The organism is Nonomuraea diastatica, from assembly GCF_004349015.1.
In the GTDB taxonomy this organism is placed as follows: Bacteria; Actinomycetota; Actinomycetes; order Streptosporangiales; family Streptosporangiaceae; genus Nonomuraea; species Nonomuraea diastatica.
The window spans coordinates 1-56,919 of record NZ_SMKP01000048.1 but is presented as its reverse complement, the minus strand read 5'-3'; the positions used below and the strand labels follow the sequence as shown (position 1 = coordinate 56,919).

At 70.0% G+C, this 56,919-nt stretch carries 53 protein-coding genes; 16 read left to right on the top strand and 37 right to left on the bottom strand.

What is annotated here, in order from left to right; genetic code table 11:
* Positions 1-716: 716 nt before the first annotated feature.
* The 4 genes from E1294_RS18745 to E1294_RS18730 form a co-directional block, all read right to left on the bottom strand.
* Positions 717-2,102, bottom strand: a complete 1,386-nt coding sequence (locus E1294_RS18745) for an MFS transporter (RefSeq protein WP_246083099.1) — start codon at positions 2,100-2,102, stop codon at positions 717-719.
* Positions 2,103-2,115: 13 nt separating this feature from the next.
* Positions 2,116-3,003, bottom strand: a complete 888-nt coding sequence (locus E1294_RS18740) for a zinc metalloprotease (protein WP_132509799.1) — start codon at positions 3,001-3,003, stop codon at positions 2,116-2,118.
* A 76-nt stretch (positions 3,004-3,079) separates the two neighbouring features.
* Positions 3,080-3,340, bottom strand: a complete 261-nt coding sequence (locus E1294_RS18735) for a DUF3039 domain-containing protein (protein ID WP_132509798.1) — start codon at positions 3,338-3,340, stop codon at positions 3,080-3,082.
* 107 nt (positions 3,341-3,447) lie between these two features.
* A complete protein-coding gene (locus tag E1294_RS18730; RefSeq protein ID WP_132509797.1) occupies positions 3,448-5,055 on the bottom strand; it encodes a DHA2 family efflux MFS transporter permease subunit in 1,608 nt (535 codons plus the stop codon).
* 157 nt (positions 5,056-5,212) lie between these two features.
* Between E1294_RS18730 and E1294_RS18725 the strand changes: the two genes are divergently transcribed.
* Positions 5,213-5,821 (top strand): TetR family transcriptional regulator, encoded by a 609-nt coding sequence (locus E1294_RS18725; protein WP_165977358.1) that lies wholly within the window; start codon positions 5,213-5,215, stop codon positions 5,819-5,821.
* Positions 5,822-5,950: 129 nt separating this feature from the next.
* On the opposite strand, the gene E1294_RS18720 is transcribed toward E1294_RS18725, so the two are convergent.
* The gene (locus E1294_RS18720) at positions 5,951-6,529 is read right to left on the bottom strand and encodes a YqgE/AlgH family protein (RefSeq protein ID WP_132509795.1); all 579 of its coding nucleotides are present in this window, start codon (positions 6,527-6,529) and stop codon (positions 5,951-5,953) included.
* A gap of 112 nt (positions 6,530-6,641) precedes the next feature.
* On the opposite strand from E1294_RS18720, the gene E1294_RS18715 reads away from it, so the two are divergent.
* A complete protein-coding gene (locus E1294_RS18715; protein WP_132509794.1) occupies positions 6,642-7,148 on the top strand; it encodes a hypothetical protein in 507 nt (168 codons plus the stop codon).
* 74 nt (positions 7,149-7,222) lie between these two features.
* On the opposite strand, the gene E1294_RS18710 is transcribed toward E1294_RS18715, so the two are convergent.
* On the bottom strand, positions 7,223-7,840 hold the full coding sequence (locus E1294_RS18710; RefSeq protein WP_132509793.1) for a TetR/AcrR family transcriptional regulator: 618 nt from the start codon (positions 7,838-7,840) through the stop codon (positions 7,223-7,225).
* A gap of 498 nt (positions 7,841-8,338) precedes the next feature.
* Between E1294_RS18710 and E1294_RS18705 the strand changes: the two genes are divergently transcribed.
* The 4 genes from E1294_RS18705 to E1294_RS18690 all read left to right on the top strand — a co-directional run bounded on the left by E1294_RS18705 (position 8,339) and on the right by E1294_RS18690 (position 12,868).
* Entirely contained in the window at positions 8,339-9,088 is a 750-nt protein-coding gene (locus E1294_RS18705) for an IclR family transcriptional regulator (RefSeq protein ID WP_132509792.1), read from the top strand.
* Positions 9,089-9,167: 79 nt separating this feature from the next.
* Complete coding sequence (gene glpK, locus E1294_RS18700; protein ID WP_132509791.1) at positions 9,168-10,661, top strand: glycerol kinase GlpK; 1,494 nt, start codon at positions 9,168-9,170, stop codon at positions 10,659-10,661.
* A complete protein-coding gene (locus tag E1294_RS18695) occupies positions 10,658-12,208 on the top strand; it encodes a glycerol-3-phosphate dehydrogenase/oxidase (protein ID WP_132509790.1) in 1,551 nt (516 codons plus the stop codon). Before glpK ends, E1294_RS18695 begins: the two co-directional genes overlap by 4 nt.
* 123 nt (positions 12,209-12,331) lie before the next feature.
* Positions 12,332-12,868 (top strand): hypothetical protein, encoded by a 537-nt coding sequence (locus E1294_RS18690; RefSeq protein WP_132509789.1) that lies wholly within the window; start codon positions 12,332-12,334, stop codon positions 12,866-12,868.
* 123 nt (positions 12,869-12,991) lie between these two features.
* Here E1294_RS18690 and E1294_RS18685 read toward each other — a convergent pair whose 3' ends face one another.
* Genes E1294_RS18685 through E1294_RS18670 form a run of 4 tightly spaced genes read right to left on the bottom strand, consistent with a single transcriptional unit; the run spans position 12,992 to position 16,590 of the window.
* A complete protein-coding gene (locus E1294_RS18685) occupies positions 12,992-14,401 on the bottom strand; it encodes an NAD-dependent malic enzyme (RefSeq protein WP_132509788.1) in 1,410 nt (469 codons plus the stop codon).
* Positions 14,402-14,456: 55 nt separating this feature from the next.
* Positions 14,457-15,086, bottom strand: a complete 630-nt coding sequence (locus E1294_RS18680; RefSeq protein ID WP_132509787.1) for a cytidylate kinase-like family protein — start codon at positions 15,084-15,086, stop codon at positions 14,457-14,459.
* 9 nt (positions 15,087-15,095) lie between these two features.
* Positions 15,096-16,055, bottom strand: a complete 960-nt coding sequence (locus E1294_RS18675) for a tetratricopeptide repeat protein (protein ID WP_132509786.1) — start codon at positions 16,053-16,055, stop codon at positions 15,096-15,098.
* Positions 16,039-16,590 (bottom strand): MarR family winged helix-turn-helix transcriptional regulator, encoded by a 552-nt coding sequence (locus E1294_RS18670; protein ID WP_132509785.1) that lies wholly within the window; start codon positions 16,588-16,590, stop codon positions 16,039-16,041. The genes E1294_RS18675 and E1294_RS18670 overlap by 17 nt, the downstream gene beginning before the upstream one ends.
* 228 nt (positions 16,591-16,818) lie before the next feature.
* Between E1294_RS18670 and E1294_RS52790 the strand changes: the two genes are divergently transcribed.
* The 3 genes from E1294_RS52790 to E1294_RS52785 all read left to right on the top strand — a co-directional run bounded on the left by E1294_RS52790 (position 16,819) and on the right by E1294_RS52785 (position 19,292).
* On the top strand, positions 16,819-18,306 hold the full coding sequence (locus E1294_RS52790; RefSeq protein ID WP_165977355.1) for a hypothetical protein: 1,488 nt from the start codon (positions 16,819-16,821) through the stop codon (positions 18,304-18,306).
* Positions 18,307-18,334: 28 nt separating this feature from the next.
* The gene (locus E1294_RS18665; RefSeq protein WP_132509784.1) at positions 18,335-19,006 is read left to right on the top strand and encodes a DUF4230 domain-containing protein; all 672 of its coding nucleotides are present in this window, start codon (positions 18,335-18,337) and stop codon (positions 19,004-19,006) included.
* A gap of 133 nt (positions 19,007-19,139) precedes the next feature.
* Positions 19,140-19,292, top strand: coding sequence for a hypothetical protein (locus E1294_RS52785; protein WP_165977357.1), 153 nt, complete (start codon positions 19,140-19,142; stop codon positions 19,290-19,292).
* A gap of 202 nt (positions 19,293-19,494) precedes the next feature.
* Here E1294_RS52785 and E1294_RS18660 read toward each other — a convergent pair whose 3' ends face one another.
* Positions 19,495-19,893 (bottom strand): hypothetical protein, encoded by a 399-nt coding sequence (locus E1294_RS18660; RefSeq protein WP_132509783.1) that lies wholly within the window; start codon positions 19,891-19,893, stop codon positions 19,495-19,497.
* Positions 19,894-19,902: 9 nt separating this feature from the next.
* Positions 19,903-21,084, bottom strand: coding sequence for an acetyl-CoA C-acetyltransferase (locus E1294_RS18655; RefSeq protein ID WP_132509782.1), 1,182 nt, complete (start codon positions 21,082-21,084; stop codon positions 19,903-19,905).
* Between the two features lie 86 nt (positions 21,085-21,170).
* Between E1294_RS18655 and mce the strand changes: the two genes are divergently transcribed.
* From mce to E1294_RS18640, 3 genes are all read left to right on the top strand, one after another.
* On the top strand, positions 21,171-21,593 hold the full coding sequence (gene mce / locus E1294_RS18650; RefSeq protein ID WP_132509781.1) for a methylmalonyl-CoA epimerase: 423 nt from the start codon (positions 21,171-21,173) through the stop codon (positions 21,591-21,593).
* A 192-nt stretch (positions 21,594-21,785) separates the two neighbouring features.
* Positions 21,786-23,084, top strand: coding sequence for a DivIVA domain-containing protein (locus E1294_RS18645; RefSeq protein WP_132509780.1), 1,299 nt, complete (start codon positions 21,786-21,788; stop codon positions 23,082-23,084).
* A 139-nt stretch (positions 23,085-23,223) separates the two neighbouring features.
* Positions 23,224-24,486: an AI-2E family transporter gene (locus E1294_RS18640; RefSeq protein ID WP_246083098.1), complete on the top strand. Its 1,263-nt coding sequence runs from the start codon at positions 23,224-23,226 to the stop codon at positions 24,484-24,486.
* Between the two features lie 52 nt (positions 24,487-24,538).
* Here E1294_RS18640 and E1294_RS18635 read toward each other — a convergent pair whose 3' ends face one another.
* The 7 genes from E1294_RS18635 to E1294_RS18605 form a co-directional block, all read right to left on the bottom strand.
* Complete coding sequence (locus E1294_RS18635; RefSeq protein ID WP_132509779.1) at positions 24,539-25,321, bottom strand: alpha/beta fold hydrolase; 783 nt, start codon at positions 25,319-25,321, stop codon at positions 24,539-24,541.
* A 136-nt stretch (positions 25,322-25,457) separates the two neighbouring features.
* Entirely contained in the window at positions 25,458-26,222 is a 765-nt protein-coding gene (locus tag E1294_RS18630) for an SDR family NAD(P)-dependent oxidoreductase (protein ID WP_132509778.1), read from the bottom strand.
* 212 nt (positions 26,223-26,434) lie between these two features.
* On the bottom strand, positions 26,435-26,908 hold the full coding sequence (locus tag E1294_RS18625) for a MarR family winged helix-turn-helix transcriptional regulator (RefSeq protein WP_132509777.1): 474 nt from the start codon (positions 26,906-26,908) through the stop codon (positions 26,435-26,437).
* A gap of 110 nt (positions 26,909-27,018) precedes the next feature.
* Positions 27,019-33,111, bottom strand: a complete 6,093-nt coding sequence (locus E1294_RS57230) for an RHS repeat-associated core domain-containing protein (RefSeq protein WP_165977356.1) — start codon at positions 33,109-33,111, stop codon at positions 27,019-27,021.
* A gap of 202 nt (positions 33,112-33,313) precedes the next feature.
* The gene (locus E1294_RS18615; protein ID WP_246083097.1) at positions 33,314-36,484 is read right to left on the bottom strand and encodes a LamG-like jellyroll fold domain-containing protein; all 3,171 of its coding nucleotides are present in this window, start codon (positions 36,482-36,484) and stop codon (positions 33,314-33,316) included.
* A 274-nt stretch (positions 36,485-36,758) separates the two neighbouring features.
* Positions 36,759-37,463, bottom strand: coding sequence for an alpha/beta hydrolase (locus E1294_RS18610; protein WP_132509804.1), 705 nt, complete (start codon positions 37,461-37,463; stop codon positions 36,759-36,761).
* A gap of 11 nt (positions 37,464-37,474) precedes the next feature.
* The gene (locus tag E1294_RS18605) at positions 37,475-37,765 is read right to left on the bottom strand and encodes an ATP/GTP-binding protein (protein WP_132509775.1); all 291 of its coding nucleotides are present in this window, start codon (positions 37,763-37,765) and stop codon (positions 37,475-37,477) included.
* 125 nt (positions 37,766-37,890) lie between these two features.
* Here E1294_RS18605 and nucS point away from each other — a divergent pair, with 125 nt between their 5' ends.
* The 3 genes from nucS (at position 37,891) to E1294_RS18590 (ending at position 40,941) form a co-directional block, all read left to right on the top strand.
* The gene (nucS, locus tag E1294_RS18600; RefSeq protein WP_132509774.1) at positions 37,891-38,553 is read left to right on the top strand and encodes an endonuclease NucS; all 663 of its coding nucleotides are present in this window, start codon (positions 37,891-37,893) and stop codon (positions 38,551-38,553) included.
* 228 nt (positions 38,554-38,781) lie between these two features.
* Complete coding sequence (locus E1294_RS18595) at positions 38,782-40,254, top strand: aldehyde dehydrogenase family protein (protein WP_132509773.1); 1,473 nt, start codon at positions 38,782-38,784, stop codon at positions 40,252-40,254.
* Positions 40,255-40,398: 144 nt separating this feature from the next.
* Positions 40,399-40,941, top strand: coding sequence for a TetR/AcrR family transcriptional regulator (locus E1294_RS18590; RefSeq protein ID WP_246083096.1), 543 nt, complete (start codon positions 40,399-40,401; stop codon positions 40,939-40,941).
* A 125-nt stretch (positions 40,942-41,066) separates the two neighbouring features.
* On the opposite strand, the gene E1294_RS18585 is transcribed toward E1294_RS18590, so the two are convergent.
* The 4 genes from E1294_RS18585 to E1294_RS18570 form a co-directional block, all read right to left on the bottom strand.
* Entirely contained in the window at positions 41,067-41,384 is a 318-nt protein-coding gene (locus E1294_RS18585) for an STAS domain-containing protein (protein WP_132509772.1), read from the bottom strand.
* 78 nt (positions 41,385-41,462) lie between these two features.
* Positions 41,463-42,614: a sensor histidine kinase gene (locus E1294_RS18580; protein WP_132509771.1), complete on the bottom strand. Its 1,152-nt coding sequence runs from the start codon at positions 42,612-42,614 to the stop codon at positions 41,463-41,465.
* Positions 42,615-43,724, bottom strand: a complete 1,110-nt coding sequence (locus tag E1294_RS18575) for an ABC transporter permease (RefSeq protein WP_132509770.1) — start codon at positions 43,722-43,724, stop codon at positions 42,615-42,617. It lies immediately after the preceding gene.
* Positions 43,721-44,617 (bottom strand): ABC transporter ATP-binding protein, encoded by an 897-nt coding sequence (locus E1294_RS18570; protein WP_132509769.1) that lies wholly within the window; start codon positions 44,615-44,617, stop codon positions 43,721-43,723. The genes E1294_RS18575 and E1294_RS18570 overlap by 4 nt, the downstream gene beginning before the upstream one ends.
* Positions 44,618-44,747: 130 nt before the next feature.
* On the opposite strand from E1294_RS18570, the gene E1294_RS18565 reads away from it, so the two are divergent.
* On the top strand, positions 44,748-45,338 hold the full coding sequence (locus E1294_RS18565; RefSeq protein ID WP_132509768.1) for a cob(I)yrinic acid a,c-diamide adenosyltransferase: 591 nt from the start codon (positions 44,748-44,750) through the stop codon (positions 45,336-45,338).
* A 38-nt stretch (positions 45,339-45,376) separates the two neighbouring features.
* Here the strand turns inward: E1294_RS18565 and E1294_RS18560 are convergent, their stop codons facing one another.
* The 14 genes from E1294_RS18560 to E1294_RS18495 form a co-directional block, all read right to left on the bottom strand.
* Entirely contained in the window at positions 45,377-45,757 is a 381-nt protein-coding gene (locus tag E1294_RS18560; RefSeq protein ID WP_132509767.1) for a DUF2550 domain-containing protein, read from the bottom strand.
* 27 nt (positions 45,758-45,784) lie between these two features.
* A complete protein-coding gene (locus E1294_RS18555) occupies positions 45,785-46,186 on the bottom strand; it encodes a F0F1 ATP synthase subunit epsilon (RefSeq protein ID WP_132331956.1) in 402 nt (133 codons plus the stop codon).
* A 226-nt stretch (positions 46,187-46,412) separates the two neighbouring features.
* The gene (gene atpD / locus E1294_RS18550) at positions 46,413-47,861 is read right to left on the bottom strand and encodes a F0F1 ATP synthase subunit beta (protein WP_132509766.1); all 1,449 of its coding nucleotides are present in this window, start codon (positions 47,859-47,861) and stop codon (positions 46,413-46,415) included.
* A 1-nt stretch (position 47,862) separates the two neighbouring features.
* Positions 47,863-48,765: a F0F1 ATP synthase subunit gamma gene (locus E1294_RS18545; protein WP_132509765.1), complete on the bottom strand. Its 903-nt coding sequence runs from the start codon at positions 48,763-48,765 to the stop codon at positions 47,863-47,865.
* A gap of 3 nt (positions 48,766-48,768) precedes the next feature.
* Complete coding sequence (atpA, locus tag E1294_RS18540; protein WP_132509764.1) at positions 48,769-50,415, bottom strand: F0F1 ATP synthase subunit alpha; 1,647 nt, start codon at positions 50,413-50,415, stop codon at positions 48,769-48,771.
* 24 nt (positions 50,416-50,439) lie between these two features.
* Positions 50,440-51,249, bottom strand: coding sequence for a F0F1 ATP synthase subunit delta (locus tag E1294_RS18535; RefSeq protein ID WP_132509763.1), 810 nt, complete (start codon positions 51,247-51,249; stop codon positions 50,440-50,442).
* Positions 51,249-51,800 (bottom strand): F0F1 ATP synthase subunit B, encoded by a 552-nt coding sequence (locus E1294_RS18530; protein ID WP_132509762.1) that lies wholly within the window; start codon positions 51,798-51,800, stop codon positions 51,249-51,251. The genes E1294_RS18535 and E1294_RS18530 overlap by 1 nt, the downstream gene beginning before the upstream one ends.
* Positions 51,801-51,831: 31 nt before the next feature.
* Positions 51,832-52,071 carry an ATP synthase F0 subunit C gene (gene atpE / locus E1294_RS18525; protein WP_132509761.1) on the bottom strand — a complete coding sequence of 80 codons (240 nt, stop codon included), beginning with the start codon at positions 52,069-52,071 and terminating at the stop codon, positions 51,832-51,834.
* Between the two features lie 71 nt (positions 52,072-52,142).
* On the bottom strand, positions 52,143-52,877 hold the full coding sequence (atpB, locus tag E1294_RS18520; protein WP_342775060.1) for a F0F1 ATP synthase subunit A: 735 nt from the start codon (positions 52,875-52,877) through the stop codon (positions 52,143-52,145).
* Positions 52,878-53,007: 130 nt separating this feature from the next.
* On the bottom strand, positions 53,008-53,223 hold the full coding sequence (locus tag E1294_RS18515) for an AtpZ/AtpI family protein (protein WP_246083095.1): 216 nt from the start codon (positions 53,221-53,223) through the stop codon (positions 53,008-53,010).
* A gap of 65 nt (positions 53,224-53,288) precedes the next feature.
* Positions 53,289-53,711, bottom strand: coding sequence for a Cg1360 family ATP-synthase-associated protein (locus E1294_RS18510; protein ID WP_132509759.1), 423 nt, complete (start codon positions 53,709-53,711; stop codon positions 53,289-53,291).
* A 130-nt stretch (positions 53,712-53,841) separates the two neighbouring features.
* A complete protein-coding gene (locus E1294_RS18505) occupies positions 53,842-55,128 on the bottom strand; it encodes a glycosyltransferase family 4 protein (RefSeq protein WP_181958520.1) in 1,287 nt (428 codons plus the stop codon).
* 57 nt (positions 55,129-55,185) lie between these two features.
* Entirely contained in the window at positions 55,186-56,451 is a 1,266-nt protein-coding gene (locus E1294_RS18500; protein WP_132509758.1) for a serine hydroxymethyltransferase, read from the bottom strand.
* 112 nt (positions 56,452-56,563) lie between these two features.
* The coding region (locus tag E1294_RS18495; protein ID WP_132509757.1) for a hypothetical protein at positions 56,564-56,919 on the bottom strand (356 nt) is incomplete at its 5' end.

Genomic DNA, 56,919 nt, shown 5'->3' with positions numbered 1-56,919 from the left:
GAGTTCGTCGGCAGCGTCAGATGTGTATAAGAGACAGGACGGGGGCAGGGACTCGCCACCCGGCGACGGGCCGCTCCCACGGCCGCCGCCGAGGCCGTTGTCCTGGCCGGTGTACGGGGCCCGGCGGATCCGCGGGTTCCACGGCTCCTCCTCCGGGTCAGTGCCGAGGTCCAGCGGATGGGACCGTTCCCGCCGTCCCCGCGACGGCCCGTCATCACGCTCTGGAAAGTCTCCCCAGCCCGCCTCGTGCGAGACCTCGGGAGCCGTCCCCCAGCCGCTCTCGCGTCCGGGCTCGGAAGCAGTCCCCCAGCCCGCCTCCTGAACAGGCTCGGGAACAGACCCCCGGTTCCTCTCCGGCGCGGGGTCCGCGGGCTCAGGAGAGCGCTCCGTATCGACGGCGGTGTCCCTGACTCTCGCGAAGGGGTTCCTGCCCCGCCGCGGCCTCCCGTCGCGGTGCGCGCCCCAAACGGGCTTGCCGTCCTCAGGAAAGGTGCGGCCCTCAGGAGAGGTGCGGTCGGGAGGGATGCCGTCCTCAGGAGGAGTACGGTCCTCAGGAGGAGTACGGTCCTCAGGAGGAGTACGGCGATGCCGGGCGCCCGTCTGCGGGGGCCAGACACGGTGATCACCCTCCATGACACCTCCTTGTCCCGCTGTCCTATCACTCCTCGCGACGAGGATCAGGCGATCCGTTGCCGTTGTGACAGGAGAGGCGGAATTCAGCGGGTGCGGCCGGCGAGCACGGCGCCGCTCAGCGCGATGGTGGCCATGAGGATCGAGATGACGACGAACCCGGTGGCGATCTCGGCGGAGGAGTGCCCGATCAGGTTGACCAGCGCGCCGCCGATGCCGATCGCCAGCGCCGAGCCCAGCATGTCGGTCACCGACAGCGACGCCGAGTTGGCCCCCTGCTCGTTGACCGGCGACTGCTTCAACGCCGTGATGCTGACCGTTGTCATGCCGAATCCCATCCCGAAGCCGGCGATGACCCACGCGGGCGCAGCGATCCATCCGCTCACCCCGGGCAGCACGGCCAGCAGGCAGAGCAGGATCGCGACGGCGATGCATCCCATGCCCAGACGGATCCTCAGGTGCGCCTCCCCTTCCTTCCTGCTCTGCAGGTAGGAGCCGGCGGACCAGCCCAGCGCCCCGGTGGTCAGCGCGATGCCCGCGCTCGACAGGTCGAAGCCCTTCACCTCCTGCAACGCCAGCGGGATGAAGGAGTTGACGCCGAAGAAGGAGGCCGAGAAGAAGCCGCGCATCATCACGGTGGTGGGCAGCCCGCGCCCGAACCGCAGCGCCCGGGGAGGCAGCAGCCGGAACAACCCGTACGACAGGGACGCCAGCCCCGCCGCCGTCTCCACGGCTCCCGTGACGGGATGCAGGTGCAGCCGGTCGATGCCGTGCAGCAGCACCCCCGCACCGGCGGCCGCGGCGGTGGCGGCCAGCGTCATGGCCACCGGCCTTGACCTCGGCCCACGGGACGGCGCCTCGTCAGGCGAGGACGGCTGCCGCAGCGCCGGGACGAGCATCACCAGCGCGGGCACCACCAGCGGGATGATCCCGTAGAAGACGAAGCGCCAGCCCCAGTTCTCCGCCACGAATCCGGCCACGGCAGGGCCCACCATGGCGGGCACCACCCAGGCCGCCGAGATGGCCGCGAACGCCTTGGGCCGCGACTCCACGGGATAGACGCGGGCGATCATCACGTACAGCGCCACGATGGTGGCTCCCGCTCCCATCCCCTGCACGGCCCGCGCCACGAGGAACATCACCGCCGACGTCGCAGCCCCGGCCAGCGCCATCCCGACGACGAACAACATCACTCCCGTCATGAACGGAAGGGGGTAGCCGCGCCGGTCCGACCAGAGGCCGGCCACCACGTTGGCGAACAGGCTGGCGATCAGGAAGGCCGAGAAGCTGATCCCGTAGAGGTTGAGCGCGTCGAGTTCATCGGCGATGGCAGGCATGGCGACGCCGACCGACATGCCCTCGAAAGCGACCAGCGTGACCACGAGGAGGATGCCGAGAGTCGCGGTGCGGTAGCGCGGGCCGAAGATCCGCGGCGGCTGGTAGGGAGTTTCGAGTGCCTCTGGTGCTGTCACCAGCACATCGTAGTCAGCGCCGCATCGCCCCAGGCGCCGCCTGCCGGTACGCCGCCCACATCTCGTGCATCCGCTTTGCCTGTCCCTGGGTGAACTCCGACATGCACCGGTCGTGGGCGTAGTCCATGAAGTTGTGCACGGGGTCAAGGCCCGCCTTCGCGCAGGAGTCGGCGCGCTCGGGGCAGCCCTTGGTCGGCTTGGCCTGGGCGGGGGTGTCGTCGATGCCGTCGCCGGGCTCCTTGCAGCCGTTCTCGAAGGTGTGGAACAGCCCGAGCCAGTGGCCGATCTCGTGGACGCCGGTGAAGCCGCGGTTGTAGTTGGTCATCGCGCCCCCGGGCAGGCCGCGCCAGTCGATGACCACGCCGTCGAGCACGGGCGCGTCGGTGTACCAGTAGGGGTAGCTGGCGAAGCCCAGCATGTGCTCGCTGAGCTGGGCGATGTAAAGGTTGAGCGTGCCGGGGCCGCCCTGGTGCAGCACGCTCTTCATGGCCCGCTCGTGACCGACCGGGTCGCCGAACCAGGCGGCGTTCTCCCTGACCGTGATGGCGTCGAGCCGGAACTGCACGCCGGTGTCCACGCCGCCGAAGCGGCCGGCGTACGCGGAGTTGAGCACGTTGATCTGCGCTTCGACCGCCTGGTCGGAGACCTGGCGGTCAGGCCGCGTGATGACGTGCACCACGGTGGGCACGGTGATCTGCGTGGGCGGCGTGACGCCGGCCAGGCGCCGGGCGAGCTCGGACTGCACCTTGGCCACGTCTCCCGGCTGGGGCGAGCGCGGCCCGGGCCCCTCCGGCGCATGACGGCTGCAACCGGCCGCGTGGGCGGCGCCGGCCCGCAGCGGCGGGGCGAACCAGACCGCCAGCAGGCATGCCAACGAGGCGGCCGTCGCACGCCGAGCCATAAATCCTCCACTACGGAATGAGCCGATATGGCTACAGACCGTAGCTGTTTTACGGAGGATTACCGCTCAGCAACACTCACTGCTTGTCGTCGCCCTCGCCGTCACCGGAGGGAAGGCCCTCGTAGATCTCTTTGCACTCCGGGCAAACCGGGTATTTCTTGGGGTCACGGCTGGGCACCCAGATTTTGCCGCACAGGGCGCGGATGGGCGTGCCCGTCACCATGCTCTCGGTGATCTTGTGTTTGTCCGCGTAGTGGGCGAAGCGCTCGTGATCGCCGTCGCCGTGCGAGGTCCGCGGCGTGGTCTCCTGCTCTGGGAGGATCTTCGTGCTGCTCACCCCACAGAGTTTATGCCCGCTCGCGACCGCGTCCTCCACCCAGCGGTACGGCCCCCGCCGCGAAGGCGAGGGCCGCAGCGCGGCGGGGGGCCGGTCAGCCCACCCGGTCAGCCCACATGGACCTGCACGCCCTCGGCCTTGCGCCCGGCCTTGACGAACAACGTCAGCAGGGCGGTCAGCACGGCGATGCCGGTGCTCACCAGGAAGGCGAGATGCATACCGTCCATGAAGGATTGGTGCACGGCGTCGACGATCGGCTGCGGCACCCCGGGAGGCGCAACGCCGAAGGCGGCCGCCTTCTCCAGCCCGGCCATCTGCGCGGGCGGGATCGCCTGCGCGGCGGGGCCGAGGTAGCCGGGCAGCGTGCCGGAGATCTCGGCGGCCATCACGGCGCCCAGGATCGCGGTGCCCAGCGCGCCGCCGACCTGCATGGCCGACTGCTGGACGCCGCCCGCGACACCGCTCAGCTCAAGCGGCGCGTTGCCCACGATGATCTCCGTGGCGCCCACGAAGACCGGCGACATGCCGAAGGCCAGCAGCACGAACGGGATGGCGCTCGCGAGGAACGACGCGTCGATGCTGAGCTGGGACATGAGGAACATGGCGAACGCTGTGATCAGCAGACCGGCCGTCATCGTGATCTTCGGCCCGAGCCTGCCGATCGCCATGCCCGCCAGCGGCGAGGCGACGATCATGCCGGCGCTCATCGGCAACATGCGCAGGCCGGCCTCCAGCGGGGTCAGGCCGTGCACGCCCTGGAAGAAGAAGCCCAGGAAGAACATCGCGCCGAACATCGCGAACGCCACCATCATCATCAGCACGGTGCCGATGGAGATCGAGATGTTCCTGAACAACGACAGCGGGACCAGCGGCTGCCTGCCGATCTTCTGCGCCCTGTTCTGCCAGAAGACGAACGCCGCGATCAGCACCGCGAAGGCACCCAGGAAGGTCAGCGTCGTGCTGTCGCCCCAGCCCCAGTCGGGGGCCTTGATGATCGTCCACACCAGCGAGAACATCGCACCCGACAGCAGCAGCACGCCGAGCCAGTCGATCCGCGCCATCGTCTGCGCGCGGTTGTCCTTGATCAGGAAGACGCCCATGACGATGGCGATGATCCCGACCGGCGCGTTGATGAAGAAGACCGACTCCCAGCTCACGTTCTCGACCAGCACACCGCCCACGATCGGGCCGGCGGCGCTGGACAGGCCGATGATGCCGCCCCAGGCTCCCATCGCCTGGTTGAGCTTCTCCCCCGGGAATGCTCCACGCAGCAGCGCCAGGGCGGCGGGCTGGAGCAGCGCGCCGAAAAGGCCCTGCAGCACCCGCAGGCCGATGAGCGCGCCGACGGGCGAGAGACCGGGAATGATGTCGGCCAGTTCGGCGCTGAGACCGATGCCGACAGACGTGATCGCAAAGCCGGCCACACCGATGAGAAAGACGCGCTTGTGCCCGAACAGGTCGCCGAGCTTGCCCGCGGTGATCAGAAACACCGCCAGCGCCAGCAGATAGCCGCTGGTCACCCACTGCAAATCCGACAGCGAAGCCTTCAGGTCGGCCTGGATGACCGGGTTGGCGATGCCCACCACCGTGCCGTCGAGCATCACCATGATGACGCCCAGGCTGACCGCCAGCAGCACCAGCCACGGATTGCCGCCGACCCCCGTCCGGCCCGGGTCGGGCGACGACGGCGCGTCGACCGCCTTCGCGTTAGCCATGAGTCCCCCTTGAATGACAAATAGCCCCACGTCAGGGCATAGATATCGCAAGCCTCAGTAATCTATGTCAGCCGGTGACTTCTGACAACCGACTTTCAGATGGCGGAGTATGACTTATGGCACACTATGACAGAAAGGTTTCGAGGGAGTGACCGCTGTGGGTCTGCGTGAACGCAAGAAGGAGAAGACGCGCCTGGCGATCCTCGACGCGGCGCTCGACCTGTTCCTCGAACAAGGATACGAGTCGACCACCGTCGAGCAGATCGCGGGGGCCGTCGAGATCTCCCCCCGCACCTTCTTCCGCTACTTCACCAGCAAGGACCACCTGGTGTTGTGGTTCCACGAGCACGGCGAGCAGCTCATGGTGGAGACCCTGCGCTCCCGGCCACAGGACGAGCCGCCGTTCACGGCGCTCATGCACGCGGTGCGAGCGGTGCTGAGCGACATGGAAGACTCAACAGAGGACGAGCACCAGAGGTTCCTCAAACTCCGCCGGATCCTCGACGAGAATCCGCAGCTGATCGGCCAGTCGGTGGCCAGGGGCGCCGGCACCGAGCGCCGCCTCGCGGAGCTGGTCGCCGCCCGCAGGGGGGTCGACGTCGACACCGACCAGCTCTCCCATCTGATCGTCGCGTTCGCCATGTCGGCGATGCGCGTCGGCTTCGAGTGCCCGCGCCGCGACGGTTCGATGCCGGAGATCACCGGCCGCATGACAGAGACGATCGAGCTGGCCGAGCGCTCGCTGCGGCCGGGGTGGGACCTCTGAGGCGCGCGGCCCGGTTCTGGGCTGGTTCAGGGCCCGGTTCGGGGCTCAGTTCAGGGCTCAGTTCAGGGCTCAGTTCAGGGCTCAGTTCAGGGCTCAGTTCAGGGCTCAGTTCAGGGCTCAGTTCAGGGCTCAGTTCAGCGTCGGATCGTCCGGGCAGGTCGCCACGAAGGCCAGCTCGCCGTGCTGGCGCCGCAGCACGTGCCGCCAGAGCGAGCCCGGATCGGCGTAGAAGGTGTCGCCGACCTCGGAGTCGACGACATACCAGGCGCCCTCGGCGATCTCGCTCTCCAGCTGACCCGACGTCCACCCCGCGTACCCCGCGAAGATGCGCATCTGCGCGATCTCCCCCTGCAGGATCTCGGGCGGGGCGTCCAGATCGACCGTCCCCAGCCGCGAGACGGCCGGGGTGCCGGCGTGCAGCCTGCGCCAGCCGAGCGGCTCCTCACCACTCGGTACCGCAGCCAGCGCGAGCGCGCTGTCGGTCTGCACGGGCCCGCCCTCGAAGAGCACCGGAGGCCCCGTCACCAGCGGATCCCACACGGGCAGCACCTGCGTCACCGAGATGTCGCTCGGCCTGTTGAGCACCACGCCCAGAGTGCCCCCGTCGTGGTCGTGTTCGAGGATCAGCACGACGCTACGCCGGAAGTTGGGGTCGTCGAGGAGCGGCGTCGCCACCAACAACCCGCCGACGTAGATCGCCTCCGCCATACATCCATCATGGCGTGTATCCGGGGGCGTGCGCTCCCCTCGTAAGCCGATGTTACTTTTCGTGGCTACTTGGGCACCTTACGTAGCAAAGATCACACTCCGGGGGGAGCGCATGCGTATCGGTACTCGTGTCGTCCTGGCCACGTTGCCCATGACCGTGGCCCTGCTCCTCCCGGCCACCGCCTGGGCCTGGCCGCGGCTGGATCCGGGAGACCCGTTCACAATGACGGTCGACGACGTGGCATGCCGCTCCGGCCGGGCGACCGTCACGCTCCGCAACGTGACCCGCCAGCTCGCACGGTACGACCTGCGGGCCGACGGCAGGACCGTGGCGAGCGGCTCGATCCCGGCGCGCAAGACGATCGTCAAGCACGTCCGGGTGGGGAAGGGCAGCCGCGCCGAGATCGAGGCGTACTCGGTTGCCGAGCACCACCCCGACACGCTGATCGACTCGACCGACATCGAGAACGACTGCCCCTGGGGCCACCACCTCGACCGCCTCCCCTTCACAGGTCCGCCCGTGGACCTCATGGCCAAGCTGGCCACGGCCGGCGGTCTGGTGATCATGGGAGGCGTTCTGTGGTGGTACGGCTCGATCTGGCCGCGCTCGGCTCCGTGAGCCCGGACGGCGCCCCGTGAGCCCGGACGGCCCCCGTGAGCCCGGACGGCCCCCGTGAGCCCGGACGGCCCCCGTCAAGGGTCCGGGACGAACGCGCCGGCCCGGGCGGCGGCCAGCCCGCGCGACACCGACCGCTCGGCGTCCCCCCGCGTCACCGGCTCCCTCGTGACCACCAGGCGGTAGTAGAGCGGGGCCGAGATCGCCCTGATCAACTCACCGCCGTCGGTCCCCTCGGGCAGCTCTCCCCGTTTGACGGCCAGGTCCACGACTGTGGCCCACTCGTCGATGCGGCGGGTGAAGAAGACCCGCAGCGCGTCGGCGGCCTCCTCGTCGCAGGTCCCCGCGGCGATCACCGCCTGCAGCGTGGCGCCGAGCCGCCCGTCGGTGACCGCCTCCCAGACGGACACGGCGTTGGCCAGCAGGTCACGCTCGACGTCGCCCGTGTCGGCGTGCGGCGACGACTGGTTGGCCAGCTCTTTCATGAGGTCGGCCACCAGGCCGGGGGTGCTCCCCCAGCGCCGGTAGACCGTGGTCTTGCCGACGCCGGCCCTGGCCGCCACCTGATCCATGGTCAGGCCGTGGAAGCCGTACTCGACCAGGATGTCCTGGGTGGCCTCGAGTACGGCGGCGCGTACCCTCGCGGTGCGCCCCCCCGGCCGCACGGTTCCCGCCAGACGGGAAGCTTGTTCCATCTAGACTCCTCACCGTATACCGGCATGCCCGCCTAACGGGACTCCCATCCCGTTAGTAGCGCACGTTCTTACGGCCCCGGCCTTTACGACCCGCGGCGGACCAGGTGCCCCTGCTCGTGGACAGGGCCGGCCTGGTCAGGCGGCGCAGGCATCTCCTTGTCGGCATGGCGTGCTCGGGCTCTCCTCATTCACGGGAGGGCTGGCGACCTCGCCGGGGGTTGTGCTCGTGGCAGGTGACCCGGGGACTCGCCGCCGCCATCGCACGCCCGCCGGGCTCTTCCTGCTGACCATGTCGTTGCTGAGGGGGCATTCCGGGGTCGGGCGCGGAGCTGAACGGGGCGTCGTGGTCTACCGGGTTCACCGCTGGCGACATTCTAGGCTGACTCCCACCTGCCGCGCTGCTGGTGGGGTGGCACTTTTCCGCGATCCGCGCACCCGTCGACCGCTGCGCCACCACCGTTCGGCAATATCGAACTCGTCTGCACTAGGGTGCGAGGTGTGGGAGAGACGATTCAATCGGTCGAGCGGGCGGCCGCGATCCTGCGGCTGCTCGCCTCCGGCCCGCGCCAGCTCGGCGTGGCCGAGCTGGCCAAGGCGCTGGGCCTGCCCAAGGGGACGCTGCACGGCATCCTGCGCACGCTGGTCCGCGTGGGGTTCGTCGAGCAGGACCAGGCGTCGGGGAAATACCGCCTCGGCGCCACGCTGCTCCACCTCGGCAGCAGCTACCTCGACGTCAACGAGCTGCGCACCCGCTCGATCAACTGGGCCGACGCCCTGGCGGGGCGCAGCAGGGAGAGCGCCTGGATCGGCACCCTGCACGAGGGGCACGTGCTGGTGATCCACCACGTGTTCAGGCCGGACGACAGCATGCAGACCCTCCAGGTCGGCACCTACCTGCCGACGCATGCCAGCGCCCTCGGCAAGGTCCTGCTCGCCCACGACCCCTACGGCGAGACGCCGGCCGCGCCGCTGCGGGCGCACACGAAGGCCACGCTCATCGACCCCAAGGCGCTGGAGGCCGAGCTCGACCAGGTCAGGACCCGCGGCTGGGCGGCCGAGACGGAGGAGCTGACGGAGGGCGAGGTGGCCATCGCCGCGCCCATCAAGGACGCGCGCGGCATCGTGGTCGGCGCCATCGGCATCCGGGGCGCGGTCGAGCGGCTGGCCCCGGACGAAGGCCTGCGCATGGAGTACGTCTCGTACGTGCGCGACGCCGCCCGCGCGATCACGCGCGCGCTCGCCCGCTGACTTGTCCACCCCCACGACGACCCCATACCATTCTCACATCGTTCGACATTGTCGAACCCTGATCCAAGCGAGGAAGCTCGTGCCTCGACCGCACTACGTCGCAGCCATCGACCAGGGCACCACGTCCAGCCGGTGCATCGTCTTCGACGAGCCGGGCAACATCATCTCCGTCGCCCAGCGCGAACACCGCCAGATCTTCCCCAGGCCCGGCTGGGTGGAGCACGACGCGGACGAGATCTGGCAGGCCGTACGCGGCCTGCTCGGAGAGGCCGTGAGCGGCGCCGGCATCGAGGACGCCCAGATCGCCGCGCTCGGCATCACCAACCAGCGCGAGACCACCGTCCTGTGGGACCGCGAGACCGGCCGGCCCGTCTGCAACGCGATCGTCTGGCAGGACACCCGCACCGACGCGCTGACCCGGGCCCTGGCCGAGCACGAGAGCCTGTTCAAGGAGCGGGCCGGGCTGCCGCTGGCCACCTACTTCTCCGGGCCGAAGATCCGCTGGCTGCTCGACGAGATCCCCGGTCTGCGGGAGCGGGCAGAGCGCGGCGAGGTGCTGTTCGGCACGATGGACAGCTGGTTGTTGTGGAACCTCACGGGCCGCCACATCACCGACGTGACCAACGCCAGCCGCACGATGCTGATGAACATCCACACGCTGAGCTGGGACGACGAACTGGTGGCCGCGATGGGCGTGCCGCGCGCGATGTTGCCGGAGATCCGCCCGTCCGCCGAGGTCTACGGCCGCACGGCGGGCGGTGTCCCGGTCGCCTCCGCGCTCGGCGACCAGCAGGCCGCGCTGTTCGGGCAGACGTGCTTCGCCCCCGGCGAGACCAAGAGCACCTACGGTTCGGGCAGCTTCCTGCTGATGAACACCGGTCACGAGCCGGTCGTCTCCAAGCACGGCCTGCTGACCACCGTCGGCTACCAGATCGGCTCAGGCCCGGCCACGTACGCGCTCGAGGGCGCCATCGCCGTCACCGGCTCCCTGGTGCAGTGGCTGCGTGACAACCTGGGCCTGATCTCCAGCGCGGCCGAGATCGAGACGCTGGCCAGGACGGTCGACGACAACGGCGGCTGCTATTTCGTGCCGGCGTTCTCCGGGCTGTTCGCGCCCCACTGGCGCTCCGACGCGCGCGGGGTGATCGCGGGACTGACCGGGTTCGTCAACAAGGGCCACCTCGCGCGGGCCGTGCTCGAGGCCACGGCGTGGCAGACCCGCGAGGTGGTCGACGCGATGAACGCCGACTCGGGGCTCGACCTGACCACGCTGCGCGCCGACGGCGGCATGACCGCCGACAACCTGCTCATGCAGACGCTCGCCGACGTGCTGGCGGTGCCGGTCATCCGGCCGATGGTGGCCGAGACCACCGCGCTGGGCGCCGCCTACGCCGCAGGCCTGGCCACCGGCTACTGGCCCGACGTTGAAAGCCTGCGGGCCAACTGGCACAAGGCCGCCGAGTGGCGTCCCGCGATCGGCGAAGCCGTACGCGAGCACGAATACCGCAACTGGAAGAAGGCCGTGGCGCGCACCCTCGGCTGGGTGGAGCAGGAGGAGGGGGGCAGAGCATGACGCTCGCGATCGGCACCGACCGCGCGGAGACCAGGCACGAGCTGGCCGGCACCGCATACGACCTGCTCGTGATCGGCGGCGGCATCCTCGGCACGTCGGTGACCTGGATGGCCGCGCAGGCGGGGTTGCGGGTGGCGATGGTCGACGCGGGCGACTTCGCCGGCGCCACCTCCAGCGCCTCCTCCAAGCTCGTCCACGGCGGCCTGCGCTACCTGCAGACCGGCAACGTGCGGCTGGTCGCGGAGAACCACCGCGAGCGGCGCGCCCTGGCCGCCGACATCGCACCCCACCTGGTCAAGCCGCTGACGTTCGTGGTGCCGATCTACAGGGGAGGCCCGCACGGCGCCGCCAAGCTCGGCGCGGGGGTGTTCCTGTACTCCGCGCTGTCGGTGTTCGGCGACGGCATGGGCAGGGTGATCACGCCGCAGCAGGCCATGGCCAAGGTGCCCGCCCTGCGCTCCGAGGGCCTGCGGGCCGCCGCCGTCTACGGCGACCACCAGATGAACGACAGCCGGGTCGCGGTCATGACCGTGCGGGCCGCGGTGGACGCGGGCGCGGTCGTGCTCAACCACGCCGAGGTCGTCGGGCTGCGCCAGACGGGCGGCACCGTGACGGGCGCCGACCTGCGCGACCGGCTCGACGAGACGGAGTTCGGCGTGTCGGCCAGGCTCGTGTTGAACGCCACCGGGCCGTGGGTCGACCACCTGCGGCGCATGGAAGACCCCTCCGCGGCGCCCAGCATCCGGCTGTCCAAGGGCGCCCACCTGGTGCTGCGCAGGCAGGAGCCGTGGAAGGCCGCGCTGACCACGCCCATCGACAAATACCGCGTGTCGTTCGCCATCCCGTGGGAGGACCACCTGCTCCTCGGCACCACGGACGAGGCGTACGAAGGCGACCCGGCCGCGGTGCGGGCCACCGAGGCCGACATCGCGCAGATCCTCGACGAGGCGGGCCACTCCGTACGCGACTCCCAGCTCAGGCGCGAGGACATCACCTACGCCTTCGCCGGGCTGCGGGTGCTGCCCGGCGGCCCCGGGCAGGTCGCGGCGGCCAAGCGGGAGACCGTGGTGACCAGCGGCTCGGGCGGCATGCTCTCCGTCGCCGGCGGCAAGTGGACCACCTACCGGCACATCGGCAGGCACGTGCTCGACACGCTCGCCCACCTGCCGGGGCGGCCGCTGGGCGACGACCTGGCCGACATCCTGCCGGCCGTGCCGCTGCCGGGGCTGGCCAGCCCCGACGCGGTGGCCATGCGGCTGTGGACCGACCGCGACCCGGGCACGCGTATGGACCCGCTGGTGGCCAGGCACCTGGCCACGCACTACGGATCGATCGCGTTCGACCTGGCCCGGCTCATCCGCGAGGACCCGGCGCTCGGCGAGCGCATCCACCCCGACGGGCCGGACATCTGGGCCCAGGCGGTCTACGCCCGCGACCGTGAGTGGGCAGCCACGGTGGACGACGTCGTACGCCGCCGCACGACGCTCACGGTGCGCGGCCTTGACACGCCCGACGTGCGCGCCGGGATCGGGAAACTGCTCGGCTAGGCGCCCTGTTCCCAGTCCGCGGTTCGACACGGGGGTCCCGCGGCGCTGATCGCAGGAGTGCGGCGGGCGGTGACGAGGGCCCGCCGGAGGTGGCCTGGCGACCCGGCTGGGCAGGGGGAGGGCATGCGAACTCCCATCAACGAAGCCCTGCTCAGGCACTTCCGTGACCTGCGCGACGGCACCCATGGGCAGGCCGTCTCGCGGGACGACAAGGAGCACGTGTTCATCACGGCGGTCGGGCTGCTGGACCCGGTGGCGCGCATCGCCCTCGACGAGCTCAACGCCGACCTGCTGCTCGGCGCCGGGGAGGTGGTCGCCAGCGGCGTCACCCGGTCACGCGAGGGCGGGCTCAACGCGATGTGGTCGCTGACGTGGCAGGAGCAGCGCGCGTGCCACGCCCAGCCGATCGCGGTGGTCGCCCACTACGGCAGCGACTTCCACCATCCGCACCTGCGGGGCAACACGGTCGGCGACTGGCCGCTGAACGTCTTCGACACGGCGGACGCCGCGGCGCAGCTCGGCACGTTGCGGGTGATCGCCGCCGGCGACGCCCACAACCTGGTCTTCCAGGAGAGCTATCGCCTGATGCCCGCCCTCACCCGGGAGGAGCCGGGCCAGGAGAGCCTCACACTGCCCGACGGCGTGCGGGAGACCACGTGACCGGCCCGCCAGGCGCCGCGGCGGCGGCTGCCACGTGCGGGTCAGCCTGCGTCTCCCTGGAGGCCCTCAGCCACGTGCGGCGACTGCGTGACCTTGGCTGTGCCGTAGCCGTGACAGAAGATCTTATGCTTCGGTGAAGCCCCGCGCGCGCCCGCCGGCCGACTCGCGGACGGCGGCGGCGACGGCGGTGGCCACGTCGGGGTGGAAGACGCTCGGGATGATGTAGTTGGGCCCCAGCTCCTCGGGCGTGACGACGGCGGCGAGCGCGCCCGCGGCGGCCAGCAACATCTCCTCCGTCACGACGGACGCCTGAGCGTCGAGCAGGCCACGGAAGACCCCCGGGAAGGCCAGCACGTTGTTGATCTGGTTGGGGTAGTCGGAGCGCCCGGTGGCCACCACGGCGGCGTGCTCGCGGGCGTCGTCGGGCGACACTTCTGGCTCGGGGTTGGCCAGCGCGAACACGACCGGGTCCTTGGCCATCGAGGCGATGTCGTCGCCGGTCAGGATGCCGGGCGCGGAAACGCCCACGAAGACGTCGGCGTCCTTGACCGCGCCCCGCAGGTCGCCCGCGTAGCCCTCGGCGTTGGTGTTGTCGGCCATCCAGCGCAGCGAGTCGTCGAGGTCTTCACGCCCCTTGTGCACGGCCCCGAGGTAGTCGCACACGATCACATTGCGGGCGCCCGCCGCCAGCAGCAGCCGCAGCACGGCGTAGCCCGCCGCCCCCGCGCCCGCCATGGTGATCTTGACGTCTTCGATGTTCTTCTCGACCACCCGCAGGGCGTTGGTGAGCGCGGCCAGCACGCAGATCGCCGTGCCGTGCTGGTCGTCGTGGAAGACCGGGATGTCGAGCAGCTCGCGCAGCCGCCGCTCCACCTCGAAGCAGCGCGGCGCGCCGATGTCCTCCAGGTTGATCCCGCCGAACCCGGGCGCGATCACCTCTACCGTGCGGACGATCTCGTCGACGTCCTGCGTGTCGAGGCAGATCGGCCAGGCGTCGATGCCCGCGAACCGTTTGAACAGCGCCGCCTTGCCCTCCATGACGGGCAGCGCCGCCTCGGGCCCGATGTTGCCCAGTCCCAGCACGGCGGAGCCGTCGGTGACGACCGCCACGGTGTTGCGCTTGATGGTCAGGCGCCGCGCGTCCTCCTTGTTGCGCGCGATCGCCATGGACACGCGCGCCACACCCGGCGTGTAGGCCATGGACAGCTCGTCGCGGTTGCGCAGCGGCACCTTCGACACCATCTCGATCTTGCCGCCGAGGTGCATGAGGAAGGTGCGGTCGGACACCTTGTGGATGACGACGCCCTCGATCGCCTCGAGCTGGTCGACGATGGCCTGGGCGTGGTCGGTGTCCCTGGCGGCGCAGGTCACGTCGATGCGCAGCTTCTCGTGACCCGCGTTGGTGACGTCGAGGGCGGTCACGACCCCCCCTGCCGACTCTACGGCGTGCGTGAGCAGGCTCACGGCGTTGCCACCTGCGGGCACCTCGAGGCGCACGGTGATGGAGTACGACACACTGGGGACGGTCGCCACGTCAATCGCTCCTTCGGGACTGACCAAGAGTACCTCCATGTTAGAGGGCATCCGGTCAATCCCGCGCCTCGGCGGCGATGACGATCAGGTCGGCACAGGTGGCCACGGGGATCGTGGTGCTGTCGATCACCAGGTGATAGAGGCAGGCGTCGGCCGGTTCTGTGCGGTAGAAGTGGCGCACGTAGGCGCTGCGCGCCCGGTCGTTGTCCTCGATGATCTGCCGGGCCTCGCGCTCGCTCAGCTGCCCCAGTGTGGCGGTCTGCCGCACCCGGCGGGTGACGGGGGCGTCGAGCCGGACGTGCAGCGCGCCGGGGTGGTCGGCCAGCACCAGCGCCCCCGCCCTGCCCAGGAACACGCCGCCCTGAAGGCGCGCGGTGTCTTTCAGCACACGCTCGGTGCGGCTGACGAACTCCTCGGGCGCGAGCGGCATCGCGCCGGGAACGTACATGTCGACGCCGCCGAACGTCACCGTGGGCAACCGCATCGCCCCGGAGAAGAGCCGGCCGATGCCGTGCTCGGCCCGATCGTCGTGGGCCAGCGCCTCCTCCAGGGTGCAGCCCAGCTCCTCGGCGACGGCGCTGGGGATCGCACGGTCGATGAAGGGCACGCCGAGGCGCTCGGCCACGGCCGGACCGATCTGGCTGCCGGCCGTGCCGTATGTCGCCGATATGGTGACGACCCGCATAAATTCAGGTTAGAACAGTGCGCTCGCCAACGCTCTACGCGCTTTGGCCAAGGATGGGTCTTCGGCCGGCAAAGCCTCGAACAAACCGAGCAGGTGCCGCCTGGCCTTGTCGCGCTCGTCGCCCGAGGTGCGTTTGACCACGGCGATGATGCGCTCGAACGCCTGGTCGACGGCGCCCGACATCATCTCGAGGTCGGCCGCGAGCAGTTGCGCGTCCAGGTCGGCCGGGTCTTGCGCGCGCCGCTGGACGTCGGCGGGGTCGGCCTCGGACGTGCGCTTGAGCAGGCCGACCCCGGCCAGCCCCATCTTCGCGTCCTCGTTGCCCGGCTCGCGGGCCAGCAGCCGCTGGTAGGCCTGCAAGGCCGCGTCGAAGTCGCCGCGGTCGATCGCCTGCTCGGCCGCCACCATGTCGGGGTCGGCTGGCGGCCCCGACGGCGCCTCCTGCTCGCCGGGCTCACCGAGCTCGCCGGGCTCGCCGGCCTCCGCGGGCCTGGCGCCGGGGTTGGCCTGGTAGAACTGCTCGACCGCGCCCATCAGCTCGTCGAGCCAGCGGCGCACCTCCTGCTCGGGCAGCACCTGCTGGAAACCGGTCACGGCCTGGCCCTGGAAAATCGCCAGCACGGTCGGCACGGCCTGGACACGCAGCGCCTGCGCGATCTGCGGGCTGGCGTCGACGTTGACCTTGGCCAGCACGGCCTTGCCGCCGAGGTCGCCGACCACCTTCTCCAGCACCGGGCTGAGCTGGGCGCTGCCCGGCGCCCTCGGCGACCAGAGGTCGAGCACGACGGGCACCGTCATGGACTTGTCGATGACGTCGCTCGTGAACGTCTCCTCGGTCACGTCGACGACCGAGGCCGTGGCCGCCTGGGGACCTGCGGCCTCCCTCCGGGCCTGCGCCTCCAGTGCCTGCTTGCGCGCGCCCAGGTCCACAGCTCCGTAGAGCGACCCGGGTTTAGAGAAGTCCGCCATGCTCTTCATCTTGCCGCATTGCCGGCCCGGCGAAGTCACCAGCCGCCACCCGGAGGGTGCGCAGCTGGTCGAACATCGCCTGGAGTTCGTCCTCGGCGTACATCGACAGGCCGAACTCGGCGGCCATCAGGTCACCGGTGGCACGGCGTACGACGTCGCGCCCGGACTCGGTGATCTCGGCGAGCACGCCGCGCCCGTCGCGTGGATTGGGCAACCGCCGGACGAACCCGGACTTCTCCAGCCTGTCCACCGTGTTCGTGACGCTGGTGGGGTGGACCATCAACCTTTCCCCGATTTTTGACAAGGGCAGCGCCCCCGCCCTGCTGAACGTCAGCAACACCAGCGCCTCATACCGCGCGAAGGTCAGGCCGTAGGGCTTGAGCAGCGCGTCGAGCTGCGACAGCAGGATCTGGTGCGCCCTCATGATCGACGTCACCGCGGCCATGGCCGCGGACGGACCGAAGTGCGCGCGCCAGCTCTCCGCGGCACGGTCAATCGGGTCGAACGGCAGGTTGAGCGGCTTCGACTGCGTCACAGCGATACGGTAGCGCGCTGGTCGTCCCGGTTCGTCTGGCTACTCACAGCGACAGGCCTCTCCGCTTGGCCAAGAGTCCGGACATCAATCATCACGCTCAGTTATGGTTCTCCTACGAATGGTGACGCGGACGCCAAGTCCATCAGCCTGTGGGGACCGGCCGGACTGATCGTTTCCGCCTTGCCGAGGGGCACGGGGGGTGCTTGATGAACTTCAACGGGAAAACGGGTGCGTGAGCACGGGGGCGTTTCACGGGAGGAGCTGAAGCAGAGCGCGGCCGTCACTGTGGCCGTGCTGCTCGCTGTCGGCCTGGTCGCGGCGTGGAACGTCCTGATACCCGGCGTCGACGCCTGGGAGAACATCGTGGCCGCGGTCATCGGGTCACTGCGGTTGACCGGGCCGGTCGCCGCAGCCTTCGCGGCGTGGGTGGCGCTGCGCAAGCGCAAGGCGCTGCGCGGGCGCTCGCTCACGACGTGGCGGGCGCTCAAGGCGCCGCTGGCGATCGTGGTGGTGGTGCTGGGGTCGTTCGGGGCGACGGTGCTGGTTCTGGCCGTCAAGACGGTGCTCACCGACCAGGCGGGCCGCCTGAGCCTGGCGGGCCTGGGCATGGGCATGGCAGGCCTGGCCCTCTACTCGGTGATCGGGTGGGTGGCCGGCTGGGTGCTGCCGCACGCGTTCACGCCGCCGGTCGCCGGGCTGGCCTGCTATGGGGTGTTCTCGTGGCTGGCCGACGACCGCGGGTGGGCCGACAAGCTGGCGCCGGGCACCGGTGAGCCGTACGACCTGTTCCAGGGGTTGAGCGGGGCTGCGTTCTTCGACCAGACGATCTGGCTGCTCGGCCTGACGGCGGCGCTGCTGCTCGGCTGGGCGGCGCTGGTGACCAGGCAGGCCCTGGTTCTGGCGTGCGCGCTGCTGGCCGTGCTGGCCGCGGGGATGGGCGTGTCCCGCGTCCTGACCCACTCCAAGCCGGCCGCCGCCGAGGAGATCGCCTACAGCTGCCAGGAGTGGCCGATCACGGTGTGCGTGCATCCGGGCATGCGGGCGGGGCTGACCGAGCTGGGGGCGTCGTTCACGCAGATCGCCTCCAGGCTGGCGGGCACGCCGGCCGCGTTCACGCGGGTGGAGCAGCGGCCGCTCGACGACGAGCTGAAACCGTCGAACGGGCTCGCGCCGATCCACGTGCCCGACCTTTCCGCCGGGTTCGCGGAGGAGGCGGCGTACGAGTACATCGAGTCGCTGGCCGCCCGGTGCCCCGGCACGGTCGCGGACGGCTACCGGGAGATCGTGATGGCCTGGCTGCGCGGCGAGCCGCTGCCCGGAGGGCCGCTGCCGGAGCACCAGTACGCCGCGTCGTGGTTCTCGGGCCTGAGCGAGCACCAGCGCAGGGAGTGGCTGCGGATGTTCTACAGCGACTTCCAGAGCTGCCGGCTGGCCGGCACACACTTCGGCGGCGGGCCCGCCCAGGCCCGAGTGGCGCCCTCACCCGTGCGCCCCACGCCCTCGTCGAGCCACGTCTATCCCGTCTACCCCGACGCCAGCGGCACCCCGACGGCGACCTCGGCCCCCGGCACGCCCGGAGCGAGCCCGCCGCCGTACGGACGGGGGCCGGGGACGTCCTCGCCGGTCGGCGGGGCCACCGCGGCGCCGGCGGTCGCGGCCGGGGGCAGGTCCGCTGCCGCGAAGGGACCGGAGATGTCACCGATCGGCTGGCGATGATGATCGCCGGGAGGGTAGTCATGCTCCCATGACGACTTCCCGTACGACGCCGCCCGAGGTGACGCCAGGGCGGCGCCGCAGGTGGCGATATCTCGCGGCGTTCCTGGTCCTGGCGGTCCTGCTCGTGGTGGGCGGCCGCCTGGCCTGGTCGTGGCTCGACCCGTTCGGCGGGCAGACCATCGACCGCAGCCAGCCGGCGCTGCTGCAGTCGATCAAGGACATGAGCCGCTTCCAGGCGGCTACCGGCACCTTCCAGGTGGTCGTCGACCTGGAGAAGGACGCCAACTTCCTGCCCGACGCCGTCAAGGGCACCCGGACGTTGTTCGTCGGGGCGGGCGGCGTGGACGCGTACGTCGACTTCTCCGCCATGGGCACCAACGCGGTCACCGTCTCGCCGGACCGCACGGAGGCGACCATCCGCCTGCCGCATGCCCAGCTCGAGAAGCCCAACCTGGACAACAGCCGCTCGTACGTGTTCGCGCACCAGCGGGGCCTGTTCGACCGGGTGCAGGACTTCCTGTCGGGTTCGCCGGGTGACCAGCGGGAGCTGTACCTGCTGGCCGAGAAGAAGATCACGGAGGCGGCGGTGGCCAGTGACCTGCGCGCCAGGGCCGACGCCAACACCAAGGCGATGTTGTCGGGCATGCTCAAGTCGCTCGGGTTCAAGAAGGTGACGGTCGAGTTCACCGGCGAGCCCTAGCCGCGTCTCGGGGGGCCTTAGCCGCCTGCTTAGTACCTGCCTACGTCCAGAGATAAGGCATCCGCCCGATGTGGCGGGGAGGGCCTTAGGACGACTCTTGAGAGTGCAGGCAACAGAGCAGAGGAGCACTCGGATGAACGCCGAACTCGAATACGCCGTGATGCAGTACCACGCGTCAGAGCTGCGCCGCGCCGCCGCCGAGCAGCGGCGGGTCATGGAGGCGCGCAGGGGCCCGCGGGCCGAGCGCCGCCACCGCTCGGTCGTCGCCAGGTTCCTGGCCTCATGACCGCCCACAAGCAGCCCGGCCGCAACCTCCCTCGCGGCCGGGCTGAACAGCCCCCTTGAGGGGCGCGCTCGGGTCCTGAATTCCTGGTGGGGCCTGAGCAGTGCGTGACGAGGCCCCGGTCCCATTCCTGGTCGGACCGGGGCATCGCGCTGTCCGGGACCCGTGGTGTTACGGCCGGACCAGCGTGCGCGGCCACCTGACGTCACAGGGGCCGATCACGTCGAGCGGGTCGAGGTCGGTACTGGGAGCGACCGACCCGGGCACGTCTCCGCCTATGGGGGCGTGATGAGCTCCTCCAGCCGCCGTACGACCTGGCCGAGCCGGAGTCCGGGTAGAACAGGCCCTGGTTGCTGCGGCAGCCGGCCACGAACAGGGCGCCCTCGTCGTGGCCCGTGAGCAGGTGGCCGATGGCCTCCTCGCGCCACACCCAGTCGCGCGCACCGTCGGGCAGCCTCACCCACCGGTTCCACTCGTCCGTGTCGGTGTCGACCGTCCGGTGCCCGCGCGCCGCCAGCGCTCGCAGCGCGGACGACTTGCCCGTGCCCGACATCCCGGTGATCAGCACCTTCGGCATGGTCTGCCGCGCCCGCGGGGGCGACACGATGCGTACTTAGGGGACGCGTATGAGCAGCGCGTCGCCCTGGCCGCCGCCGCCGCACAGACCCGCCGCTCCCAGGCCGCCGCCCCGCCGCTTCAGCTCGTACGCCAGCGTGAGCACGATCCGGGCACCAGACGCCCCGATCGGATGGCCCAGGGCGATTCCGCCGCCGTTGACGTTCACCTTGTCCAGCGGGACGCCCAGCTCCTGCGCGGACTGGAGCACCACACTGGCGAAGGCCTCGTTGACCTCCACCAGGTCCAGGTCGCCCGCCGACACGCCCTGCTTGGCCATGGCCTGCTTGATGGCGTTCGCGGGCTGGGACTGGAGCGAGGCGTCAGGGCCCGCCACGTTGCCGTGCCTGCCGATCTCGGCCAGCCACGGCAGGCCCAGCTCCTCGGCCCTGGACTTCGACATGACCACCACGGCGCAGGCGCCGTCGGAGATCTGGGAGGCGGAACCGGCAGTGATGGTGCCGTCGGCGGCGAAGGCCGGGCGCAGCTTGGCCAGCGTCTCCACCGTCGTGTCGCCGCGTACACCCTCGTCCTCTTCGACGACGACCGGCTCGCCGCGCCGCTGCGGGATCCGCACCGGGACGATCTCGTCCTCGAAGACGCCGTTCTTGGCGGCGGCGGCGGCCAGCTGGTGGGAGCGGGCCGACAGGGCGTCCTGCTCCTCTCGGCCGATGCCCAGCCTGGTGTTGTGGCGCTCGGTGGACTCGCCCATCGCGCACTGGTCGAACGCGCAGAACAGGCCGTCGTGGGCCATCGAGTCGACCACGTCGGCCCCGCCGTACTTGACGCCCTTGCGCAGGCCGGGCAGCAGGTGGGGGGCGTTGGTCATCGACTCCATGCCGCCGGCCACCACGATGTCGAACTCACCCGCCCGGATGAGCTGGTCGGCCAGGGCGATGGCGTCGAGGCCCGACAGGCAGACCTTGTTGACGGTGACCGAGGGGACGGTCATCGGGATGCCGGCCTTGACGGCGGCCTGGCGGGAGGGGATCTGGCCCGCGCCGGCCTGGAGGACCTGGCCCATGATGACGTATTCGACCGATTCGGGTGCCACGCCGGCCCGCCCGAGCGCCGCCTTGATGGCGATGCCCCCCAGGTCGACGGCGGTCAGCCCGGACAGGGCACCGAGCAGCTTGCCGATCGGGGTGCGAGCTCCGGCGACGATGACGGAACTGGACATGGACACGGGCCTCCTGTGCTCGCCATCTGGTTCTTTGACACCATACCCACGAGTAGGTGACCGTTCGCTATGGAGGTGGGCCACATATGTTCCTGCGGATCGACCACATTGGGATCGCGTGCCGGGACCTCGAAGAGAAGATTCGTCTCTTTTCTGACACGTTCGACCTGACAGTAGTTGCCCGAGAGGTCAACGAGGAGCAGGGTGTCAAGGAGGCCATGTTGCACATCTCCGACGGCGAAGGCGGGGGCTCCTACATTCAGCTCCTGGAGCCTCTCTCCGAGGATTCCCCTGTGGGAAAATTCCTCGCCAAGCGTGGCGAGGGCGTCCATCACGTGGCATTCGGCGTACGAGATGTGGCGGACGCCATGGGTAAGATCAGCGAGAGAGGAGTGAGGCTCCTGGACGAGCGTCCCAGGCACGGGTCGATGGACTCACGGATCGCGTTCCTGCATCCCAAAGACGTGGGAGGAGTGCTGACCGAGTTGGTCCAGGCGGCCGGACGCTAGAAAGCCACAAAACACGCATATGTAACTAGTCACGCAGAAAGTTGGACGGGGCTTCGCAGGCGGCACTAGCGGAGTACGCTTGTCCTTCCACCGGACATGGAGCCTGCCGCGAGGCACAGGCTCCTGGATCGGATGCCCCGAACCCCCCGTCCGGCCCGTGTAGCCGTCTCGACAACCCAGGATCGAGCCTCCATGCAGTCCGACATCGACGCCCAGCTCAACAACTTTTTCGAGGACGCCCCAGCACGCGAGTTCGACGTGGTGCTCCGTGGTTACGACCGGCATCAGGTCCATGATCACTTGAAGCAGGTCGACGGAGAGCTCCGCCAGGCGCGTGAGCAGGTTGCCGGCCTGCAGCGCGATCTGTCCGACTCCCAGCGCCAGCTGCAGGAGCAGGAGCGCCCCACCTACTCCGGTCTCGGCGCCCGCATCGAGCAGCTGCTCCGCCTGGCCGAAGAGCAGGCCACCGAGCTCGTGCAGGCCGCCAGGTCCGAGGCCAACGAGATCAAGGCCGCCGCCAAGGTCGAGGCCGCCGACCTGCGAGCCGCCGCCGAGGCCGAGGCCGCCGAGAAGCGCGCCCAGGCCACGCGTGAGACCGACGAGATGCGCACTTCCGCCGAGCGGGATGCCGAGGAGATCCGCTCGACGGCCCGCCGCGAGGCCGACGAGCTGACCAACACCACCGAGCGCGAGGCCGCCAAGCTGCGGGCCACGGCCGACCACGAGGTGGCGGAGAAGCGGGCCGACGCCGAGCGGGAGATCGCCAAGCTCCGCACCACCACCGAGCGCGAGGTCGCCCAGCTGCGGGCCTCGACCAAGCGCGAGCGCGACGAGGTGCTGACCACCGCCAAGCGGCAGGCCGACGAGATGCGCGCGCAGGCTCAGCGGGTGCTGGAGGAGTCGGAGGCCAAGCGGGCCCAGGACGAAGCCGAGTTCGAGATCCAGCTCGCCGCCCGCCGCGAGGACGCCGAGCGCCAGGAGGCCGAGCGCCACGCCTCCGCCCAGGCCGCCACGCAGAAGCTGGTCGCCGAGGCCGAGCAGCGCGCCGCCACGGCCGAGTCGAGGGCCACGAAGGCGACCCAGCAGGCCGACCAGACCCGCCGTGAGGCCGACCTGCACGCCAAGCAGCTCGTCGCCAACGCCCGCAAGAACGCCGAGACCATCGTGGCCGACGCCAAGTCGAGCGCCGAGACGATCGTCACCGAGGCGAAGAACGAAGCCGAGCGCACCCGCACGGCGATGCAGCGCCAGGTCGACGAGCTGACCCGCCAGCGTGACAGCATCACCAGTCACCTGGCCCAGCTGCGCCAGCTGCTCGGCGGCGCCGCTCTGCCTGGCCAGGAGCAGCCGGAGCCCGCGGTCGCGGCCGCCCCGGCCCAGCCGGCGATCGCCGCGCCCGTGGTCGAGGCCGCTCCCGCGGAGCCGGTGCCGGCGCCCGCCGCCAAGGCCCAGGCCAAGGCGGAGGACGACGCGGAGTGGTGGCAGGAATAGCCGAAGTTCGCACGGGGGCTGAGTGACGGCTGAGAGAGCCTGGCGACCTGATCGTCGCTAGGCTCTCTCTTTGTTGCCGGGCTGGCATGCCACCGCGCGGGCTCGGCACGGCACGTCGACGATCCCCCATGGAGTTCCCATGTCCACAGATGCCGAGCCCGCCAAGGCCGAGCCCGCCGCCGGGCTCGTAGCCGCGCCCGAGGAACGGCCTGAGGGCGGCGGGCTGGAGGCCGCGCCCGGGAAGCGGCCAGAGGGTGGCGGGCTCGAGGCCGCGGCCGAACAACGATCTGAGGGCGGCGGGCTCGAGGCCGCGGCCGGGGAGCGGGCCGCGGGTGGGCTCGGCGAGGCGGGCGCCCAGCCGTACGGGCTGCCCGGCAAGCCGCTGGCCCGGGGGCCGTTCCTGTTCGGGCTGGTCGGCGGGCTGGGGGTGCTGACGGCGATCGCGATCGCCCAGATGGTCGTCAACTCGCTGAGCACGATCATTCTGGTCGTGGTGGCGATGTTCCTGGCCGTCGGGCTCAACCCGGCCGTGGAGGCGCTGCAGCGCTGGGGGCTGGTCAGGCGCGCGGCGATCTCAATCGTCTTCACCGGGGTGATCGTGGCGTTCGTGCTGTTCGGTCTGGCCGTGGTGCCTCCAGTGAGCAAGCAGCTGTCGGAGTTCATCGAGGCGGTGCCGGGCTACATCACGGAGCTGAGCACCCATCCGACGCTGCGCCAGCTCGACGCCGACTATCAGATCCTGCCGCAGCTGCGCACCTTCGTGACGAGCACGCTGGGGCCGTCGCTGGCCACCGGGATCATGGGTGCGGGCCTGGTGGTGCTGAACGGCGTGTTCACCACGGTGACGCTGCTGGTGCTCATGCTCTATTTCCTCGGATCACTGCACACCATCAAGGACTACCTGCTCAAGCTGGTGCCCGCCTCGCGCAGGGAGCGCACGCGCGCGATCAGCGAGGAGATCCTCACCGGCATCGGCGGTTACGTGGCGGGCAACGTGCTGATCTCGGTCATCGCGGGCGTGGTGGCCTGGATCTTCCTGTCGATCGCGGATGTGCGGTACGCGCTCGCGCTCGCTCTGGTCGTGGCCTTGCTGGACCTGGTTCCGCTGGTGGGCGCCACGATCGGCGCGGTGTTCGTGAGCGCTGTCGCGCTGCTGCAGTCGGTGCCCGCGGGGATCGCCTGCGCGATCTTCTTCGTGCTCTACCAGCAGGTCGAGAACTACTTCATCTATCCGAAGGTGATGAAACGCTCGGTGGACGTGACACCGGCCGTGACCGTGATCGCCGCTTTGTTCGGGGGCGCGCTGCTCGGCATCGTCGGCGCGCTGCTGGCCATCCCGGTCGCGGCGGCCATCTCGCTGATCATCCGCGAGGTCGTGCTGCCCCGCCAGGCCCGGGCCTGAGCCCCGGGCTCAGGCCCCGCAGAAACCCCGTGGAGCGCGGCCTGAGCGGACTTCAGCGCGCCCCGCCGAGCTCTGCCCTGAGGAACTCGGTCACCGCGGCGTTGAACGCCTCAGGCTGCTCGACCGCACTCAGATGGCCGGCCTTCGGGATGGTCTCCAGCCTCCCTTCGGGCACGGTGCGTGCCATCTCCTCGGCGTCGGCGGGCGGTGACAGCTCGTCCTCCTCCCCCACCACGACGAGCAGCGGCACCTTCAGCGCCCTGAGCGTCTCGAACGAGCCAGGCCGTGCGGCCATCGCCCGCTGCGCCCAGGCGACGGCGCCCGGCGGAGCCGACTGCACCAGCCCTTTGACCCGCCCGAACACCATGGCCCGCCGCTCCTTGGTGGTCGGCCCGATGAGCGCCGGAAGCACCTCGCTGACCAGCACCTCGCTGCCTTCTGACAACACGGCCCTGGCGATGCGCTCCCTGTTGTCCTTGGCCGCGGGCGGGTCCTCGCCCGCCTTGGTGTCGGCCAGGATCACGCCGAGCACCCGGTCGGGGTGCCGGCGGCAGAGAGCCATGGTCACGTAGCCGCCCATGGACAACCCGCCGACCACCGCCCTGTCGATGCCCTCATCGTCGAGCAGCCTGGCGACGTCGTCGGCCATCAGGTCGAGTGACGGCTCGTCGTCGCCCAGCCGCGAACCGCCGAAGCCCCGCAGGTCAGGTGTGATGACCCGGCAGACTGTGGCCAGCCCTTCCCGCTGCGCCAGCCACATGGCCGACGACAGGGGGAACGCGTGGAGCAGCACAACCGGGATCCCGGTCCCGGCCGATCTCTTATAGAGCTGCACGGGCCCCACCGTAACCCGGTTCACGGCGACAATCACTCAATGTCGTAGGACGATATCCCCGTTGACCGCGACCGCTTTCCCCCCAATAACCCCAGAAACCCTCATATATCCATATATCCGGCATAGCGAGAACGCCCTACCCCGCGACGGCGGTGGCTCCCCCGTCGACGAACAGAACCTGCCCCGTCACGTACGCCGACGCCGCGCTCGCCAGGAACACGGCCGGCTGCGCCATCTCCTCCGCCGTCCCCCAGCGCCGCATGGGCACGCCGGACACCGTGGCGGCGTTGGCGGCCTCGTCCTCCCAGAGGTTGCGGTTGAGGTCCGTCGCGGTCCACCCCGGGCACAGGGCGTTGACCCGTACCCCGGCCGACGCCCACTCCACGGCCAGCGTCTTCGTCAGCGCCACCAGCCCGGCCTTGGCCGCCGCGTACGGGGCCAGGAGGGGCGCGCCGAGCGCCGCCATCGACGCCACGTTGACGACCGCGCCGCCACCCCGTTCCAGCAGGTGCGACGCGGCGGCGTGGCACACGGCCATGGCGGAGTCGAGGTTGAGCCGCATGATCTTGTCCCAGCCGCGCAGCCGCAGGTCCTTGAACTCGACCATGAAGTTGGAGCCGCCGGCGTTGTTCACGATGACGTCGAGATGGCCGAGGCCCTCGATCGCCGCGGCGACGGCCGCCGCGGCGGCGTCGCGGTCGGTGAGGTCGGCCGGGACGACGAGCGCGCGCCTGCCCAGCGCCTCGATCTCCTTGCCGGTCTCGGCCAGCAGGCCGGCCGAGCGCGACACGAGCGCCACGTCGGCCCCGGCCTCGGCGTACGCGAGCGCGATGGCCCGGCCGATCCCCTTGGACGCCCCGGTGACCAGGGCCTGCTTCCCGCTGAGATCGAACGCGCCCACGCCGCCTCCTGCGTCTGAGAAACCGAACAGGATTCTATGGATTCCGCGCGGCAAAGGCGAGGACCCCAGTGGATGGTGGAGCGTCCGACTCCGTACTCGGTGGCCAGGCGGGCCGGGAAGACCTCGCCCTCGGCATAGGGCTATCGGCTTCGGCACCGGCCGAGATCCGGGGCGGGAGCGTGCCGGTGGGTCCCGGCACCGGCTGCGCGAGGTTATGGTTCTCGGGGCTGCGTGACGGGCTGGTTTGCGACCGCAGAGGCCGCGCAGGAAGCGAGGTCCTCGCGTAGCCGGCGCTGCCGCTCCCGCGACAACGGCGCGAAGATCCGCCGTTCGACGGCGCGCACGGCGACACTGGCCTCGCGCAGCGTCGATTGCCCGGCTCGGGTGAGCTCGGTGGGCAGGGCACGCCCATGAGCGGCGTGAGCAGGCCGGGTGAGCAGGCCCCGCTCTTGCAGCCGGCGAAGGACGACGTTCATCGACTGGCGTGTGACGAAGGCGTGGCGGGCGAGGTCGGAGTTGGACAGTCCCGGATGCTGGCCGAGCAGTTCGAGGCAGGCGTATTGGGCAACGGTGAGACCCAGGGGACGCAGCACTTCGTCCATCGCGGCATGCAGTGACGCTTGCACCTGCTTGAGGACGTAGCCCACCGACTGGTCAAGGTCGCCGACGACCTCTTCTTGCGTCATGTCAGTAGTATGACATAGCGCGCATGTCAGAAGCCCTGACATGCACTGACGGAGCAGCCGGTGCGAGGGCGCCCATGAAGCGGGGGCGGCCCTCGCACCGGATCGCGGGGTCAGAAGCCGCCGAAGAGGATGTCCAGGGCGTCTCCCAGGCCGCCCTTGTCGATCCAGCGGGTGAAGCGGCCGCCGGCCTCGGCGACGGTGCCGGCCCGTGTGTTCTCCGGCTCTATCCGCTCCGGCTTGAACAGCTGCTTCTCACCCTGGCCGCTGCCGCTGCCCCGGCCCAGGTTCGACGGCGGCCGGCCCTGGGGGTACATCCGGCCGTTGCCGTAGACGGTGTAGGACTGGGTCGGCTGCCTCGTGCCGTCGTTGCGCCAGATGTGGCTCGGCCGTGGCTGGGCCGGCTGCCGGTTCACCTTCGGCGGCGACTGCCGCTGCGTCGACCTGTGGCTGGTCGGCCGGCTCGCCGGACGCGACCGCGCCCGCTGGATGCCGCGCGGCACCCTGCCGGCCCGCCTGTTCCGCGCCCTGGCCGCCGCCGCGGCGCGCCTCCTGGCCGCCGCCTCGCGAGCCTCCTTCCTCGCCTTCCTCCGTGCCGCCGCCGCGGCCCTGCGCCGCGCCGCCGCCTCCCGCGCCTTTCTGGCCTTGGCCGCCGCTCGTTTCCTTGCCGCGGCCAGCGCCCGCTTCCGCGCCGCGGCGGCCGCTCTCTTCCTGGCCGCCGCGGCGGCCTTCTTCCTGGCCAGCGCCGCGGCACGGCGCCGGGCCGCCGCGATCGCCGCGCGTCTGGCCGCGGCTGCCCGCCTGGCCGCGGCCAGCGCCGCCCGCCTGGCGGCCGCCTGGGCCGCCCTCCTGGCCGCCCACCGGATCGCGAGACGGGCCGCGATGCCGGCCGCGAACCAGAACAGCTGGCCATCGGGGTCGCTCATGGTGACGGGGCTGTTGTTGGCGTAGGCGTAGGCGTTGAGCTGCTGCGGGTCGAGATCGTCGATGACCGGGTCGACCGACAGGAAGCGGCCGTTGCGCGCGTCGTACTCGCGGGCTCCGAGGTGGATGAGCCCGGTCGTCGGATCCTTGGTGCCGCCGACGAAGGCGCGCTGGCCCGGCCACCATGGCGGTGGCGAGCCCCGGTCCTCGCCGAACGGCGTCTGCCTGCGGATCGCCAGCTCACCGTTGCGGGCGTTCACCGCCGCCTGCGCGGTGCCCTGATGGTCGTTGGCCAGGAAGTGGACCTGGTCGTCCGGCGTGCGCACCGCGATGGGCTGGTCGTTGATGGTGTAGTAGCGGGTCTGCTCGACGGCGTCCTTGGCGAAGTCGAAGCGCAGCTCCATGTCGTCGACGTAGAGCGTGGCGTCGGCCGGCGTCCTGCGGATCAGCCGCTCGCCGTCCGCGTCGTAGACGAAGGACGTCGTCTTGCCCGCCTCCGTCACCGACTCCAGGTTGCCCTCGGCGCCCCAGACGAGGGTCTGGTCGGAGGCGCCGACCCTGCGCCTGGTGGTGTTGCCGGTCGCGTCGTACTCGAAGAGGTCCGATCCGGCGCTCAGCAGCGCGTGCGGCCGCTGCTCGCCCGGCTTCGGGTAGGTGGAGGCGCGCACGGTCTCGGGCGCGCCGCCCCAGGCGTGCTTGGTCTCCTTGATCCGGTTGCCCGTGACGTCGTAGGCGTAGCTGACCGCGTACGGGGCCACGCCGCCGATCGTACCGGACTGCGGGGAGCCGGAGGCGCAGTCGTCGGTGGCCGTCCACGCCGACGTCATGCGGCGCAGGTGGTCGTGGGTGAAGCACTGCGTGTCCTGGCCGCCCGCCCGCTCGGCGATCTTGGTGATGTTCCCGACGGCGTCGTAGGAGTAGCGGAGGTCGAGATCGGTGCCGGCGGCGCCCTCCCTGTCCAGCCGCATGCTCGTCAGCCTGCGGGTGGACTCGTCGTGGGTGTAGGTGAGCCAGGTCTTCTTGCTCCCCGAGCCCAGCTCGTACTGCAGGGTCTCGCCCAGCTTGGAGTAGCGCGTCGTGTTCACGTACGTCGACAGGCCGGCGAGCCTGACCGGCTGGCCGAGCTCGTCGTAGCCGTAGACGACCGACTCCTCCGCCAGGCCGCCCGCGGCCGGGAAGCTGATCGACTGCACCTGGTCGTCGAGCGTGTAGCGGGTGTTGAGCACGTACGCGCCGGCCAGCTTGCCCTCGCGCTCGGGGATGGTGACCGTCTGGCGCAGCGTGCGGTAGTCGGCGTCGATGGCGTTGATCTCCGCCTTGTACGCCTGCCCGCCCACATAGCGGATGGTGGCGTTCATATGGCCCTTGGCCAGGCCGTCGTACTTCCACTCGGCCAGCAGCGGGCCGGTCGCCGAGCCGTCGCGCAGCTCCTTCTTGCGGCCCAGCTCGTCGTAGACGTACCAGAGCGTCTTGCCGCGGGCGTCGGTGGTGCTGACGACCTCGTCGGCGTCGTTGTACGTCATCGTGGTGACGCCCTTGTCGGGGTCCTCGGTCTTGATCTCCCGTCCGCGCATGTCGTAGTGGTGGCGCCACACGTTGCCCGCGGGGTCGGTCACCGTGGCGAGCCGGCCCGCGTGGTCGTAGGTGTACCTGGTGGACTCGTAGTCGCCCGCCGGGGTCGCGCCCTTGTACTGGCGCAGCTCGATCAGGCGGTCCTCGGCGTCGCCGATGCGGGTGGTCGCCGTGCCGCCCGGTGGCGGCGTCACGTGGATCCTGTCGCCCTCCTGCTCGGCGCTGACCCGGTGCTTCTCCACGCCCTTCGCCTTGAGCACCTGGGCGGTCACGTCGCCCGAGCCGTCGAAGGACGACACGATCTGCGTCGGCACGTCGGCGTCCGCCACCGCCAGCAGCTCGGTGGAGGGCGTCCCGGTGGCGAAGTAGCCGGTGTTCGACTTGTACTGCTCGCCGAGCGAGTTGTGGAAGGTGTCGGTTATCGTACGCCCCTCACGCAGCGCGGGGTCGCCCGCCTGGTCGTCGCGGGGCGCGGGCTCCTGCGTCTGCCGCTCCCGTAGCAGGCCGTCGTACAGCTCGTGGCTGGTGGTGTAGCCGCCGTCGGCGCGCAGCGTCTTCGTGGTGACGACGCTGGGGCCGTCGTCGCGCATCAGGTACGAGTACTCCGTGCTGGGCGACTGCCCGGCCGCCTTGCTGCGGTCGGGCTGCCAGACCTTGACCAGGCGGCCGAGCGCGTCGTGCTCCATGTCGACGCGGCGGTTGTTGGCGTCGATCTCCGCGACAGGCTCGCCCCACGCCGGTTCGAGCAGGGTGCGCTCGACGTGGCCGAGCTGGTTGGTCTGCCTGACCTCGGTCGCGGGGGCGCCCGCGGCCGGGACGTAGGTGGTGACGGATCTGGTGCCGGCCGCGTCGGTCTCGCTGGTCTCGCGGCCGTAGGCGTCGTAGGTGTGGACGCGGTCGATGATCGTCGCGCCGTTCCCGGACACGAGCTGCTGGACCTGGGTCACGTCGCCCTTGCTCGGGGCCTGGCCGAAGGCCTGGCCGTCGTACTGCACCCGCTCATCGGAGATCACCTCTCCGGCGGAGAGCGTGGACACGGCGGTGCCGCAGCTCGCCGCGACCTTCTGGATCCTGCTGGTGTAGTCGAGCATCCAGGCCGAGTCGTTGCGGGCGTAGGTGTAGCGGGTGCACTGGTCGTCGCCCGCGGCGGCCAGATCGCCCTTCTCCTCCACCTGCGTGAGCAGACCCCTGGCGTCGTACGCGCGCTCCTCGCCGGTCCGCCGCCACTTGCCGCCGCCCAGGGCGGTACGGGTGACCATGGACTTCGGCTCGACCACGTACGCGGCCTTGGTGATGCCGTCCTGCGTGGACTCCGCGGTCTTGAGCGACCACGGCTCCTCGACGGTCGAGGTCAGGATGGGCCCGCCGGCGCCGTCGTACAGGATCTCCTCCCGCTCGAACCCGGCCAGCTGGTCGAGGTCGTCGAGCTTGACGCCCTCGGTGTCCTCGACCTGCGCGCTGCGCTTGGAGCCGTCGGACTGCCGGTCACCGTGCAGCCCGCGGAAGTAGCGGAACTCCGTGAGCGTGCGCTCGGTGTCCTGGCCGTCGCCCTGGCGGACGCGCACCCGGCCGAACCCCCGGTAGTCCGCCCACGTGCGGTGCTCGGGCTTGACGAGGATGTTGTCGGCGTAGCGCCAGCCGGCGCCGCCCAGGTACTCGTAGTCGGTGACCACGCTCGGCGAGCCCGCGACGCGGTCCACCTCGACCGTCTGCGTCACCACGTACTTGTGGAACCAGTCGGTGACCTGGCCCTCGTCCGGCGGGGCCCAGCGCTGCGGGTAGCAGCGCCTGTCGTTCTTGTCGGCGGCGGGCAGCTTGCCGGGCTCGCACTCGGCGGCCGAGTAGTGGACGCGCAGCTCGCCGCCGGACTCGTTGCCGACCGCCTGCACACGCCACTTGACCAGCGGGGCGCGGCCCTCGTCGGAGTCGACGCGGTTGGGCAGCTGAACGCCGGTGAACGTGGTCTTGGGCAGCGTGATCGTGCCGCCCACGTGGCCCGTCTGCTGGATCGAGGCCAGCCACAACGACGGGCTCATGCCGTCGCCGGTGGCGGGGAACCCGTGGTCCAGCATCCAGGAGTCCACCGCGGAGTACTGTCCTGAGCCATTGAGGATCTGCGTGGTGACCTTGGCCAGCCGCTTGCGGCTGAAGAACGTCGGCGCCAGCCGGTCGGTACACTTCTGCCCCGAGCCGCAGATCTGGTCGAACGGCACGTCCGGCCAGTGTTTGGCGGTGTCCTTCTTGAGCTGGTCGGGGGCGCAGGTGACCGTGCCGCTGGGCAGGCAGCGCTCGGCCACGTCGAAGACCACGCGGGCGGCGGGCGCCCTGGTGAACAGCTCGCCCTTCAGGTAGCCGTAGTCGATGCGGGTCAGGTAGGCGCCGCGCACGTACTGGGTGCCCTGCTCGGGCTTCATGTGGCGGCCGTAGTAGTTGGTCTCCTGGGCGTACCAGTACGTGGTGGCGTTGCCGTGGGGGTCCACCGCGGAGTCCAGGTTCCACCGGTAAGCCTGCCGGCACCAGGCGTTGGCCGGGGTGCTGGAGTAGCAGGGCTCGCCGCTGTTGTTGCCGAACACCGGCACAGTCTGCACCGACCTGGTCTCCGGCTTGCCGGACGCCCAGCCGGGCAGGCGGTTCAGCCCGAACGTGTACTGCGTGCCGTCGGCGGTGGTGACGCGCCAGTGCTCTCCGTCGTTGTCGCCGTTGGTGGCGCCCTTGAGCTGCTCGATCCTGGTGCCGTCGTCGCGCTTGGGCCGCCACTGCTTGGTCGTGGCGTCCTTGACCAGCTCCATGGAGGAGTTGCCGAGCGACAGGGTGGCGTTGTCCTGGTCCCAGCACAGGTCGCCGGTCTTCTTGCCGTCGACCATGCAGGACGTGTAACGGCGCTCGACGTAGCCGCCGGGGTTCAGTTCGAAACCCTCACCGGCCCAGGACGGCTGGTTGTTGGTGGAGGCGGTGCGGCCGTCCACGCTCTGGGAGGAGTAGACGAGCGACACGTCCGGCTCCTCGCCGCCCAGCGCCGGAGGCGTGCGCAGATCGTACGTCCAGCTGAAGTCGCCGGACTGGGTGCCGACGCTCCAGTTGGCCGAGGGGGCCAGGCCGGTGGCGGAGTGGTCGCCGGACTGGCCGGAGGCGGCGGCGGTCACGGCGTACAGGCCGGTCGTCGCCACCTCGGCGGTCAGCGTGCCCGCCTCGGTGTCGTTCACGCTCTTGACCGGCTGCGGCTGGGCGCAGCCGGTGGCCTTGGCGTCGAGGGCGCACTCCTCCAGTTTGACGACACGGAGCCGGGCACCGTAGTCGCCGCCGTACGCGTAGCGGAAGCCGGAGTAGTCGATCTCGAGGCGGGTGCCGGCCGCGGCCGTCTTCGCCGCGGCTCCCTCACCAGGGGAGACGCGCAGTGCGAGGCCCAGCCGGCCGGTGGCCTCGGCGTCGAGGAGCTCGACCTTCACCGGGGCCGCCGCGGTCACGCCTTTCCGCGCGGCCAGCCGTACCGGGAATCCGGCCGCCTGGGTCTTCGCGCCCGCGCCTCCGAGCTCGGCCGTCTGCGGCTTGGGCCAGGAGACGCCCGGCGGCGCCTGCCACGCCTGTTTCCGCACCGGGTCGGCCATCGGCGGGACCACCGGGACCTTCTCCCCCTTGACCGGCGTCTCCCTCTGCACGGACGGGGCCTGGCGGGGCGCGGCGTGGGCGGGCATGGCGTACGCCATGGGCATGACGAGCACGATCGAGAGGACTGTGGCCAGCCGGCGTGGCCAGCGGGACTCCGGTTTGGGCTCGACGAGCCTGTTCCATGAGGGGTCTGGGATGTCTGGGTTGCCCGGTTCCCGGGGGTGCTGAAAACGATTCCAGCGGGATTCGGGCAGGTCTAACTCGCTCTGCGGATCCATGGATCTCTCCCAGTGCTGCTAGGGCGAATTACTGGGCGGCCAGTTGAGCGATCTGCTCGGCGTTGAGCACACCGTCGTACGTGCGGACGTCGTCAAGGGCACCCGGCCAGTAGCCGGTGAGGACTCCCGCGGTCCTGGTCCGCCCCAACTGCAACGGGCCGGTGGCGTTCCAGGCACTGATGTGGTCGGTCACGGTGGTCGTGGACAGGCGGCCGTTGACGTAGATGCGCAGCTCTCCGGCCAAGGGGTCGTACACGCCGGCCACGTGCGTCCACTCCAGGGGGACGGGAATGGCGTCGGACCGGGTGCGTACGAGGGCGGCGTCGTCGGTGTCGGCGGCGGCCATGCCCAGGGCCCACCGCCCCTGGTCGAAGCCGAGCTGGAAACCGGCGGCGCGGCTGCCGGTCTGGGCCACGGCCGCGGTCTCGCGGGTGGGAAGATAGTCGAGCTGGGTCCAGGCGGCGACGGTGAAACCCGTCCTGGTGTTGACGGCGGGCGCGCTCGTCTGGGCGTGCCCGCCGACGCCGTCCAGCGCGAGCGCGCCGTCCAGCCAGCCTCCCGTCCACGAGGCGGCTCCGGACAACGACGCGGCGGTCGCGCGGCCCGAGGAATCGGCGGCCGACGAGCCGGACTCCTCGTCCAGCCTCCAGTGGCCGACCAGCGTGGCAGCGCTGTTGACCAGATCGGCGACCTCGTCGGCGAACATGGCGCGGGCGTACACCCGTACCTCGTCGACGTCCCCTTGCCAGTGGTCCGAAGCCGCCCCGCCGACCCTTCCGCGGCCGATCGTCAGGGGGCCCTTGGCGTTCCATGGTGGTGAGACGGCGACCGTGGACTCCAGCCGGCCGTTCACGTAGAGCGAGATCTGGCCGGCCGCCGAGTCGTAGACGCCGGTCAGGTGGGTCCATTCGCCGAGCCGGGGCGCGGCCTGCGACAGGGCGCTGGCCACCGGCGCGCCGTCCACGTCCGCGCCCGGCAGGCTCAGCGCCCAGCGGTTGTCGGCCTTCGCGTACTGCAGCGCGAACGCGCCCGTCCTGCCGCCCTCCTGGGTGACGGCCGTCGCGGAGCCGGCCGTGCTGGTGAGGCGCGCCCAGGCGCTGACGGTGAAGTTGCGGCCGGTGTCGACGACGGGGCCGGACGTCTGGGCGTACGCGCCGGACAGCCGCAGCGCGGACCCGGTCCTGCCGGCCGTCCAGGTGGCCCCGTGCAGCGTCGCGGGGTGGGCGCCGGTGGAGTCGGCGGCCACGGCGCCCTGGCCGTCGTCCATCGTCCAGTGCCCGCTCGGCGGCTTGCCGGTGTTGACGTTGAAGACGTAGGTGCGGATCGGGCCGAGGTGGCCGGCGCGGTCCCTGCTGCGCACCGCCAGCACGTTGGGGCCGCTGTGGCGCGGGGTGAGCACGATCGTGGCCGTGCCGTCCGCGGCGGGCTCGGACTCCGCCTTGGGGACCGTGTCGAGGCCCCAGACGTAGGCGGCGACGTCGGGGACGCCGTTCGGCGCGAACGTGAACGTGCCGGGCAGGCCGACGCCGTCACTCCAGCCGCTCTCCCTGTAGTCGGGCGAGGAGACCTGCGGTTCCCTGCCGGGGGCCGTCGCGTCCACGGTGGCCTCGCACCAGGGGCTCCACGCGCCGGTGGCCGTGCCGTCCTCGGCGCGCACCCGCCAGCGGATCATCGCGCCGTCGGCGTACAGGCTGTTCGGGATGGTCGCGGAGAAGGCGCCGCCCGACGAACCCAGCGGGGTGACGTACTCGCCCGACTTGACCCCGCCGGCGTCGTACCACTCGAACCGGCCCTTGACCGAGTTGTCGGCGTCCGTCAGCTTGGCCCACAACGTGGGCGTGTCGGTGCCGATGACCGGCCTGCCGTCGCCGGAGACGCAGGCGCCGCCCGGGTCCGACCACAGGTCCGCGGCCACGGGGTCGGCGGGCACCGAGTTGTACTCGATGACCAGGCTCGGGTTGTTCCTGAACTTCTTCCAGGCGTACTGGTCGGTTTCGCTGGTCGCGCGGAGGCCGATGGTGACGTTGGGCCACTGGTTGGCGGCGGCGTTGACCACCTGCGGGGTGACGTCGAACTCGACGCCGCCCGGCAGGCACTTCGGCCCCCACCCCTTGGCGACGTTCACCGTGGCCAGCTTGGTGACCCACGTGGGCTGCTTGTTCCAGGTGGTGCTCTTGCTGATGGTGTTGGTCGCCCAGGCCTCCACCTTGCGGGCACTGCAGGAGTACGACCACGTCTCGTACGTGCGCAGCGTGGCCTTGACGATCTGCTTGCCGTGGATGGCCGAGCCGGTGTTCATCTGGAAGAACGAGCGGTTCTTCTGCGAGTTGACGTGGCCCACCCTGGCGACGTCGCTGGAGTTGAGGTAGTTGGAGTTGGGCCAGTTGCTCCAGACGGCCGTCCAGGCGTTGCGGGCGGCCGAGAAGTACGGGTCGAGGTAGACGGGGAAGCGGGTCCCCGGGTCCGTCAACATCTTCCGGTCTGGCCTGAGCCGCAGCCGGCCGCCCGCCAGCCGCACGCCCATCGTGGCCTCCCTGGCCTCCGGCGAGCGTCCCTCCTTGAGCGCCTGCGGGCTCGTGATGCTCTCGGAGTCCCACATCTTCGGGGTGGGCGCGACGAAGATCGTGCCGTCGTTGTCGTCGACGGCCTCGATGTTGCCCGCGTTGTCCGCCTTCAGCGACAGGCCGGAGACGGAGAGCGGGAACGCCAGCTCGGTCAGCCCGGCCGCGGCGGCCCGCGACTTGACCACCAGGAGGTGCGAGAAGCCGTCCACGTCCGCGGTGACCTGGAGGTCCACGCCTGGCATGACCTCGGGGTAGGTGGCGGTGTCGCCTTTCAGCGCCGGCTTGGGCAAAGTGCCCGCCCACCCCAGCCGCATCGCCTTGCCCCCGCGCGACATGCCAGCCAGCGGACCGCTGCCGCCGCCGGAGAACGTCAGGCCGACCGCCGTGGCGACCGGCTCGACCACACCGTCGGGGCGCAGGCGGAGCGTGGTGTCGACAGGGACCCAGCGATCCCCCTTGCGCACGCGTACGGGCCGCACGTGCAGCTCCATGGTGAGCCTGCCGTCGGGCTGGGCGAACACCTGGCGGGTCTCGCTGCGCATCGACGCGACCTCGACCGGCCTGCCCGCGCGCCGGGCCATCGCCAGCGCGGCCCCTTCGGTCTCCGCCGGGACGTTCGCCGGCGGCCCGGCCACCCACGGTGATCGCTCCTGTGCGGACACCGCCTGCGGAACCACTAAGATCGTCGCCGATAACGCCGCCGCGGCCACTCCACGCATCACCCGCATACGTTCCTCGCCCACGCTGAGCAGGGGTTACGCGCGGGACTCAAGCGCCCGGCGTCTCCACGATCTTCGGTTGACGATCGGATTCTCACCCCGGTCAATTAGCTTGGTCCAGAGTTCTGCTCATTCTGCTCAAAAAATTTTCAGTGATCTTGAGCACATGGAAGTATCCGCCAAGGCGGTCTCAGACCTCCGTCGGGAGCGGCCACGTCCCCGGATTCACCCGCTTGACGATCTCGTCCAGCGCGATGCGCACGTACGGCTCCCCCACCCACAGGTGCTTGGCGCCGTCGACCCCGACGACCTCGGCCTGCGGCACCCGGGCGAACCGCTCGCGGGCCTCCTCGGGCCGCAGATAGTCGTCGAACTCGGGCACCAGGGCGACCAGCGGCCGCCCGAACCGCGTCCAGGCGTCCAGGTCGTCGTCGGTGGCCCGGTGGAGCGGGGGCGAGAGCAGGATCGCGCCCTCCACGAGCGGATCGTGCGCCCATTTCAGCGTCAGCTCGGTGCCGAACGACCAGCCGACCACCCACACGTGTGGCAGATCGTGGAACTCGGCGTATTCGAGGGCCGCGGCCACGTCGAACCGCTCACCCTGGCCGCCGTCGAACGTGCCCTCCGAGGTGCCGCGCTCCGACGAGGTGCCGCGCGTGTTGAAGCGCAGCACGGCCAGGTCGGCGAGGGCCGGCAGGCGGTTGGCGGCCTTCTTGAAGACGTGGCTGTCCATGAAGCCGCCGTGGGTGGGCAGCGGGTGCAGCGTGACCAGCGTGGCCACGGGAGGCCGTTCTAAGGGCAGGGCCAGCTCGCCGACCAAGGTCAGGCCGTCGCCGGTGTGCAACTCGATGGGCTCTCGCCGGGCGGGCAGCACTGTGGCCGCGCGAATCTCCACCATGGGTCCTCTCAGTAACGGCTGCGGCCTGGGCCGCGGTCGAGTCTCTTACGCCAGCAGGCCTGGTGCCAGTGGCGGCGCTCCTCGTCGCCGCCCGGCCAGGCGGGCCAGGCCACGATGTGCGGCAGCCCTGCGCGGATCTCCTGGTCGCATCCCGGGCATCGGTAGTTCTTCGTGGAGGACGACCCGGTCAGCATGCGTACTTTCCACGAGCCGTCGGGCCACTCCTCCACCTTGTCCAGGCCGGTCGGGAAGCCGAAGGGGCGGGAGGACTCCCTGCGGCGGGCGCGACGCGGGCTCATCCGCGAGAGAAACCCATCACACCCATATCCGCCATCCGCGGCGTTCCCACCTTGCCGAGACCGGCCGCCTCCACCCGTTCAAACGCCATGCGACCAGTTTTCCAGAGCCGCTAAGGTGGAGCGTCATGCGGTTGGTCATCGCGCGGTGCAGCGTGGATTATGTCGGACGGCTCACGGCGCACCTGCCGATGGCGCCGCGACTTGTGCTGATCAAAGCGGACGGCAGCGTGAGCATTCATGCCGACGACCGCGCGTTCAAGCCGCTCAACTGGATGAATCCACCGTGCAAGCTCAAAGAGGACGGCGAGACCTGGACGGTCACGCACGGCAAGACCGGCGAGAAGCTCGTCCTCACCATGGCGGAGATCCTCCACGACTCCAGCCACGAGCTGGGCGTCGATCCCGGGCTGATCAAGGACGGCGTGGAAGCCCACCTGCAGGAGCTGCTCGCCGAGCACATCACCACGTTGGGCGACGGCTATTCGTTGATCCGGCGCGAATACATGACGGCGATCGGCCCCGTCGACATCCTGTGCCGCGACGGGCACGGAGCGACGGTGGCCGTCGAGATCAAGCGCCGGGGCGAGATCGACGGCGTCGAGCAGCTGACCCGCTACCTCGAACTGCTCAACCGCGACCCGCTGCTGTCACCCGTTCGCGGGGTCTTCGCCGCCCAGGAGATCAAACCCCAAGCCCGCGTCCTCGCCTCCGACCGCGGCATCTCCTGCGTCACTCTCGACTACGACGCCCTCCGCGGCATCCAACCCGAGAACCCGACTCTGTTCTGATCATCTTTTACGGCTCCGCGGAGGCCGGCCACCCGCCGCACTCCGGCTGACGGCCTTCCAGGGAACGGCCTCTGACCCTGCAGGGGGGACCCGCCGCTACGGCGCGCTCTGTGGGTCCTGTAAGTGGTGAGATCCCGGCTCACCGGCTCTCTCCGCAGCCGTCCGGCGTGGGTGTGGGGCGGTTGGGGGGCTGTGGTAAGCGGGGGGTGAGCGGTTTATGGTGACGCCATGGCGACGCTGACGTTCGACTCACTCAATCCGGCGACCGGCGAGATCGTCGGCAGTCACCCCAACCAGGCCCCCGAGGCCGTGCACCAGGCGGTGGGGCGGGCGGAGGAGGCCGCCCGGTGGTGGGCCGCGATCGGGGCGGCCGAGCGGAGGCGGCGGCTGCTCGACTACAAGGCGGTCGTCACCCGGGAGCTCAGGGCCCTCGCCAAGCTGGTCCACGAGGAGACGGGCAAACCGGTCGGCGACGCCACGCTGGAGATCGTCCTGGCCATCACGCACCTCGACTGGGCCGCCCGCAACGCGGCGAAGGTGCTGGGCCGCCGCCGGGTCGCCACCGGCATGATCGGCCTCAACCTGACCGCCACCCTCGAATACCTGCCGCTGGGCGTGGTCGGTGTGATCGGCCCGTGGAACTACCCGGTCTTCACCCCGATGGGTTCCATCGCCTACGCGCTCGCGGCCGGCAACGCGGTCGTGTTCAAGCCGAGCGAGCTCACCCCCGGCATCGGCGTGCGGCTGGCGGAGCTGTTCGAGGAGTCCGTGCCGGAGCACCCGGTGCTGCAGAGCGTGACGGGGCTGGGGGAGACGGGGGCGGCGCTGGCCGCGGACCCGAGGGTGAAGAAGGTGGCGTTCACCGGCTCGACCGCCACGGCGAAGCGTGTCATGGCGGCCTGCGCCGAGAACCTCACGCCGATCGTGGCCGAGTGCGGCGGCAAGGACGCGTTCATCGTGGACGCCGACGCCGACCTCCGGGCGGCGGCGGACGCCTGCCTGTGGGGCGCGATGTCCAACGCGGGCCAGACGTGCGTGGGCGTCGAACGTGTCTACGTCGTCGACGCCGTCTATGACGGTTTCATGCGCGAGCTGTCCGAGCGGGTTGCCGGTGTGCGGGCGGGCGAGCACTACGGCCCGATCACGATGCCCGGTCAGGTGGACATCATCAAGCGGCACATCGACGACGCCGCCAAGGCTGGACGCGTGGTGGCCGGCGGCGCCGACGCGGTGCGGGCGCCGTACGTCGACCCGGTGATCGTGGAGGACGTGCCGGAGGACTCCCCCTCGGTGCGGGAGGAGACGTTCGGGCCGACCCTCACCGTGCGGCGCACCCGTGACGCGCACGAGGCGCTGGAGCTGGCCAACGCCTCGGCCTACGGGCTGGGCGGCACGGTGTTCTCCAGGAACGCGCGGCGGGCGACGGACCTGGCCCGGAGGATGCGCACGGGGATGACCGCCATCAACTCGGTGATCTCGTTCGCCGGGGTTCCGGCGCTGCCGTTCGGCGGGATGGGCGATTCGGGGTTCGGCCGGATCCACGGAGCCGACGGTCTGCGCGAGTTCGCCAGGCCCAAGGCGATCTCCCGGCAGCGCTTCGCGATGCCCGGAATGAACCTGACGTCGTTCTCTCGGGGGCCCGCGGAACTTGAGCGGCTGATCAGGCTTGTCACGTTCTTGCACGGGCGACGTAAGAGATAATCGCCGCACTCTTTCCCAAATCCGATCATCCGTCCATAATTGTGTGCTCTGGGGGCCACGATCATGTTGGACGGGTGGAATGTGAACCGGTCTTACCGGGGAATGTCGGCTGAGCAAAGGCTGGCGGACAGACGAGAGCGGCTGATGACGGCCGCGTACACGCTATACGCGAAACCGGGTTTCGCGGCGACGACCATCGAAAGGTTGTGCTCGGAGGCGAGGATCTCCAACCGGGCCTTCTACGAATGTTTCGGCGGCCGCGAAGAGCTCCTTCGGGCGTTGCACGAACGCTGCGTGGAGGAAAGCCTGGCATTCGTGGCCAAGGCCTTACAGGAGGCGCCCGACACGCTGGCGGGCCGGGTGGAGGCGGGGATTCGCGCGTACGTCGAGTTCGCCACGGCCGACTGGCGCCGGGCCCGCATCATGCACGTCGAGGTGCGCAGATCGGGGGATGTGCTGGCCATGTCGCGCCAGCGCGCGGTGGACTCGTTCGCCCGGCTCGTGGAGGAGGCGTCCGCCGATTTCCAGCAGGCCTCCCCGCTCAATCGGCGCTTGGTGGCGCTGGGTGTCATTGGCGTCCTGCAAGAGTTGCTCATCGAATGGCTGCTCTCCGAGGATCAACCGGAGATCGACGAACTCGTCGCCGTCGCCGTGCACATCTTCAACCGCAGCCTCGGCCCCGGCTGACTCCGCATAACCATCTCTTTCGCACGACGATTCAGAGCGGTATCGCGGACATCCGTAATCTGCTTTTTGTCTAAGCCAAGAAAGAGCGGGCGACGGCTGATCGTTGCCCGCTCCGATATGTCACCTCAGGCCACCGCGGCAGCGGGAACCTCCACGTGCAGCACCCGATTCAGCCGGGTCACCGCGAGTATCCGCATGATCCGCGGGGGCACCCCCCGAAGAACGAGGCGACGTTGCACGCTCAGCGCGCGCCGATGCGCTCCCACAAGCACTCCGAGACCGGTCGCGTCGATCATCTCCAGCTTGGAGAGATCGAGGATCAGGTCGCCTTCGCCGGTGTCGAGAGCCTTGTGCAGGCGCTCACGCACCCCGGCCGACGTCCCAGCGTCCAGCCGGGCCCCTATCCGCACCACCTGGGCTCTCGGATTCCCCCGGACGCGCATGTCACCTCCTCAGCCACGCCTGCGGGCAGGTCGCGACCAGCGCGAACCGCGCCGGGTGAAACCCCCCGCAAAACTCTCCTACCCACGTATCGGAAGTGACACGACTGCGTTCAGCACGAACTCGCCATCGCCTGCCGGCTGGGCGCTCACCTTCCCGCCCGCGGCGGCCAGCCGCTCCCTCAGGCCCGCCAGGCCGCTCCCCGGCTCCTCGCTCTGACGCTCGACCGCCCCGTCGTTGCGCACCTCCAGCTCCGCCTCCTCATCGGTGAAGCGGATCGTGATGCGGCAGAACGTCGCGACGCTGTGCTTGAGCACGTTGGTCACCGCCTCGCGGACCGCGTAGGCGAACACCGGCGCCACCCCGTCGGGCAGCTCGCGGTAGGGCAGGCGTGTCTCGCAGCGGACCCCCGCCGCTTCGAGTACGCCTTCAACGCTATTCAGCTCGGCGGCCAAGTCAAGCTCGCGGTAGCCGCGCACCGCCTGGCGCAGCTCCCTGAGCGCCTTCCTGGTCAGCGTGTTGACCTCCGCCATCTCGGCCCTCGCCGCGCCGGCGTCCTTGCCCGACAGCCGTACGGCCAGCTCCGTCTTGACCGCGATGGCGGACAGCTGGTGCCCCACGAGGTCGTGCAGGTCCCTTGAGAAACGCAGCCGCTCCTCCGCCAGGGCCAGCCGCGTGTGCGCGTCGCGGCCCTCGTGGGCCTCCATGGCCAGCCTCCAGATCAGGAGCCAGATCCGGCCGGACGGCGGCAGGAGCACGCACCAGAGACCGTAGAGCAAGGCGTAGTAGAGGAAACCCCGATCGGTGGACACGTCGAGGGCCATGGCGCCCGGCGCCAACGCCAGCGTGACACCGGCCACCCAGGTCCCGAGCAGTTGCAGGACAAGCGTGCGGATGGAGACGCCGAGCATGGCGACGCCCAGCCAGGCCACGAGGACGAAACCCCATCCGATCGGGTCCGCCCCGCCCGCGCCCGCCGCGACCAACGCGAGAACCGCCGCCACCACCACCTGCCTGGTGGGGTAGCGGCGGTCCAGGATCGCGTCGGCGATGCGCGGGTAGAGCCAGGTGAACCCGCCGGCGGCGATCAGCGCCGGAACGGCCCGCCACCACGAGAACGTACCCTCCGCCTGTGCGGTCACGGACGAGACGGCGATGAGCGGCCACATCATCAGCAAGCCCGAGACGATCATCACCCAGGTGAGGCGCCGTGCCCGCTTGATCGGGTCCATCTACTTCGTGCGCAGCACGTCGCCGAGTTTGAGTCGGGCCCCCGTCCGCAGCACCGCGCGCTCGTAGATCTTGGCCCCGAAGGCCAGCACCGCGAGCACGGCCAGGACCATCGCCGCCATGGACGCGCCCACCTGCCACAGCGGCACCTCGGTCGCCGCCATCCGCACCGGCATGACCATGGACGAGAACGGCGGGATGTACGACACGACCGTGGCCAGCGTGCCTGTCGCGTCGTTGGTGGCGTAGAAGGCGACGAAGTAAGTGATCATAATGAGCATGGTCAGCGGCGTCAGCACCGAGCCCACCTCCTCCTGCCGCGAGACCAGCGATCCGAAGGCCGCCGCCAGCGCCGCGAAGAAGGCGTAGCCGAGGACGAACCACACCAGCACCGCGGCCACCAGACCCGGGATGCCGGGCGGGAAGTCGGTGGCGATGCCCGAGGCCATCGCCGAGCCGAGCCCGACGACCAGGATGGTGACCAGGTTGATCAGGCCGAGCGCGCCCAGCCCCACGATCTTCCCGCCGAGCAGCTGCCACGGCCGCACGGTGGAGAGCAGGATCTCCACGATCCTGCTGCCCTTCTCCTCCACCACGCCCATGGCCACCATCATGACCTGGCCCATGATGAGCATGAAAAGCACGAGGACGAGCACCACGGCGATGCCGGCGCGCGCGGACTCGTACCGCGTGTCGGCGCCCACGGACTGCATCTGCAGCGGCGGGATGGACATGCCGGCGGCGCCGAGCTTGACCTCTCGGTTCACGCTCTGCAGCAGCACGCCGAGTTGCCCGTCGATCTCCCCGTCCGTCAGCACCTTGGCGCCGTTGACCAGCACCGCGTCCACGTCGCCGTCGAGCACCGCCTGCGTCGCCGTACCCTCGTCGGGGAACTCCCGCCACTCGAACTTCGTGTCGGGCGCGGCGGCCTGCAGCGGGAGCTGCTGGGAGTTGACGGTGCCCAGCGTGTAGGAGTCGTCACCGCCCAGCACCTTGGGAGCGAACGAGACCGCCGCCACCAGCACCGCCGTGACGAGCAGGCCGATGACGAACCCCTTCGTCCGCACCTGTGTGGTGATCTCCCTGCGGGCGACCAGCATCAGTCCGTTCACGCCACGGCCTCCTTGAAGATCTCGGTGAGGCTCGGCTGCTCGGCCCCGAAGTGTTCGACTCGCCCCGCCTTCACGGCGCGACGCAGGATCTCCTGGTCATCGCCGCCGGTGGTGCGCAGGGTGTGCCGGTCGCCATCGACGGTGACCGTGCCCGGCAGGCCGTCCGCCCAGCCCGGGGCGGGGTTCCTGACAACCACGCGCAGCTCGTTCCGCTCGGCCGCCCGCAGGTCGGCCACCGCGCCCGCGGCGACCATCCGCCCGGCCGAGACGATGCCCACGGAGTCGCACAGCCGCTCCACCAGCTCCAGCTGGTGACTGGAGAAGATCACCGGCACGCCTCCCCTGCACCGCTCCTGCAGCACCGTGGCCAGCGCGTCGACCGCGATCGGGTCGAGCCCGGAGAACGGCTCGTCCAGGATGAGCAGCTCGGGGTCGTGGATCAGGGCCACGGCGAGCTGCACCCGCTGCTGGTTGCCCAGCGAGAGGGCCTGCACCGCGTCGTTCTTGCGCTCGGTCAGCCCGAGCTGTTCCAGCAGGTCGTCAGTGGCCTTCGTGACGGCCGTCGTGCTCATCCCGTGCAGGCGGCCGAAGTACTCGATCTGCTCGGCGACCCGCATCTTCTGGTACAGACCACGCTCCTCCGGCATGTAGCCGAAGCGCCGGCGGTCGTCTGGCGAGAGCGGCGCGCCCCGCAGCGTCACCGAGCCGGAGTCCGCCTGGAGCACGCCCATCACGATGCGCATCGTCGTGGTCTTGCCCGCGCCGTTCGCGCCGACGAACCCGAACATCTCGCCCGGCCGTACGGTGAAGCTGATCCCGTCCAAGGCGATCTTGCCGGCTGAGGCGCCGGAACCGCCCGCGAAACGCTTGCGCAGCTCGTTGATCTCGAGCATCAGGTCATCTCCTTCATCATGCGCCAATCATGGCTTTCACCCGTTTCTTCGAGCCAGTCGCCGAAATCACCGGCGCGATATGGATCCCGCGTCCGATGTCGATGACATTTGTCACGAGTACGCTGAGGCCATGACGCGCGCCGACAAGGACAAGCCGGTCGTCCTCTCCCGCATCTACACCCGCACGGGCGACGACGGCACCACCACGCTGAGCGACATGAGCCCCGCCCCGAAGACCGACCTCCGGCTCGCGGCCTACGCCGACGTGGAAGAGGCCAACGCCCACCTGGGGGTCGCGCTCTCGCACGGCACCCTGCCCGCCGACCTGGTGGAGGTGCTCGTACGCGTCCAGAACGAGCTCTTCGACCTGGGGGCCGACCTGGCCACGCCGGTCGTGGCGAACCCCGACTTCCCGCCCCTGCGGGTGGAACAGTCGTACATCGACTGGCTGGAGACCCAGTGCGACCGCTTCAACGCCGGCCTCAAACCGCTGCGCAGCTTCATCCTGCCCGGCGGCGACCCCGCCACGGCGGCGCTGCACGTCGCCAGGGTCACGGTGCGCAGAGCCGAACGTACGGCCTGGGCCGCGCTCCAGGCGCACGACGACATGAACGTGCTGACGGCGAAATACCTCAACCGGCTGTCCGACCTGCTCTTCATCACCTGCCGGGTCGCCCACGCCGGCAACGAGATACTCTGGAAGCCCGGCGGCACCCGCTGAACGCAGGCGTCAGGCGCTGAGGCGCTGAGGCGCTGAGGTCAGGCGACGTCCAGATAGGCGCTCGGCGGCGCCGACTCCAACCAGGCGAGAAAGCCCGTCAGCGCGTCGGCGCTCATCGCGATGGACACGCCGCGCGTGCTCCCGCTGAGATCCACCGCGAACATCCCGCCCTCGATCTCGCGGCGGGGAGAAACGACGAGGCCGCGCCTCGCGATAGCGTGGCGCGGCCTCAGTCGGACACCCAGAAGCGGGATCCAGTGGAGCTCCCCGTCGGCGTAGCGGGCTACGCCGCTCTGCCAGGCCCGCTCCCCCACCCGCAGACGACAGGGCACGCTGCCGCGCGAGCGGGTCAACGTGACCCAGCGCAGGACCACGAGGGCGGCGAACAGCACCAGGACCATCACAACCGTCGCCATCATGCCGCCCCCTGCGCCCCGTTGGGAATATTAAACCTCTTCGCCCGCCGCGCGGAGCCGAGCCCTGGCACGCTTGGCCTCGATCGCCGCGTCGGCGTCTTCCTGGTTGGCCTCGATCGAGGCCTGGGCCCGGTCGAGAGCGTCACGGGCAGCCGCGACGTCGACCTCGGAACCGAGCTCGGCCACCTCGGCGAGCACGGACACCTCGTCGTCGGCCACGGAGATGAAGCCTCCGTGCACGGCCGCCGCGAGATCGCCCTCGCCTTCCCGCTTGATGCGCAGCACGCCGCCCTCGACGAGGACGCCGAGCACAGGTGCGTGTTGCGGCATGATACCGATCTCGCCGTCCACGGTCTTGGCAATCACCATGTCGGCCTCGCCCGACCAGATCTCACGCTCGGGTGAGACAACCCCTACGCGTAGCTTCGCCACTTGTGTAGGTTCCTTTCCGATCAGGTGGTGGCACGGCGGGCGGCCGTACCACCACCGTAGGTCCGGGCTCGCAAGGCTCGCCCTTCAGGTGGGTCCGGGCTCGCAAGGCTCGCCCTTCAGGTGGGTCCGGGCTCGCAAGGCTCGCCCTTCAGGTGGGTCCGGGCTCGCAAGGCTCGCCCTTCAGGTGGGTCCGGGCTCGCAGAGCTCGCCCTTCGACTGGGGCGATTTAGCGGCGCTCGAGTTCCTTGGCCTTGGCCACGGCCTGCTCGATGCCACCGACCATGAAGAACGCCTGCTCGGGGAGGTGGTCGTACTCGCCCGCGCACAGGCCCTTGAAGGAGGCGATGGTCTCGTCCAGCGGGACGGTCTCGCCCGGCTGGCCGGTGAACGCCTCGGCGGCGTACATCGGGTGCGACAGGAACCGCTCGATGCGGCGGGCCCGCTGCACGGTGACCTTGTCCTCCTCGGACAGCTCGTCGATACCGAGGATCGCGATGATGTCCTGGAGCTCTCGGTATTTCTGCAGGATCCGCTTGGTCTCCTGGGCGACCCGGTAGTGCTCCTCGCCCAGGATCTGCGGGTCGAGGATCCGGGAGGAGGAGTCGAGCGGGTCCACCGCGGGGTAGATGCCCTTCTCCGAGATCGGCCGGGAGAGCACGGTCTGCGCGTCGAGGTGCGCGAACGCGTTGTGCGGGGCCGGGTCGGTGATGTCGTCGGCGGGCACGTAGATCGCCTGCATGGAGGTGATCGAGTGACCGCGCGTCGAGGTGATGCGCTCCTGGAGCACACCCATCTCGTCGGCCAGCGTGGGCTGGTAACCCACGGCGGACGGCATACGGCCGAGCAGGGTCGAAACCTCCGAGCCGGCCTGCGTGAAGCGGAAGATGTTGTCGATGAAGAGCAACACGTCCTGCTTCTGCACGTCGCGGAAGTATTCGGCCATGGTCAGCGCCGACAGCGCCACGCGCAGACGGGTGCCCGGCGGCTCGTCCATCTGGCCGAAGACGAGCGCGGTGTCCTTGAGGACGTCCGCCTCCTCCATCTCCAGCCACAGATCGTTGCCCTCACGGGTGCGCTCGCCCACACCGGCGAAGCAGGAGGTGCCGCCGAAGTTACGGGCGACGCGGCGGATCATCTCCTGGATGAGCACCGTCTTGCCCACGCCGGCGCCGCCGAACAGGCCGATCTTCCCGCCCTGCACGTAGGGAGTGAGCAGGTCGATGACCTTGATGCCGGTGACGAGCAGCTCGGTGCGGGACTCGAGCTGGTCGAACGCCGGGGAGGGACGGTGGATGCCCCACCGCTCCTCGACCTTGAGCGACGCGGTGGGCACGTCGAGCGTCTCGCCCAGCGCGTTCCACACGTGGCCCTTGACGACGTCGCCGACCGGCACGGAGATCGGGCCGCCGGTGTCCTGCACCGCCTGACCGCGGACCATGCCGTCGGTGGGCTGCATGGAGATGGCGCGCACGAGGTTGTCGCCCAGGTGCTGGGCCACCTCGAGGGTCAGGGTCCTGGTCTCGCCGCCGAGGGTCACCTCGACCTTGAGCGCGTTGTAGATCTCGGGCATCGCGTCGACGGGGAACTCCACGTCGACGACCGCGCCGGTGACACGTGCCACGCGGCCTGTGCCGGCCGCCGCGGCTTCCACAGTTTCAACAGCCTCTGCAGTCATTTCACTCTTTCCCCGCTGCGGCGTCAGCGAGCGCGTTGGCCCCACCGACGATCTCGCTGATTTCCTGGGTGATCTCCGCCTGGCGAGCCTGGTTCATCTCCTGGGTGAGCAGCCGCATCAGCTCGTTGGCGTTGTCGGTCGCGGACTTCATCGCGCGCCGCCGCGCGGCCTCCTCGGAGGCCGCCGACTGCAGCAGCGCCGTGAAGATCCGAGACTCGACGTAACGCGGCAGCAGCGACTCGAGAACGTCGCCCGCGGTCGGCTCGAACTCGAAGTAAGGCGGGATCACGGTGGACTCCGTCGCCTCGGTCTCCTCGACCTCGAGCGGCAGGACCCGCTTGACCACGACGTTCTGGGTCAGCATGGAGACGAACTCGGTCGAGACGATGTGGATCTCGTCGATCCCGTTGTCGTCCTTGAACGAGTCGATCAGCGTCTGCGCGATCTCCTTGGCGTCGGCGTAGGCCGGCTTCCTGGAGAAGCCGACCCACTGGCCACCCATCTCACGCTGGCGGAAGGTGTGCCAGGTGACACCCTTGCGCCCGGTGACGAACGGCACGACGTCCAGGCCGCGGCCCTCCAGCAACCCGCGCAGGGCCTCGGCCTCGCGCAGGACGTTGGCGTTGAAGCCGCCGCAGAACCCGCTGTCGCTGGTGACGATGAGGACGCCCGCCCTGGCGGGGTTGTCCTTCGCCACGGTCAGCGGATGGTCGACGCTGGCCGCGTTGCTGACGACGCCGGTGACGGCGCGAGTGATCTCACGCTCGTACGGCAGCGCCGCCTGCATCCGCTGCTGCGCCCTCACGATCCGTGAAGAGGCGATGAGCTCCTGGGCGCGCGTGATCTTCGCGGTCGACTTGACCGAGTTGATCCGCCGCCGCAGCAGCCTTAGCTGGGCACCCATGACCTACTTCTCCGCCCGACGGACGACCTTCTTGATCTTCTCCTGGCCGACCTCTTCGGCCTCCAGCGGCGCCACCGGCTCGTCCTTGACCAGCAGCTCGCCCGTGGAGGTGGTGAAGCCCTTCTTGAACTCCGCGATGGCGTCCTTGAGCGCGGTCATCGTGTCGTCGGTGAGCTCGTTGGTCTCACGGATGGTGTCGAGGATGCCCTTGTGCGAGGACTGCAGGAAGTCGAGGAACTCCGTCTCGAAACGCCGCACGTCGTCGACCGGCACCTCGTCGAGCTCGCCGGTGGTGCCGCCCCACACCGACACGACCTGCCGCTCGACGGGGAACGGTTCGTACTGTGGCTGCTTGAGCAGCTCCACCAGGCGCTGACCGCGTTCGAGCTGGGCCTTGGAGGCCGCGTCGAGGTCGGACGCGAACGCCGCGAAGGCCTCCAGGTCGCGATACTGCGACAACGACAGCTTCAGCGTGCCCGCGACCTTACGCATGGCCTTGACCTGCGCGGAACCACCGACTCGGGACACCGAGATGCCGACGTTGATGGCCGGGCGCACACCCGCGTTGAACAGGTCGGTCTCGAGGAAGCACTGGCCGTCGGTGATGGAGATGACGTTGGTCGGGATGAACGCCGACACGTCGTTGCCCTTGGTCTCGATGACCGGCAGGCCCGTCATCGAGCCGCCGCCCATGTCGTCGGAGAGCTTGGCGCAGCGCTCCAGGAGCCTGGAGTGGAGGTAGAAGACGTCGCCGGGGAAGGCCTCGCGGCCCGGAGGGCGACGCAGCAGCAGGGACACGGCGCGGTAGGCGTCGGCCTGCTTGGTCAGGTCGTCGAAGACGATCAGAACGTGCTTGCCCTGGTACATCCAGTGCTGGCCGATGGCCGAGCCGGTGTAGGGGGCAAGGTATTTGTAGCCGGCCGGGTCGGAGGCGGGGGCGGCCACGATCGTGGTGTATTCGAGCGCGCCGGCCTCCTCCAGGCGGGCCTTGACCTGCGCGATCGTCGAGCCCTTCTGGCCGACCGCGACGTAGACGCAGCGCACCTGCTTCTCAGGGTCGCCCGACGCCCAGGCCTCGCGCTGGTTGAGGATCGTGTCGACCGCGATCGCGGTCTTGCCGGTGCCGCGGTCGCCGATGATCAGCTGACGCTGGCCGCGGCCGATCGGCGTCATGGCGTCGATCGCCTTGATGCCGGTCTGCAGCGGCTGCTTCACCGGCTGCCGCTGGACGACCGAGGGGGCCTGCAGTTCGAGGGCACGGGTGCCCTCGGCCTGGATGGCGCCCTTGCCGTCGAGCGGGTTGCCCAGGGGGTCGACCACGCGACCGAGGAAGTCGTCACCGACGGGCACGGACAGGACCTCGCCCGTCCTGCGGACCGTCTGGCCCTCCTCGATGCCGCTGAAGGCGCCCAGAATAACGGCACCGATCTCGCGGGTGTCGAGGTTAAGTGCCAGACCGCGCGTGCCGCCCTCGAACTCGAGCAGCTCGTTCGCCATCGCCGAGGGAAGGCCGGAGACATGGGCAATGCCGTCGCCGGCGTCGACGACGGTCCCGATCTCCTCGCGCGCGGCGCCTTCCGGTTCGTACGCCTGGACGAAGCGCTCAAGCGCGTCCCGGATCTCGTCCGGCCGGATCGTAAGCTCCGCCATCTCTACTCTGTCTCCCTATTCGCCTTAGCCGGCCAACCGGCGGCGGACTTCTTCGATTCGTCCCACAATGGTGGTGTCGATGATCTCGTCGCCGATGCGGACCGAGAACCCACCGAGCACTCGCTTGTCCACCTCGACGTTCAGGTGCACGTCACGGCCGTAGGAGGTGCGCAGCCACGCCATCAGGCGCTGGCGCTGCGCGTCGGTCAGCTCGACCGCGGTGCGCACCACCGCCACGAGGCGGCGGCGCTGCTCTGCCACGAGGTGACCGACCTCTTCCAGGCCCGACTCCAGGCTACGCCCACGCGGGTGCAGCACCAGCTGGTTGATCAGGCGCAGGCTCGTGGGGGCGACCTTGCCGTCGAGCAGCCGGCTCAGCAGCTCCTGCTTGCCGGCCTCCGGTGCTCCCGCGTCGGTGAGCGCCCGGCGCAGCTCCGGATTGGCGGCCACGATGCGGCCGAAGCGGAAGAGCTCGTCCTCCACCTCGTCGAGCCGTGACTGGCCCTCCGCCTCCGCGGCCGCGGAGGCGACGCCGAGCCGTTCGAGCACGTCGGCCAGGTCACCGGCGCGTGACCATCGCGCCGAGACCGCGGTCTCGGCGGTGGCGAGCGCCGCCTCGCTGATCCTGCCGTCGAGCAGCGAGCGGATCATGCCCGCCTTCTGCTCGCCCGGCCTGGACGGGTCGGACAGAGCACGGCGCAGGCCGTGCTCGCGGTCGAGCAGATCCGCGACCGCGAACAGCTCGTCGGAGAGCGTGCCGAGGTCGGCACTGCCGGCGACCGCGTTGAACCGCTCCTCGACCTCGGCCAGCGACGCCCTGCTCAGGCCCCTCATTAACGCACCGCCTGCGCGTTGGAGCTTTCCAGCTCGTCGAGGAATCGGTCGACGATGCGGCTCTGCCGGGTTTCGTCCTCGAGGGACTCGCCGACGATGCGGCCGGCCAGATCGGTCGACAGGCGGCCGATCTCCGCGCGGAGCTGGGCGAAGGCCGCCTGGCGGTCCGCCTCGATCTGCGCGTGCGCAGCCTCGACGAGACGCCGGGCCTCGGCCTGTGCCTCCTCGCGGAGCTCCGCCTTGATCTGCGCGGCCTGCTCGCGAGCCTCCTCGCGCAGCCTGGCCGCCTCCTGCCTGGCCTCGGCCAGCTGGTCGCGGTATTCCTGCTGCAGGACCTGTGCCTGGGCCTGCGCTTCTTCCGCCCTCTTGATGCCGCCCTCGATCGCGTCCGTACGCTCGGCCAGCGTCTTCTGGATGCGCGGGACAAGAATCTTGCCGACGACGATCAGGACGACGGCGAACGCGAAGATACCGACGACGAGCTCGTACGTGTGCGGGATGAGAGGGTTGGCCTCCCCATCCGAGGCGAGGAGCTTAGCTGCCATAGTCATGGATGCAGCCTTTCGTCAGGGTGGGAACTCGTCAGGCCGCGCCGATGCCCTGGAAGATGAACGGCGCGACGAGACCGATCAGAGCGAGGGCCTCGGTGAGGACGAAGCCGAGGAGCATGTTCTGGCGAATCAGGCCGTACGCCTCGGGCTGGCGGGCAATGGCCTGCACGCCCTGACCGAAGATGATGCCGACGCCGATGCCGGGGCCGATGGCGGCGAGACCGTAACCGATGGCGGTGACGTTGCCGGAGACCTCAGCGAGAACGCTCATTACTGTTTCCTTTACTGGACGGCCGGTGAAGCGGAGTCCCCACCGGTCTGGACAATTCCGGTATGTGGTTCTCAGTGCTCAGCGTGCAGCGAACTGCCGATGTACATCGCGGCCAGCATCGCGAACAGATAGGCCTGCAGGAACTCGATGAACATCTCGAAGCCCGTGAGGACGATGGTCATGAGGACGCCCACGACGCCGACGGGGGCGCCCAGCGGGGTCAGCTTCTCGAAGAGGAACCAGAAGCCCACCATGCTGAAGAACGCGAGCAGCATGTGCCCGGCGAACATGTTGGCGAACAGTCGGACGAAGTGCGTGAAGGGCGCGATGATCAGGTTGGACAGGAACTCGATCGGCGAGAGCAGCACGTAGATCGGCTTGGGCAGCCCCGGCGGGAACATCATGTTCTTGAAGTAGCCGACCGCGCCCTGGTGCTTCATGCCGAGGTAGACCTTGAGCACGTAGATCGAGATCGCCAGCACGGCGGGGAAGGCGATGTGCGAGGCCACGGGGAACTGGATCAGCGGGATGACGCCCATGAGGTTCCAGAGCAGGACCATGAAGAAGATCGAGACCAGCAGGCCCATCCACTGGTCGGCGTCCTTGCCCAGGAAGGGACGGGCGATCTGGTCACGGACGAACATGTAGCCGTATTCGACGACGTTCTGCACACCCCTCGGGACGATCTTGGGGTTGCCGAACGCCGCCCAGCACAGAACGATCACGGCGATCGCGCTGATGATGGCCAGCAGAACCGGCTTCGTGAACCAGTCGACCCCGGGGATGATGGGGGGCAGGTTGAACAACTCGTCTGGCGTAGGCGCCCCGAATTGATCGCCAGCGGGAGCGAGGACCGTCAGCGCATTCACGCGGCGTTCCCTTCAACGTCGTAGTGGATCACAAGAGTTTCCTCAGCGAAGCGGTTGCTGCTCCGGGCTAGCGACCGAACTTCCGGTAGACCAGGTAGCCGCCGAGCACAACCCCCAGGATCACGCCTATGGGGAAGAACGCGGACATGTCCAACCACCGGTCCAGCAACCATCCGAGGCCGCCGTAGATAGCCATCCCGGCGAGTAGATAGCTGGGGACTGACCACATGGCGTCGGCGAAGTCGCGACCGTCTTCTTCGGGTCGGCGTTCCTGTGCGCTCATCGCGGGCCCGACGATAGCAGGCGAACAGAGGACTAGTCATATCGGACCCCGTCCAGGCAAGAGCGTCATGCGTCGCCCTTTCCCGGAACTCCGGCCTCGGGGTCGACGTAAAGCATCTTGGTCTTCATGAAGGCGCGGACCTCGAATCCCGTCCACACGAGGGTGCAGACCACGACGGACCACGCGAAGGCCTGGGTGTTCCAGGCCGTGGTGTCGCGGAAGGCGGACAGCACGGCCATGATGGCCAGGACCTTGACGAGATAGCTCACCATCGCGGCGATCGCCATCATCTGGGGAGAGACCCGGGCGGCGTAGGACACCACGACGACGCTGACGCTGAAGAAGATCTCGACGAGCAGGGCACCCATGGCGGCACCGAACGCACCCTTGCCGCCCGCCGTCAGGAATGCGACCAGCACGGCGACCACCCCAACCGCAGAGGTCGGAATCGCGGCGCTTTTGAGTACGCGCACGTCATTGGCCTGCATCGGTGCTCCATCAGCCTGTTGTCAAGCGAGCGTTTGCTACCTCCAGAACCGGTGCGTCTGGAGTCCCTGCTCGTGAAAGATATCACAAGCTCACAGAAGACCGCTTTTACCTGCCGTTTCTAGTTCGCGATCACGAACGCCCCGGATGGACAGGAATGACCGAATTGCCCTCGACCGTCGAGCGGCCCTGCGGCGAGCCGTCTCCCGGCGGCGGCATCCGCCGTCTGACCTCCGGCTCCGGCGGGATCGGCGGCATCGGCCCCGTGGGCGGGCCGTCGTCGTCGGGGTCGTCGCGCGACGCCGTGTGCGCCCCGCCCCTGCCCCGCCAGCGCGGCAGGGCCATCAGCACCAGCACGGCCAGCGCGAGCACGATGACCACGGGGAACAGCAGGACCGGCACGCCGATGGTGGACATGCCCACGATGCCGAAGGCGAACAGGAACGCCCACGCGTACATGATCAGCACGGACCTGCGGTGCGAGTGGCCGATGTCCATCAGCCGGTGGTGCAGGTGGCCGCGGTCGGGCGCGAACGGCGACAGGCCGCGCGAGGTGCGCCGCACCACCGCGGTGATCAGGTCGACCAGCGGCAACACCAGCACCGCCGCCGGCAGGAGCAGCGGCAGCAGCACCGGCACCTTGTTCATGCCCTCGATGATCGCCGGGTCGAGCGGCGTCACGGTGACGATCGACGAGGCGAGCACGAGCCCGATGAGCATGGCCCCCGTGTCGCCCATGAAGATCTTCGCCGGATGGAAGTTGTGCGGCAGGAAGCCCAGGCACGCGCCGATGAGCACGGCGGCGATGGCGGCCGTCGTCGTGATGCGGCCACCGCTGATCTCCTCGGCGAGGAAGATCGAATAGGCCCAGGTGGCCATGCCCGCGATGCACACGACCCCCGCCGCCAGGCCGTCGAGCCCGTCGACGAAGTTGACCGCGTTGATGGTCACGACCACGACCATGATCGTGATGACGGTGCTGAGCGTGTAGTCGAGGCTGGTGGAGCCGCCCCAGTCCTGCGGCAGCGGGATGTAGAGGAGCCGGAGGTCGAAGAAGACCAGCACGCCGGCCGCCGCGATCTGCCCGGCGAGCTTGACGAAGGCGTCCATGCCCCACCAGTCGTCGAGGAACCCGGTGAGCGTGATGAGCCCGCCCGCGACGATCAGCGCGGTGACGGCGTCGCCGTCGGACTCGGCCAGGGCCGCGCCCGTGTGGGTGAGCCTGCTGGCCACCAGCAGCCCCACGACCAGGCCGCCGTACATCGCCAGGCCGCCCAGCCTGGGCGTCGGCGTGGTGTGCACGTCGCGCTCGCGAACCTCCGGCATGGCGCCGATGCCGATGGCGAAGCGGCGCACCAGAGGCACCAGCAGGTAGGTCACCGCTGCCGAGATGAGCGCCATGAAGAGGTATTCGCGCACGAACCTAGTTTCCCGGATGCTCCGGCCCGCTGTGACCGGAAAACGACACAGACCGGCTCAAAATTCGCTGAGATATGGCCGATGAATGGCGAGAAGGGCCGTCACCCTTGCCCTGACCTCCTCCGCAGCACCCGGATCGCGCACGGCCCTGGCGACCAGGGACCCCAGCTCTTTCAGATCCTCGGGCCCCATGCCCTGCGTCGTCACGCACGGCGTACCGACACGGATCCCCGATGTCACGGCCGCCGGCTCGGGATCGTACGGGATCACGTTGCGGTTGAGCGTGATGCCCGCGGCCGCGCACCTCCGCTCCGCCTCGACGCCCTGCACCCCCACCCCGCGCAGGTCGATCAGCGCCAGGTGCGTGTCGGTGCCCCCGGACACGGCCCGCATGCCCTCCGCGTCCAGCGCCTCCGCCAGCGCCCGCGCGTTCGCGATCACCTTCCTGGTGTAGCCGGCGAACTCCGGTCGCATCGCCTCCCCGAACGCCACCGCCTTGGCCGCCACCACGTGCATGAGCGGCCCGCCCTGGACGAACGGGAACACCGCCCGGTCGATCCTGGCTGCCAGCTCCCGCGTGCACAGGATGGCGCCGCCGCGCGGTCCGCGCAGCACCTTGTGCGTGGTGAAGGTCACGACGTCCGCGTACGGCACCGCCGACGGGATCGCACCGCCCGCCATCAACCCGATCGGGTGCGCCACGTCCGCCAGCAACCACGCACCCACCTCGTCCGCGATGCCGCGGAAGGCCGCGAAGTCGATCAGCCTCGGGTACGCCGTGGCACCGCACACGATGAGCTTCGGCTGGTGCCGCAGCGCGAGATCCCGCACCTCGTCGTAGTCGATGAGTTCACTGTCACGACGCACCCCGTACGACACGACGTCGAACCATCTTCCCGAGAAGTTCACCTTGGAGCCATGCGTGAGATGGCCGCCGTGCGGCAGGGCCATGGCCAGCATCGTGTCGCCCGGCTGGAGGAGCGCCGCGTAGGCGGCCAGGTTCGCCGAGGCGCCCGAGTGGGGCTGGACATTGGCGTGCTCCGCCCCGAACAACCGGCACGCCCGCTCGATCGCCAGCCGCTCGGCGCGGTCGACGACCTCGCAACCGCCGTAGTAACGCCGGCCCGGGTAACCCTCGGCGTACTTGTTCGTCAACGTGGACCCCAGCGCGGCCAGGACGGCGGGCGAGGTGAAGTTCTCGCTCGCGATGAGCTGGATCCCGCCGCGAACGCGGTCGAGCTCGTCGAGCAGAACCTGCGCGAGCTCGGGATCCTCCCGGCGCAGCAGCCCGAAGTCGGGACCGTAGTAGGGTTCCGCACCCATTTCCCCACTGTACGACCTGGTGTCCGTTTCTCCCATAGTGAGGTGATGCCCGGAATCCGTTCTTCCAGGACGGTCGTTGACCGACGAACGGCTGACGTGCGCGTGCACCCCGTCACTGGAACGCGTGCGGCGCGTTGGCCGTCGTCTGGATCCACCTCGGTGTGTCGGCCGCCTCGTCGCTGATCGCGGTCAGCACGGCATGCCGATAGACCGACAGCCTGGTGCGCCACTCGCGGATGTCCTCGACGTAGCGCTCGCCCACCGGGGCGTCCCACGTCTGCGGGCTCTTGGCCAGGGCGTACGCCTTGTCCAGGACCGTTCTGAGCGCCTCCAGCTGGGGCAGGACGGTGTTCCATGCGACGACCAGGCGCTGGTAGTCGGGATTGAACTCCCAGGCCCGCTGCGGGTTGTCCAAGGGGCCCGTGGAGCTGATGGGCGGGGTCTCGTCGCGCTGCTTGGGCTTGGGGG

Excerpts from the sequence above, each read along its gene's own strand:
- E1294_RS18545 (WP_132509765.1), bottom strand. The coding sequence starts at position 48,765 with ATGGGTGCCCAGCTAAGGCTGCTGCGGCGGCGGATCAACTCGGTCAAG.
- E1294_RS18530 (WP_132509762.1), bottom strand. The coding sequence starts at position 51,800 with ATGACTATGGCAGCTAAGCTCCTCGCCTCGGATGGGGAGGCCAACCCT.
- E1294_RS18565 (WP_132509768.1), top strand. The coding sequence starts at position 44,748 with ATGACGCGCGCCGACAAGGACAAGCCGGTCGTCCTCTCCCGCATCTAC.
- E1294_RS18595 (WP_132509773.1), top strand. The coding sequence starts at position 38,782 with ATGGCGACGCTGACGTTCGACTCACTCAATCCGGCGACCGGCGAGATC.
- E1294_RS18675 (WP_132509786.1), bottom strand. The coding sequence starts at position 16,055 with ATGGCGGACTTCTCTAAACCCGGGTCGCTCTACGGAGCTGTGGACCTG.
- E1294_RS18665 (WP_132509784.1), top strand. The coding sequence starts at position 18,335 with ATGACGACTTCCCGTACGACGCCGCCCGAGGTGACGCCAGGGCGGCGC.
- atpE (WP_132509761.1), bottom strand. The coding sequence starts at position 52,071 with ATGAGCGTTCTCGCTGAGGTCTCCGGCAACGTCACCGCCATCGGTTAC.
- E1294_RS18720 (WP_132509795.1), bottom strand. The coding sequence starts at position 6,529 with ATGGCGGAGGCGATCTACGTCGGCGGGTTGTTGGTGGCGACGCCGCTC.
- E1294_RS18640 (WP_246083098.1), top strand. The coding sequence starts at position 23,224 with ATGTCCACAGATGCCGAGCCCGCCAAGGCCGAGCCCGCCGCCGGGCTC.
- E1294_RS18645 (WP_132509780.1), top strand. The coding sequence starts at position 21,786 with ATGCAGTCCGACATCGACGCCCAGCTCAACAACTTTTTCGAGGACGCC.
- E1294_RS18605 (WP_132509775.1), bottom strand. The coding sequence starts at position 37,765 with ATGAGCCCGCGTCGCGCCCGCCGCAGGGAGTCCTCCCGCCCCTTCGGC.
- atpA (WP_132509764.1), bottom strand. The coding sequence starts at position 50,415 with ATGGCGGAGCTTACGATCCGGCCGGACGAGATCCGGGACGCGCTTGAG.
- E1294_RS18715 (WP_132509794.1), top strand. The coding sequence starts at position 6,642 with ATGCGTATCGGTACTCGTGTCGTCCTGGCCACGTTGCCCATGACCGTG.
- E1294_RS18690 (WP_132509789.1), top strand. The coding sequence starts at position 12,332 with ATGCGAACTCCCATCAACGAAGCCCTGCTCAGGCACTTCCGTGACCTG.
- E1294_RS18740 (WP_132509799.1), bottom strand. The coding sequence starts at position 3,003 with ATGGCTCGGCGTGCGACGGCCGCCTCGTTGGCATGCCTGCTGGCGGTC.
- E1294_RS18680 (WP_132509787.1), bottom strand. The coding sequence starts at position 15,086 with ATGCGGGTCGTCACCATATCGGCGACATACGGCACGGCCGGCAGCCAG.
- E1294_RS18515 (WP_246083095.1), bottom strand. The coding sequence starts at position 53,223 with ATGAGCGCACAGGAACGCCGACCCGAAGAAGACGGTCGCGACTTCGCC.
- E1294_RS57230 (WP_165977356.1), bottom strand. The coding sequence starts at position 33,111 with ATGCCCATGGCGTACGCCATGCCCGCCCACGCCGCGCCCCGCCAGGCC.
- E1294_RS18580 (WP_132509771.1), bottom strand. The coding sequence starts at position 42,614 with ATGGACCCGATCAAGCGGGCACGGCGCCTCACCTGGGTGATGATCGTC.
- nucS (WP_132509774.1), top strand. The coding sequence starts at position 37,891 with ATGCGGTTGGTCATCGCGCGGTGCAGCGTGGATTATGTCGGACGGCTC.
- E1294_RS18510 (WP_132509759.1), bottom strand. The coding sequence starts at position 53,711 with ATGCAGGCCAATGACGTGCGCGTACTCAAAAGCGCCGCGATTCCGACC.
- E1294_RS18625 (WP_132509777.1), bottom strand. The coding sequence starts at position 26,908 with ATGACGCAAGAAGAGGTCGTCGGCGACCTTGACCAGTCGGTGGGCTAC.
- E1294_RS18585 (WP_132509772.1), bottom strand. The coding sequence starts at position 41,384 with ATGCGCGTCCGGGGGAATCCGAGAGCCCAGGTGGTGCGGATAGGGGCC.
- E1294_RS52785 (WP_165977357.1), top strand. The coding sequence starts at position 19,140 with ATGAACGCCGAACTCGAATACGCCGTGATGCAGTACCACGCGTCAGAG.
- mce (WP_132509781.1), top strand. The coding sequence starts at position 21,171 with ATGTTCCTGCGGATCGACCACATTGGGATCGCGTGCCGGGACCTCGAA.
- E1294_RS18710 (WP_132509793.1), bottom strand. The coding sequence starts at position 7,840 with ATGGAACAAGCTTCCCGTCTGGCGGGAACCGTGCGGCCGGGGGGGCGC.
- E1294_RS18500 (WP_132509758.1), bottom strand. The coding sequence starts at position 56,451 with ATGGGTGCGGAACCCTACTACGGTCCCGACTTCGGGCTGCTGCGCCGG.
- E1294_RS18535 (WP_132509763.1), bottom strand. The coding sequence starts at position 51,249 with ATGAGGGGCCTGAGCAGGGCGTCGCTGGCCGAGGTCGAGGAGCGGTTC.
- E1294_RS18730 (WP_132509797.1), bottom strand. The coding sequence starts at position 5,055 with ATGGCTAACGCGAAGGCGGTCGACGCGCCGTCGTCGCCCGACCCGGGC.
- E1294_RS18560 (WP_132509767.1), bottom strand. The coding sequence starts at position 45,757 with ATGATGGCGACGGTTGTGATGGTCCTGGTGCTGTTCGCCGCCCTCGTG.
- atpD (WP_132509766.1), bottom strand. The coding sequence starts at position 47,861 with ATGACTGCAGAGGCTGTTGAAACTGTGGAAGCCGCGGCGGCCGGCACA.
- E1294_RS18590 (WP_246083096.1), top strand. The coding sequence starts at position 40,399 with ATGACGGCCGCGTACACGCTATACGCGAAACCGGGTTTCGCGGCGACG.
- E1294_RS18655 (WP_132509782.1), bottom strand. The coding sequence starts at position 21,084 with ATGTCCAGTTCCGTCATCGTCGCCGGAGCTCGCACCCCGATCGGCAAG.
- E1294_RS18695 (WP_132509790.1), top strand. The coding sequence starts at position 10,658 with ATGACGCTCGCGATCGGCACCGACCGCGCGGAGACCAGGCACGAGCTG.
- E1294_RS18570 (WP_132509769.1), bottom strand. The coding sequence starts at position 44,617 with ATGCTCGAGATCAACGAGCTGCGCAAGCGTTTCGCGGGCGGTTCCGGC.